Below are 57,671 nucleotides of genomic sequence, written 5' to 3' on the forward strand. Positions count from 1 at the left end.
TTTTACGAAAAACTGCTTTTACTACCTATTTTTAATGCTTAGAGTCATCTCTAGGCCTGTTACTTTACATATAAATCTCTAAAGCGGTCATCCACTTCAGCTATCTGATAGAGCAAGTGGGCTAGTTCTTGGTAATCTTCTTTTAAACACGAAAGGTGGGCTTGACCAAATAAAGAAGCTAATTCCTCTTTTAATCTTGCCCCTTCGGGATCATGGTCTTTTAAAAATCGACTAAGATAGAGATTTCGAACAGCAGCAAGTTTAAAGCTGAAATACTGATGCAATTGCTTTTGCTCCGTATTTAAGCCGTTTTCAGCAATTGCTTTTGCATAACATTCCAAGACATTACTTTGTCCATCCAGATATCTGGTCCTCATAATCCTCGCCGTTTCTTGATAGATTTGAGTTTGACTTGGACTCTTGACCTTCCTAAAATTTCCCCACATGGAGTATGCTCCACGCTTATAGTCAATAGCTTCCGCCTTCCAAGCTTCTAAAAAGTCATTAAAAGCAACCTTCATACAGGCAAAACCAGCTGGATCATGCAAATAGAGATACTGACCATCAACAGCATACACTGTTACAAAGTGATCTACACCATAAAGCATTGTGTGATTTGGATTGTAAGTCAAGTGGCCAATATCAAGAGGTCCCAGTACGACTGGTCCTTTGGACAGAAACGTTTCCAACTTTCCTTTAATCTCTTCCAAATCTACTTCCGTTCCATCTTTTAGATAGAAATCCTCATAGTCAAAACCTAGTATCTTTAAGGAATGGGAGATGGAAAGGTCTGGCATTCCATTATCAAAGAATACTAGAGGGTGCTGCTTATCTTCCTTTACGATACTAGCGCCATTTCCTATCACCATAATTGCCTCTAAAAACTCTGCTTTAAAGTCATAACCATAGGCGTCGAGTGCCATTGCCAATGAATAGCTATAGCAAAGTGATACATCGCCAAAATACATCTGCATATTCCTGCCTCCTTATCTTCTATGGGATTATTATACCGAGATAACTTTACTCATACCCCATAAATTCCAAACAAAAATTATGGTATGTTTGATTTATATACATGAATTTCCACAATAAAAACTCTGTAGAGGTTCTTTCTACAGAGTCAGCTTTCCATCTTTATAAAAAATAGAAGATTATCTAGTCCTTGCTTACTGGTATCCAGAGTTCCATTTGATAGTCTGGTGACGACATATCTCCTTTGAAATAAACTTCAAAGTCTGGGGTTCCTGAATGGCGATAACCAGTTTCCGGGAAAAAGACTTCTAAGACGTATTTCCAAGCATGGTGGATGCTAGCTGGTATAACCCCCTTGACTGGTACGATAGCATATTCGGCTTCAGAGATGTCTTTGATTGACAGACCCAATTCTTCTGCTTTAGCTTTATCCGTCACATCATAGGCAGCCATATAGTTGATGATTTCGCCTTCTTTGACATCTGAGCAGACGCCAAAGGATTGACCATTGCCCAGACTTTCTAGATTTTCAAAACTGTGATGAGCATAGAGATACTCCCAAGCAGACGGGCATTTGCTATTGTCAATAGCTTCCAATAGGACGCCTGCCACGGTAAATGCAGGTTTCTTTTGAATCTTGATATCCATGTTCTTTCCTCCTGTGATTTTTAAGGATAATTGAAGCTTAGGAAAGACCCGATAAGGTTTTCCATTTCGAACTTCTGAGGGAGTTGCATCATGGAATTTCTTAAAGGCCGCACTAAAAGCATCCGCAGAGTCATAGCCATATTTCATTGCTATGTCAATGACTTTCTCAGAGCTTTCCCGCAAATCCATCACAGCCTCTGACAGCCTGCGATTGCGCAAGTATTCTGCTAATGTCATATCTGCCAGGATAGAAAATAGCCTGCTAAAGAGAGGGTAAGAATAGCCCGATAGCTGCTGAAATTTTTTCATATCCACTTCTTCAGTCAGTTGCTGCTCCAAATAATCCATTGTTTGATTGAATTGATGCATCATATTCTTTTTTTCTTACCTCCATAAGATACAAAAGACGTTAAAAGCAAAGTGAAAATAGGAAAATTAACGCTGGAGCTTCTAGTCCTAGAAATTTTCTCTTTTTCGAACAGCTTTTAGGCCGTGTTCAATCTATCTATATTCTAGCAAATACAAGATACTTCCGTCCTAGAATATTTGTACAAGATTTAAAGGTTCAAATCTTTATAACTTATCTTTTAATTTCTCAACAAAGAGATAGGCTGCTGGGCAGGTCAAGGTATTCTTAATCGTCAAATGATTAATTTGATGGATCTTTTTACGATCTGTATGGGGGAACTCTCGACAGGCCTTGGGTCGAACTTCATAGATGGAACAGAGATTATCTCCTCCTAGAAAGGGACAAGGCATGGATTTAAAAACCTTATCACCATCTTCATCTACCTGCAGAAACTCCGCTTCAAAAGCTGGTAATTTCATCTTAAAGTACTTAGCAATACGGGTAATATCGGCTTCCTTAAAGTCAGGCCCCAATGTCTTGCAACAGTTGGCACAGGCCGTACAATCAATCTCCGCAAAAACTTCTTGGTGGATCCGCTGGGCTATCTTATCTAAGTTTTTAGGTGGCTTTTTCTTTAGATTGGCTAAAATTTTACGATGTTCCTTCTGCTTTTGCAGTGCTAGTTGGTGGTAATACTCAATATCAATTTCTTTAGACATAATTGCTTTCTAATACAAGTTTTTTGTCTATTATACCATAAATACTGCCCCCTTTTTGCCCCCTGAACAGAAAAAAAGCCCTTCGGATAAAATCCGAGGGGCTTAAAACGTTGTTAGATCAACGACCGAACTTTTGAATTTCAAGGTTCGGGATAAAATAGTTCACTGAACTATTTTATTTTTTCAAGTTGTAGAATGATTTCAATCCACGGTATTCAGCTACTTCACCAAGTTGGTCTTCGATACGAAGCAATTGGTTGTATTTAGCGATACGGTCTGTACGTGAAAGTGAACCAGTCTTGATTTGTCCTGCGTTAGTTGCAACTGCGATGTCAGCGATTGTTGAATCTTCAGTTTCACCTGAACGGTGTGATACAACAGCAGTATAACCAGCTTCTTTTGCCATTTCGATAGCGTCGAATGTTTCAGTAAGAGTACCGATTTGGTTAACTTTGATAAGGATTGAGTTAGCAGCGCCTTCTGCAATACCTTTTTCAAGGTAAGAAGTGTTTGTTACGAAGAAGTCGTCACCAACCAATTGAACTTTACCACCAAGACGTTCAGTAAGAGCTTTCCAACCGTCCCAGTCGTTTTCATCCATACCATCTTCGATAGTGATGATTGGGTATTTGTTTACCAATTCTTCAAGGTAGTCGATTTGTTCTGCAGCAGTACGTACAGCAGCGCCTTCACCTTCAAATTTAGTGTAGTCGTAAACTTTACGTTCTTCATCATAGAATTCTGATGAAGCACAGTCAAATCCGATAAATACGTCTTTACCAGGAACATATCCAGCAGCTTCGATTGCAGCAAGGATAGTTTCAACACCGTCTTCAGTTCCTTCGAAACGAGGAGCGAATCCACCTTCGTCACCTACGGCTGTTTCCAAACCACGTGATTTAAGGATTTTCTTAAGAGCGTGGAAGATTTCAGCACCCCAACGAAGAGCTTCTTTGAATGTAGGTGCACCAGCAGGTACGATCATGAATTCTTGGAAAGCGATTGGAGCGTCAGAGTGAGAACCACCGTTGATGATGTTCATCATTGGAGTTGGAAGAACTTTAGTGTTGAATCCACCAAGGTAGCTGTAAAGTGGGATTTCAAGGTAGTCGGCAGCAGCACGAGCTACAGCGATAGACACACCAAGAATTGCGTTTGCACCCAATTTACCTTTGTTAGGAGTACCGTCAAGTGCGATCATAGCACGGTCGATAGCTTGTTGGTCACGTACATCGTAGCCGATGATAGCTTCAGCGATGATGTTGTTTACGTTGTCAACAGCTTTTTGTGTACCAAGACCACCGTAACGAGATTTGTCACCGTCGCGAAGTTCAACTGCTTCGTGTTCACCAGTAGAAGCTCCTGATGGAACCATACCACGTCCGAAAGCACCTGATTCAGTATAAACTTCTACTTCAAGTGTTGGGTTACCGCGTGAGTCTAGGACTTCGCGAGCGTAAACATCAGTAATAATTGACATTTTTTACTCTCCTTTGAGTTAAATTTTTTACACCTCTATGATACCTTAAAAATAAGCGTTTTTCAAGAAAAAACGTTATCTTTGTGCAAATTTTCCTTAACTTTATAAAGTAATCGCTTTCTTTTGTCTGTTTTCATGCGATTTTTGTGATATACTGTTTTTATGACAGATTTATCAAAACAACTACTAGAAAAAGCTCATGGTGGGCCGAAATTAAACCCTGACGAACAACGCCGCTACCTCGGTACTTTCGAGGAAAGAGTTCTTGGATACGCGGATATCAGTACTGCCAATAGTCCTGAATTAGAACATGGATTTTTCTCTATTTTAGATAGTTTTCAAGAAAAAGTAGAGGAACTTTTTGTGAAAATCTCACCAAATATCGAGTTTGACAAACAAGTCTTTTACTTAAAACAAGCAAAGGAAAGCAACTGCCAGGCGACTATTGTTTCAGATGATCATATCACCTCTCCTTTCGGCCTTGTCATTCACACGAACGAACCTGTTCAAGTAGATGAAAAAGACCTTAGACTTGCATTCTCGAATCTCTGGGAGGAGAAAAAGACAGAAACTCCTAAAAAATCAATCTGGAAAAAATGGTTAGGTTAATCCTTCCTCAAATTTAATAAATGACCGATATTAGTAGCTGTGTGCTCCAAATAGAGACTTGCATTTTTCAAACTATTCTCTAAAGGTTCACATTTTTCTAAAATGGAAAATGCTGCTTGTATATTTTCAAATGGTAGGGGAGGCAAATCGTCAGCAAGACTACCACAAATAGCAATAACTGGAACTCTGTTAGGGATTCTTTTTGCTACGCCGATAGGAGCTTTTCCAGCAAAGCTTTGACTGTCCAGTCTGCCTTCTCCAACGATAACCAAGTCGGCACCTGCAACTTTCTTGTCAAAGTCTATCAAATCCAAGCAAGTATCAATCCCAGATACGATACAGGCCTCAGCAAAAGCACATAGCCCAGCAGCAATCCCACCACCAGCTCCTGCTCCCTTCAGAGATAGGGTTGAAGGCGAGAATTTTTCATAGAACTCCTGTATAGCCAGATCTACCGTCTCAAATAAAGCAGGAGCCAAGCCCTTTTGTTTTCCAAATGTATAGGTCGCTCCTTGATGACCACATAAAGGGCTCACGACATCTGCTAAAATGCGGATTTTCACATCTTCAGGAATCCTATACAACTTGCTATTTGAAACTGACTCGAATTCAAGCAAAGTCTGACCGCAAGCTGGCAATTCTTTTCCATTCTTATCATAAAAACGATAACCCAAAGCAGCTGCAATGCCAATTCCACCATCATTACTTGCCGTACCACCTACACCGATATAGATTTCTTTCATTCCAAGATCAATGAGATGGCGAAGCAACTCTCCGATACCTTTGGTTTGGATGTGAAGGGGATTTCGTTTCTCCCGCGGAATCTTTCCTAAACCAACCAAGTCAGCAACTTCAAAGAGCGCTATTTGGCCTTTTTGAAAGTAGCGTATGGATTCTTTTAGCCCAAAAGGTCCTGTCGCCTCTTGCCATTTTTCTTCTAGTTCAAGAGAATGTCGGATAGCGTCTACAGTTCCTTCCCCACCATCACCTACAGGGCAAAGCAGACATTCTACATCTGCTATCGATTTTTGGAATCCTCTTTTTATAGCTTGAGCAACCTCTTCTGCCGTCAAACTTTCTTTAAAAGAATCGGGTGCAATTACAATTTTCATAGTTCCCTCTCATTCTAAGAAATCAATTAAAGGTAGAACTTCTAAAAGATCCCTCGTATCTACATGACAAGCTATCTCTGTTTTTACGACCTCTTTGGCACAAAATGCAATACCACATCCTGCTGACTTTAACATCAAGAGATCATTGGCACCATCACCGATGGCAATCGTTCTTTCTTTGGAAAGTCCTAATTCCTTTCTCCATCTCTCAAGAGTGGCTTGTTTTTCTTGGGCTGTAACAATTTCACCAACTGATTTTCCTGTTAAAAAACCGTCTTTGACTTCCAACTGGTTGGCAGAGAAATAGGAGATACCAAGGGATTTTGCTAATCTCTCAACTATTGGTACAAATCCACCAGACACTAGACCGACTAGAATGCCATTCTTTTGAAGAATGGAGATAAATTCTTGAGCATTCTTGGACAGGTGAATGGATTTGAAGACAGTATCAAAGACCGAAATTGGAAGACCTTTTAACAAAGCCACTCTTGCTCTTAAACTTGTTTTAAAATCCAGTTCACCTCGCATTGTCTGGCTTGTAATTTGCGAAATTTCGGCTTCGCAACCTGCTTCTCTTCCTAAAAGATCAATCACTTCCTCTGCTATCAGGGTGCCATCAACATCCATGACACAGAGCCCCATTACTTGAGTCATCACTTCTCCTCTTTTCTAAACAGCCCAAAAATCGTATGAAAGAATCATACGATTTTATCTATTAGTTGACTAAACTATGGTACAAGTCCAGGTAAGATTTGCAGGCTGTATCCCATGAGAAATCGCATTCCATAGCTTGTTTTTGTAGATTTTTCCAAACGTCCGGCTGGTACTTATAAACATCCAAGGCTGTTTGGAAACTCCAGTTAAGCCAGTAAGGTGTTAAATTGTCAAAGCTAAATCCAGTACCAGTTCCTTCGATAGGATTGAAGGATTGAACCGTATCACGCAAGCCACCCACTTCATGAACCAATGGTAGAGTTCCATAGCGCATAGCCATCATTTGTGACAAGCCACATGGTTCAAAACGACTTGGCATGAGGAAGAGATCACAAGCTGCGTATATTTCTTGAGCGAGCTTGACGTCAAAAGTGATATTTGCTGATAGTTTGTCAGGATAGACTTGCGCAAACCAGGAGAAGGAATGTTCAAAAGCCGGGTCACCTGTTCCTAAAAGGACTATTTGAACGTCCTCTTGTAAGAAACGATGCAAGCTCTCTACAACAACATCAAAGCCTTTTTGACGGGTCAAACGAGAGACAATCCCAACTAGAGGAACATCTGCTCGGACAGGTAACCCAACTCTCTCTTGCAATTTTGCTTTATTTTGTGCTTTTCCAGACAAATCTTCCTTATTAAAATGATAATCTAAAAGTGGGTCTGTTTGAGGATTATAAAGATCTGCGTCAATACCATTGACAATACCTGAAACCTTACCTGACTCCATCCGAAGAATCTGGTCCAAACCGCAGCCGAACTGACTGGTCATAATCTCGTGCGCATAGCTAGGGGAAACGGTTGAGACACGATCCGCGTAGAGAATACCTGCTTTCATCCAGTTGAGGCAATCATTCCAGCGAAGGGTGCCATCAGCATAGCGTTCAAACCCAACACCGAACAAATCCCACAACATTCCTTCAGAAAATTGACCTTGAAATTCCAAATTATGAATAGTTAAAACTGTTCTGATTCCTTGATATGCTTGAATCCAATGATACTTTTCTTTCAACAAGAAGGGAATCATGGCTGTGTGGTAATCATGAACATGGAGAAGATCAGGAATAAAGCCGATGCGTTCCATGGCTTCAAGAGCAGCCAGTTGGAAAAAGGCAAAGCGTTCACCATCGTCAAAATCACCGTACACATGGCCACGGAAGAAATAATATTGATTATCAATGAAGTAGAAGGTAACCCCATTCAAGACCGTTTTCTTAATACCACAGTACTGTCTACGCCATCCTACACTAACTTCAAAGTGGAGAACATCCTCTATCTGGTCACCAAACTTAGCTTCTACCATATCATAGTAAGGCAAGAAAACTGCAACTTCGTGCCCTGCTTTTACAAGTGATTTGGGAAGGGCGCCAATGACATCGCCCAAACCACCTGTTTTTGAAAAGGGTGCTCCTTCTGCCGCTACAAATAAAATTTTCATGAATAAATGTCCTCTGTTACTGTTTCACCCTTCTTAACTACAACTGGATGTTCTGCTGTTCCTCGAATGACAACACCGTCCGCAACTTCAACTCCTTTGTCTAGGATGGCATATTCAACTTGGGCACCCTGACCAATCACAACACGAGGGAATAAAATGCTGTCTTTCACCACACTATCTTTGTGAACATAAATGTTACGAGATAGGACTGACTGAACTACTTCACCCTCAATGATACTACCAGAAGCAAACTGAGAAGTACTTACTTTTGAAGTATTCGCATAGTAGGTTGGTTCTTCATTCTTAACCTTGGTATAAATCTTTTGGTTAGGTGAGAAGAGAGAGTAGAATTTTTGAGACTCCAACATATCAATATTGGCTTGATAATAGGATTGAACGGAGTGAATATTGGCTAGATAGCCCGTGTATTCGTAAGCAAAAGCACCTTCTTTTACAGCTAAATCGCGGAGGACATAGCGTAACTTTTCAGGATATTCTTTCTGAGCCTCTTCTTCAAGTCGTTCAATCAACCAAGGAGTATCCACAACAAAGATATCTGTAGACATGTTGAATAGTTCATCCGTAGATTTGTTATCAAAGAGTTTGTGCGAACGAACATGGTCAGTTTCATCAATTTCCAAGATAGCATTCACATCTGAAATGTCTTTCTTCGGAAGTTTTTTATATACAACTGTGATCGGGCCATTCGTTGTATTGTGTAGGTGGAAGACTTGATTCAAATCAATATTCACCAGTACATCGCAGTTAATCGAAACGGTTTGATTTGAACCTGAACGTCTCAAGTAGGTAAGAAGTTGTTGGTAATACTCTTTTCCAACTGTACTGCTTTCAACACGAGTATTGTAAATTCCTAGATAGTAGTGACTCAATAGGGTCGACAACCCCCACTCACGTCCTGAACGAATGTGATCAAAGACTGAACTGAAATTATCTTGTTGGAAAATCCCAAAGACACTACGAACACCAGCATTTGCAAGACTAGAAAGAGGGAAGTCAATCAAACGATATTTTGCTCCAAATGGCAAGCCGGCTACTGGACGATGATCCGTCAAAGTTGACATATCGTGAAAACCAACGGTGTTTCCTAAAATGGCTGAATATTTATCAATCTTCATCTGATGCTACCCCCACTACTTCATTGTATCCTACTACTTGTACTTCGTCTGTTCCATCAATTTCGACACCTTCAGAAATAACAGCACCCTCACCAATAATGGCACGTTTAATTTTTGCACCTTTTCCGATAATGGCACCACTCATGATTACAGAGTCTACTACTTCAGCACCCTCACGTACTTGCGCTTCTGTTGAGAGAATGGAATGCTTAACAGTTCCATCCACGAGACAGCCATCCACAACTAAAGAATCTTCTACATGAGCGTGTTTTCCAATAAAGTTTGGTGGTGAAATCAAGTTCCGTGAGTAGATTTTCCACTGACGATCACGACTATCCAAAGCGTTGTTTGGATCAATGTATTCCATATTGGCTTCCCATAGAGACTCAATCGTACCAACGTCTTTCCAGTAACCCTTGAATTCATAAGCATAGACACTTTCACCAGACTCAAGGTAATTTGGAATAACGTTTTTACCAAAGTCTGACATATCTACCTTGTTCTTTTCAGCAGCAACAAGCATATTGCGGAGACGTTTCCAATCAAAAATATAAATCCCCATTGAAGCCTTTGTAGACTTAGGTTGAGCAGGTTTTTCTTCAAATTCAACGATACGGTTATTGGCATCTGTATTCATGATACCAAAACGGCTAGCTTCCTTTAGAGGTACGTCTAGAACAGCTACAGTCAGACTGGCATTGTTATCCTTATGTGATTGGAGCATGTCATCATAGTCCATCTTGTAGATGTGGTCACCAGAAAGGATCAAAACATATTCTGGATTGATACTGTCGATGTAGTCAATGTTTTGGTAGATAGCGTGGCTAGTTCCTTCAAACCAACGATTTCCCTCGCTTGCAGAGTAGGGTTGAAGGATGGAAACACCTGTGTTAATACCATCTAGTCCCCAGCTCGAACCATTTCCGATATGGTTGTTCAAAGCAAGAGGTTGGTACTGCGTAATAACACCAACATTATGAATCCCAGAGTTTGCACAGTTGGAAAGAGCAAAGTCAATGATACGGTAGCGCCCACCGAATTGCACCGCCGGTTTGGCAATGCTTTGAGTGAGTTTTCCGAGACGTGTTCCTTGCCCACCCGCAAGGATCAAAGCTAGCATTTCATTCTTCATTTTCTACTCCTTTATAAAGACATGTGAACGTTAAAATCGAAAGAAGGTCGGAAGTCAAACTTTTTATAAAAATAATAGGAAATCCATTTCTCTTGTGTTTCAAGTCCAATACAAGTACATCCGTTTTTAAAATATTAAAAATTGTAATCAACAGCCTGCTATTCTTTTTTCTTAGCTGGTTTCAAACGACGCTTGATCTCCCAAATGCTTGCTCCCATAGCAGGCAGGGTGAAGGTCAAAGTCTGCTCGTAATCTTTCCATAAGCCTTCTTGAGTCTGAACTGTTTGATTGTGTTCTTTCCACACACCTCCCCATTCTTCTAGTTCTGTATTCCAAACTTCTTCGTAAATACCTGCAACAGGTAAACCAATCGTAAAGTCTTTACGTTCAACCGGTGCCATATTAAAGACACAGACTAACATTTCGTCCTTCTTGCCCTTACGAATAAAGGAAAGAACACTCTGATCTCTATTATCAGCATCGATAATCTCAATACCATCATAACTAGTATCAATTTCCCAAAGACAACGATGCTCTTTATAGAATTGATTTAGTTGAGAAGTGAAATGCTTCATCTTGGCATTCATCGGATCTTCTAGATTGGACCATTCCAACTGCTCTTCAGACTTCCATTCTAGGAATTGCCCGTACTCACTACCCATGAACAAGAGTTTCTTACCTGGATGACAAATTTGATAGGTGTAGAGATTACGCAGACCGGCGAACTGATTGTAGCGATCTCCCCACATCTTATGCATCATACTCTTCTTGCCATGAACCACTTCATCATGTGAGAAAGGTAGGAGATAGTTTTCATTGAAAACATACATAAAGCTGAAGGTCACAAGATTAAAATCATACTTGCGATAAATTGGATCTTCCTCGTAGAAACGGAGAATATCGTTCATCCAGCCCATATTCCATTTATAGTCAAAGCCAAGACCACCCATTTCTTTCATGCCAGTAATCTTTGTTGCTGATGAACTTTCTTCTGCAATCATCATGATGTCTGGATGAGCTAACTTAATCACTGTGTTTAACCGTTGAAGGAAATAATAACCCTCGTAGTTAAGGTTTCCACCATCTTTGTTTGGAGTCCAAGGAGCATTATCATAATCTAGGTAAAGCATATTGCTCACTGCATCGACACGAATACCATCTAAGTGGTAAAAATCAATCCAAAATTTAATACTTGAAATCAAGAAAGACTGGACCTCATTTTTCCCGAGGTCAAAATTCAACGCACCCCATCCATAGTTGTGAGCCTTGTTGTGGTCTTGGTATTCAAAAGTTGGTGTTCCATCATAATACGCCAAGGCATCATCATTAATAGTGAAATGGCCTGGCACCCAGTCTACGATAACACCGATATTATTTATATGACACTCTTCAACGAAATCTTGGAATTCCTCAGGTCTGCCATAGGAATGTTCAAAAGCAAAGTAACCCATAAGCTGATAGCCCCAGCTCAAGCCAAGTGGGTGAGCCATTAAAGGCATGAACTCAATATGTGTATAGTTCATCTCAACTAAGTATGGAATCAACTCGTCTTTCAGTTGCGAAAAAGTATAGGGACTACCGTCTGGATTTCTCTTCCAAGATCCTGCATGGGCCTCGTATATATTAACTGGTCGATCGAAAAATCCCAAACGCTTGCGACGCGCTAGCCAAAGGCCATCTTTCCACTTCTTTTCACGGATATTGGTCAGAACTGCTCCTGTACCCGGTCTAGCTTCAAAATAAACTGCCAACGGATCAATCTTCATGATCTGGTGACCATTTGCACGCGTGATATGATATTTATAAATCTGACCTTCCTGAGCCTGACTAGTAAAGACTTCCCAAACACCTGCTTCATTACGAACCATAGGAATTTGATTCTCGACCCAATTAGTAAAATCCCCAACTAGATGAACTGCTTGTGCATTTGGTGCCCAAACCCTAAAAGTATAGCCAATTTCTCCGTTTTTCTCCTCTCTATGTGCTCCTAAATAATGCTGGAGGTGAAAGTTTTCACCTGTAGTAAAGGTTCTTAATGCTTCTTGATTATTCATTCGATCCCCTCTCTTTTGTAAGCGTTTTCTATAATTCTATTATACACTCTTTTAAGATAACTTTCAAGTAATTTACGAAGAAAATCATATTTTTTTATGAAAGTCTTCAAAAAATTACCGAGCATTTTAAAAAAGATATCCCGAAAATAGAATACGAAACAATTTCCATATATTTTTTTATTATAATACTAGAATATTCGTTTTTTAACAATTTTAAACTGTATTTTTTTGAAAAAAATAAAATCAGGAAATCGATTTCCTGATTTTATATATTATTTTACATCAAATACAATGGATTTAACATTTGTCATCGCTTCGATACTATATTTAATTCCTTGCACTCCTGCTCCAGAACCTTTTACACCAAGGAATGGGAAATTATCTGGTCCGCGTTGTGTTTTATTATTAATATGAACGGTTCCCACTTCAAGTTTCTCAGCGATTTCAAATGCCTTCTTAAAGTCATTTGTAAAGACAGAGGATTGAAGACCAAACTCAGATTCATTGGCAATTGCTACTGCTTCATTCGCATCTGCGACACGAATAATTGGTAGAACAGGTCCAAACGGTTCCTCCCATGCCACTTTCATATCTTTTGTAACTTGGTCAAAAAGCACTGGCCAGAGAAGATTGTCTTCACGCTTGATTGGTGTAAGAGCCTGAGCACCTTTTTCTTGTGCATCTTCAATCAAGTCCCAGATGAAATCAGCTGAAGCGTTATCAATAACAGGTGTGATATCAGCATTGTCAAATGGATCACCGACTGTTAGCTTAGCGACTTTAGCCTGGAGCAATTCGGCTAACTTGTCTGCTACGCTTTCTAAAACTAAGACACGTTTGATAGCGGTACAGCGCTGACCAGAGTAGCTAAATGCACCACCTACGATTTGATTGGCTGCATTTTCCAAATCTGCATCTTCTAAAACGATTGCTGCATCTTTCCCGCCAAGCTCCAGCATAATTGGGCGCATACCAGCTAAACGACCGATACGCTCACCAATCGGTGTTGAACCTGTAAAGTTAATGAAGTTCACTTCCTTGTGTTCAATGATGTAGTCTCCGATCTCAGAACCACGTCCAGTGATGGTGTTAAAGACACCTGCTGGAATTCCGGCTTCGTCAAATGCTTTAGCTAGCAAGAGACCAGAAATAGATCCTTGCGTTGGTGGTTTAAACATAACAACATTCCCTGCAATCAAAGCCGGAGCAATCTTGGATCCAGAAAGGTTGACTGGGTAGTTAAATGGCGCAATAGCTAAGACAACTCCAACTGGCTCACGACGGACAACGGCTAGTTTGTTTTTACTTGCAGTTTCAAAACCGCCACCTTCCATCGCTTGTCCAGTAATACGGATACCTTCCTCAGCAGCAAAACGGATCAAATCTGCTGTACGTACTACTTCTCCAATGGCTGCTTTAATCCCTTTTGCAACCTCTTTGGCAAGAATTGTACCAATTTTTTCTTTATCACGTTCCAAAATATCTGCTGTCTTATGTAAATAGGCTGCACGCTCAACGGGTGCTAAATCACGCCACGCAGGGAGAGCTGCACGCGCAGCTTTCATAGCCTCATCTACTTCAGCCTGACTCATAGCTGGTACCGTGCCTAGTTTTTCTTGATTGATAGGAGAATAGATCGTAATCTCGTTCTCTGATAATTTCCATTTTCCATTCACTAAATTCTGATAATTTGTCAAATTCTCTTCCTCCTGAAAATGATTAAAACTTATTTTATCAAATTTTCAGAAAATTACAACCCTTTTTGTGGAAATATTGATATTTTTTTCACAAACTTGATTCTTCAAATTATTTGAATTTTATTCCTATTAGATATTGGTTTTTAAATAAAAATCAAAAAAGGCCTAGTTAATCTAAACCTTTTTAGAACATTAATTTACGAGAGTACCTTTAAGACCACGACACTGGTATCATCAATCACATTTGATTCTTTAGAACGACTATTAGACACCAGCATTTCAAGATTTCCTGCATTCTCAAAGTAGAAGGAAGTCCCTTTCGCATTAAAGACTACCAATAAGTGCTCTGGTCCACCGTGAATTTCGTAAACAATCCACCCACTATTTTCAGCAGCTGTATGGACGAAGACATGGCGATAGACTTCTTCATATGTAGGATAGGAGAAGGCGCTGGTCTGTGTTTTTAGGCGAATAATCTGGCGAATAAATTCAATGCTCTCTTGTCTCTCATTGATTAAATCCCAGTTGACCTGGTTGACACTATCTGGAGCATTGTAGCTGTTCATGGCACGTTCTCTATCTGCCACAGTCAGCTCGCTATTTTCTCCAGTAGCAAGGAGTTTGGTGCGTCCAAATTCTTGACCCAGCTCTATAAAGGACATCCCTTGCATGAGAATGCTCATCGCTGTTGCTGTCTCAACTTGGCGCATAATCTTATCTGAACTGTGATTTGGATGAAGGGTCACCAATAAATCATGCAAGTTGTAATTATCATGGGCTTCCACATAGTTAAGGACTTGGTTTGGACTAAGATAGGAACCCAATTCCCGACTACCAAGAATGGCTTTGGCTACGATTGGTTCTGTAGCAGCACCGCTAACAAATCCTGCCTTGATTGAGCCATAAACTTCTCCTCCTTTGATGGCATCACGCTGATCATCGTTGAAGAACCCAATATTTGGCATCTGGTAGGCATTGTCCTTCTTGGCCTTGTCATAAGGTGCAAGACCTGCCCCCATATCCCAACCTTCTCCATAGGTGAGAATACGTGGATCAACTTCATCAAGTGCCCAACGAATTGCCTGCATGGTTTTAACATCGTGAATTCCCATCAAGTCAAAACGGAAACCGTCAATATTGTATTCTTTCACCCAATAAAGGAGTGAGTCAATCATATACTTGCGGAACATTTCGTGTTCACTCGCGGTTTCATTTCCTACTCCTGTGCCGTTTTGGAAGGTTCCATCTGGATTCATACGATAGTAATAATCAGGAACAGTTGTTTGAAAAGGAGCATCAACCGTTGAGAAGGTATGGTTGTAAACGACATCCATAATGACACCGATTCCTGCATCATGATAAGCCTGAATCATGGTTTTGAGATCTCGAATAACCTGTCCAGGATCATCTGGATTGCTAGAGAAACTCGTTTCTGGAGCATTGTAGTTTTGAGGGTCATAACCCCAGTTATAGGTTACATTTCCGTCCTCATCATATTCCTTATGGCGATCAAAGATAGGTTGAAGCTGAACATAATTACAACCAAGCGCTTTGATATAGTCAAAAGCGGTTGCTTGTCCATATTGGTTAACCGTTTCCGTTTGCGCAGCCCCAAGGAAGGTCCCTCGAAGGTTTTCTGGAACTCCCGATGTCGGCGATTTTGTAAAATCACGAATGTGCATTTCACAGATAACTGCTTTACATGGATTTTCCAAACGCCAAGGTGCGTCTGTCCCATGTTTGACTTCAAATCCTTCTACTTGTTTCTCTTTGTGAGTTAGAATAACAGAACGTTTTCCGTCAGGACTTGTTGCAGTTGTATAAGGGTCTCGTGTCAAAGTCTGGTGGTGCGGAAACTCAATCTGATACTGATAAGCCTTACCTGCAAGATTCTCATCTAGATCTACACTCCAAAGACCAATGGTATTGTACTTATGACTATATGAATAGCTATTCCCACGCTCTAGATTATAGGTTTTCCAAATCGGAGCATCGTTGCTGGTATTTTCATAGACAACCACCTGTACAGCTGTAGCTGTAGGAGCCCAGAGTTTAAAGCTTGTCTGGTAGTCAGAGATACTATAACCCAACTCTCCTTGGTATCCCCAATGGTGATCAAAACTTTCACTGTGAAAGGCTTTATCAAAAGCAAACGGGTTTCGATCTTTATAGCAAGGACTTGCAATGGCTGGATTTTCAGAATAATAAACCGTCTCATCACCATCCAAAATCCAAACCTCAGTCAACAGTGGATAATGGTTAAAACGTAGGAGATAGTCTTTTGCCTTTCCATCTATTTCGACAGAAAAGGTCAGAGTATCGAGCCTTTCTGCACTTGTAACTGTAAAGGAGAATTTTGCTCCAAAATAGTCATTTTCATAATACAAATTTTCTTTAAAATCTGCCTGTTTTCTACTAAATGAACAAGCATCATAATCCCCATTTTTTCGGTGAAAATGGATGACTACTGGGTATCTATACATTTCTTTTCCTAATTCCTAATTTCAATTTTTTATGTGGTGCTGAAGAATTTAGCGGGAATTTCAGCGCAATAGAGAATAGCATTAATAGATATAAAAATACATCAGGAGAGATAGTTCCAGACTATCTAACATCTAGTTTTCGACTATTCTTTACAAACTTTCTAGCCAAGCTTCATCTCGAACTTCGATACCAAGTTCTTGTGCTTTTTGGAGCTTGCTTCCTGCATCTGCTCCTGCTACGACAAGATTCGTTTTCTTAGATACACTGCCTGTAACTTTGGCACCAAGACTTTCGAGTTTGCTTTTGGCTTCTGAGCGCGTGAGACGTTCCAATTTCCCCGTTAGTACAACGGTCAAACCTGACAAGGCCGCATCTGCTACTACTGTCTGTCCCTTGTAGTCCAGATTGACTCCAGCTTCTTTCAACTCGTCTAAGAGAATCTTCGATCCTTCTGTAGCAAAATAAGTCTGAAGGCTTTGAGCTATCACACTACCCAAGCTCTCAATACTTGCTACTTCCTCAGAATCAGCTTGGGCTAGATTTTCAATAGAGTGGAAATGTTGGAGCAAGAGCTGACTAGCCTTACTTCCGACATGGCGAATTCCCAGACCAAACAAGAGCTTTTCAGCAGAGTTTTCCTTGGATGCTTGAATGGCCCGATACAGTTTAGAAGCAGACTTTTCCTTGACACCTTCTAAAAGGAGGAAATCTTCTTCTTTCAAACGGTAGATATCCGCCACATCCTTGACTAAATTGGCAGCAAAAAGCTTTTCGACGATAGATGGACCAAGTCCTGTAATATTCATGGCATCTCGAGAGGCAAAGTGAATCAAACCTTCCATGATTTGGGCAGGGCAGCGAGGATTGATACAACGTAGAGCAACCTCATCTTCAAAATGAAGCAAGTGACTGTCACAACTTGGACAATTAGTTGGAATATCTAGTTTTTCTTCAGAAACACGCTTAGACTCTACCACACGCAAAACAGCAGGAATGATGTCCCCCGCCTTATAAACGATAACCGTATCATCTTTGCGGATATCCTTTTCAGCAATATAATCTACATTGTGCAGTGTTGCACGGCTAACAGTTGTCCCAGCAAGCTGAACAGGTGTTAGATTTGCAGTCGGGGTCACAACACCAGTACGGCCTACTGTCCAGTCAACTGAAAGGAGCTGGGCTTCTTTTTCCTCAGCAGGAAATTTATAGGCGACTGCCCACTTGGGTGCTTTAACGGTAAAACCGAGCTCTTCTTGACCTGCTAAGTCATTTACCTTGATCACTACTCCATCAATGTCATAAGGTAAATTATCCCGTTCTTTTTCTACTTCTTGGATAAAATTCCATATCTCATCTATGCTTTCAGCCAATATTCGTTTAGAATTAACTACAAAGCCAAGCTTTTCAAGATGCTTCAAGACTTTTTCTTGGCTATCACGAGTAGAAGGACTTGCTTCTTGATAGAGAAACGTTGCAAGATTACGCTTGGCCACTACTGCCGTATCCAGCTGACGCAAAGTTCCAGCCGCTGCATTACGAGGATTGGCAAATTCAGGCTCCCCATTTTCTTGGCGGGCCTGGTTGACTTGATCAAACGAAGCGCGTGGCATGTAACACTCTCCACGAACAGTGATATCAAGTTCTTCTGGCAGGGTCAAAGGAATGTCCTTGACACGCTTGAGGTTCTCTGTGATATTTTCTCCAATAGAACCATCCCCACGTGTCGCACCGACTACCAAAATTCCCTTTTCATAAGTTAGCGAGATGGACAAACCATCGATTTTCAGCTCGCAAATATAGGTCGGTTGGGGCAATTCCTTTCGAACACGCGCATCAAAAGCTTCTAACTCTTCACGTGAAAAAGCATCCTGCAAACTATAAAGAGGATACTGATGACTGTATTTTTCAAAACCGTCTAAAACCTTACCACCAACACGATGGGTCGGACTGTCCGCTAAAACTTGATCTGGATAGGCAGCTTCCAACTCGACCAACTCTCGGTAGAGGCGATCATACTCGCTATCTGACACCGAGGGATTGTCACTCGTATAGTACTCGGTCGCATAGCGATTGAGCAAGGCAACTAACTCATTCATTCTTTCATTCATAAAACTATTCTACCATAAATCAAGCCCTCCTCACAATAGAGAAGGGCTGAAAAATGGTTCGTAGTGAAATATTTTCTAAAAAAATAGAAATTAGGACTCTTTTTCAAAATGACTTCGTACATAAATAAGGGATAGACAAGACAGGATAACAACTCCACTTCCGATTATCAGGAAAGAAGAGAGATGTACGCTTGGCAGCACCGTCATAAAGCCTTTTGCAATCGGCATAAATAGAATGGCTAAAGTAAAAATTGTACTTAATACTCTACCCAAATATTCACTTTCAACCTTGGTTTGAACCTGAGTAAAAAAATGAATATTAAAAATTGTCATAAACAGTTCACAAACTAAATTTCCCGAAAAGGAAAGAAAAGTTGGCAGTGGTAACCCCATCACAAAAACTCCAACTCCAGTCAAAGCCAATAGAATCAAAAGATTATAAACACTTGCCTTTATTTTACTAGCTAGAAGAGCTCCGATAATCGAACCAATTGCCCCCATAGTCAAAATACTTGCATAGGCTCCCTCTACCCCGTAAAGCCGATTTGAAAATGGGAGGAGAAATTCAAAGGCTGCAAAAAAGAAATTAACACTGGAAGCCACTAACAAAAGGAAAAAGATCTCTTGCTGGCGCCAGATATAGTCAAGTCCTTCTTTCATATCAGAAAAAATATTTTTCCAGCAGAAAGTCCTTTTCACTTGTTCCTGAGTCTCTTTTTTGGGAAGTAAAGCTACTAAGGTAAATGCAATGAAAAAACTAATGGCATCTAAAACGAGCGTCATATGGAGACTGGCGAATTGTAAAACGATGAAAGACAGTACAGGGGAGCTAACGCCTACAACCTGCAAAACGAGCTCTAAGCGAGCATTGTAGGTCACAATCTCGTCTTTCTCTACAACCTCAGTTATAATGGCTTTATTGGCTGTACGAGAAAATGCAAAGGCAACCGCCTGAACAATATTGGCAAAAATCAAGGCAGCAATCATCAAGCTATCATTTCTGATAAAAGAAATCGCTAAACAGAGAATGCCGCAAATCAAGTCAGTCGTCATTAAAATTTTGCGACGCGAAAAGCGGTCTGAAATCACTCCACCAAAGGGATTGACTAAAATAGATGTAACCAACTCAGAAATTTGATAAATCCCAAGAACAGTCTGTCCTATCGTCCCCATTGAGGCTAACCAAACACTATTTCCATAATCATAGAGCATATTTCCTATCTTATTAATAGCACCACGTCTAATCAACTGTACTGCATGTCGATTCATATAAAAAGCTCCTCTCAAATTTTGAAACTATTGTATCAAAACTGATAGGAGTCTCTTTATTTTTCCCTTATTTGGGAAATTTAAGCATTTACAAATTTTTCATAATGTTCCTGATAGTAAGCCACTTGCTCTGGAAGTCCAAGTGCTTCAAAAATATGCATAGCCTCCTGCATCTGACTACAACCTTCTTCTTTCAAGTCTCTCTGGTAGAGGGCAAAACCTTTGAGATAATGGAAGATATTGCGCTCATAAAGCTTGATACCATTTCCAATCAACTTCTCCACATAGCCCTCAAAATAGTCCGCATTTGCAAAAGAACGGTTCTCCAAACAATGCTGGTAACAGTTAAGAGCTAAAATCAAAACAAGTTTACGATGCCGACCAATTTACTTGTAGTACTCTTCTCGTTCCATGACTTCTCTGCCAATCCGAGCCACATAGTCCACATTGTAGAATGTATAGAGATTCCCGAAAAGAATCAACTCATACATGGTCCATTCTTCTGTTTGGAAAAGATAATCCGCCACTTTATCCAAATCACTCTGCCTCATCCTGTAACGAGTATCTCTTTGACAAATAAGGCCTTGTAGCAGAATCCAATTCAGCTCAAAATAGAGGGGATTGGTCGAACTCTTTGCTTTCTTGAGCTGTTCCTTTTGAAGTTGTTGAAAACCTGCAATATCATTTGAGTAGTAAAGCGGAATAATTTGTGCCATTAAGGCAACATGTTCGTGATTTTGAAAATCCCTAGCCTTGTCCATGAAATTTTCAATAGTCACATGAATATTGTCCAAAATATCAAAGAAACGAGAAACTGCTAGATCAGACTCCCCAAGCTCGAAGCGAGATAACTGAGAGGTTGAACATGATTCACCTGCTGCCTCTTTTAAGGAGTACTTCCCACTTGTTCGGAATTCACGAAATACCTTTCCAAGATGTTCCATTTCTTACACCTGCTCTGATAATTCTTCCCACTCAAGCATAGCTTCTTCCTGACGATGGCTGATTTTGTCCAGTTCAGTCTGCAATTCCATGAGTTTACCTGCATCGTTGGTTTCCAGCATTTGTTCAGAAATGGCTTGGCTTTGACTTTCTAACTCTTCGATTTCAGCTTCCAAACTCTCGATTTGTCGCATAAGTTTGCGAACTTCTTTTTGACTTTCTTTCTGGGCCTGGTAGTCATTGAATTGGCTCGGTTCTTTTGCTTGATTGCTAGTTGAAGCTTCCTCGGCTTGAATCATTTCTACTTCTGCTTTCTTATCAACATAGTAGTCGTAATCTCCAAGGTAGAGGGTTGAGCCATTCTCAGACAATTCCAGTACATGAGTGGCTACACGATTGATAAAGTAACGGTCGTGGCTGACAAAAAGAAGGGTTCCGTCAAAGTCAATCAGGGCATTTTCTAACACTTCCTTGCTATCAATATCCAAATGGTTGGTTGGCTCATCCAGAATCAAGAAGTTATTGTTTTCCATTGAAAGTTTGGCAAGCAGTAAACGAGCTTTCTCGCCACCTGACAGCATGCCTACTGATTTCTTAACATCATCACCAGAGAAAAGGAAGGCTCCAAGGCGGTTGCGGATTTCAACCTCTGGTGTCAATTTAAAGTCATTCCAGAGTTCATCCAGGACAGTATTACTAGGTGTTAGCTTGCTTTGAGTCTGGTCATAGTAGCCAACCTCAACGTTAGCACCAAAACGCTTTTCTCCCTTGATTAAAGGGATCTGGTCTACTATTGACTTGATAAAGGTTGACTTCCCAATGCCATTAGGTCCTACAATCGCAATAGCATTCATCTTACGAAGGTCTAGGTTGATAGGTTCTGACAATATTTCCCCATCATAGCCAATAGCTGCATTTTCAACGGTCAAAACAACATTGCCCGACGTTTTTTCAGACTGGAAGGTCATATTGGCTGATTTCTTGCCAGCTTCCGGCTTGTCCAAACGCTCCATTTTTTCCAGTTGTTTACGACGAGATTGGGCACGCTTGGTCGTTGAAGCTCGGACTAGATTGCGATTGACAAAGTCTTCCAGAGCAGCGATTTCCTTCTGTTGCTTTTCATAGTTTTTTACCTCAGTAGCTAGTTTTTGCTCCTTTAACTCAACAAAACGAGAATAATTTCCCACATAGCGATCCAAGGAATGCTTGGTCAAATCAAGTGTAACCGTCGCAACCTTGTCCAAAAAGTAACGGTCGTGACTGACAATAATGAGGGCACCACTATAATTTATCAGGTAATTTTCCAGCCAGGCAATGGTTTCAATATCCAAGTGGTTGGTTGGTTCGTCCAAGATCAAGAGATTGGGCTTTTCAAGGAGCATTTTAGCCAGTGCCAGACGAGTATTTTGGCCACCAGAAAGCTCGTCAATTTTCATCTGCCACATAGACTCGTCAAACTTGAATCCATTTAAGATAGCACGGATATCAGCTTCGTAGGTGAAGCCACCAGCCTGACGGAAGTTCTCTGATAAACGATCATAATCCGCCATCAGTTTATCCAGATCTTCACCAGACTTTTCACCCATCTCCAGTTCCATCTGACGAAGTTGCTTCTCAGTCCGACGCAAGTCATCAAAGACGTGAAGCATTTCATCATAAATGGTATTTTCAGACTCAAAACGGCTATCTTGGGCTAGGTAAGACAGAGAAACATCTTTTTTCTTATTGATTTCTCCACTGGTCGGCTCCTCTTCCCCAACCAAAATCTTCAAAAGAGTAGACTTACCTGCCCCATTTTTCCCAACGAGGGCAATCCGATCTCGTTCATCAACTTGCAGGTTGATATTATCAAAAAGAACCTCTCCTGCAAAAGAACGTTCAATTTTATTAGCTTGTAAAATAATCATACATCTATTTTACTATCTTTTTCTCTTTTGCACAATTGCAATGAAAAAAGTTCAAGTCATAAACCCGAACTATTCATCTTCTTTTTCATTAGAAAGCGTATAGGGCTGTTCTTCTACAATGAAATAAAAGTAAATTTCCTACATTTTAAGTTATGCTATCGTTTTACTAAAATATCAAATCGTGATATAATGAAAGCGATTAAAGCAATAGATAAAGGAGATACTCTATGACTTACCAAGAAAATTATCAAAAATGGGTCGATTTTGCCGACCTTCCCGACTATCTTCGTCAAGATTTAGAAAACATGGACGAAAAAACAAAAGAAGATGCTTTCTACACCAATCTTGAATTTGGTACTGCAGGTATGCGTGGCTTGATCGGTGCAGGTACAAACCGCATCAACATCTATGTTGTTCGTCAAGCAACTGAAGGATTGGCTCGTTTGATTGAGTCAAAAGGTGGAAATGAAAAAGAACGTGGTGTTGCGATTGCCTATGATAGTCGCCACTTCTCACCTGAATTTGCCTTTGAATCTGCTGCAGTTCTCGCAAAACACGGCATCAAATCTTACGTATTTGAAAGCCTTCGTCCAACTCCAGAACTCTCATTTGCAGTTCGTCACCTCAGCTGTTTTGCAGGTATCATGATTACTGCTAGCCATAACCCTGCTCCATTTAACGGTTACAAGGTTTATGGTGAAGACGGTGGGCAAATGCCTCCACATGACGCGGACGCTTTGACTACTTACATCCGTGCTATCGAAAACCCATTCGCTGTCGAAGTTGCTGATGTAGAAGCTGAAAAAGCTTCTGGCTTGATTGAAGTTATCGGCGAAGCTGTTGACGCAGAATACCTCAAAGAAGTAAAAGATGTAAATATCAACCCAGCCTTGATTGGAGAGTTTGGTAAAGACATGAAGATTGTCTACACACCACTTCATGGTACTGGTGAAATGTTGGCTCGCCGTGCTCTTGCACAAGCTGGATTTGACTCAGTTCAAGTCGTTGAAGCTCAAGCAACTCCAGATCCAGATTTCTCAACTGTTAAATCTCCAAACCCAGAAAACCAAGCAGCCTTTGCACTTGCTGAAGAACTCGGCCGTCAAGTTGATGCTGATGTTCTTGTGGCGACTGACCCAGACGCTGACCGTGTTGGTGTTGAAGTTCTTCAAAAAGATGGCAGCTACCTCAACCTCTCAGGGAACCAAATCGGTGCCATCATGGCTAAATACATCTTGGAAGCTCATAAAAACGCTGGAACACTTCCTGAAAATGCAGCCCTCTGCAAGTCAATCGTATCAACTGACTTGGTCACTAAGATTGCTGAAAGCTACGGCGCAACTATGTTCAACGTCTTGACTGGTTTCAAATTTATCGCTGAAAAGATTCAAGAATTCGAAGAAAAACACAATCACACTTACATGATGGGATTTGAAGAAAGCTTCGGTTACTTGATCAAACCATTCGTACGTGATAAAGATGCTATCCAAGCCGTTCTTGTCGTTGCTGAACTTGCTGCCTATTATCGTTCACGTGGTTTGACACTTGCTGATGGTATCGAAGAAATCTACAAAGAATACGGTTACTACGCTGAAAAGACTATCTCTGTAACTCTATCTGGTGTCGATGGTGCAGAACAAATTAAAACCATCATGGCTAAATTCCGTAACAATGCTCCGAAAGAATGGAACGCAACAGCTATCACTGTTGTAGAAGACTTCAAGGCACAAACTTCTACTGCTTCTGACGGTACTGTAACAGCCTTGACTACACCTCCAAGTGATGTATTGAAATACACACTTGCTGATGGTTCTTGGATTGCAGTTCGCCCTTCTGGTACTGAACCAAAAATCAAGTTCTACATTGCCGTTGTGGGTGAAAGTAACGAAGATTCACAAGCTAAGATTGCCAACATCGAAGCAGAAATCAATGCCTTTGTAAAATAAGCAATATAAAAGATGAGACAAACCAATCTCATCTTTTTTTCGTATCAAATCCAAGCAATTTTAGGAACTTTGTGGCATACTAGTTTTATCAAAAAAAGAGAGGTATTCTTATGAATCAGTTTTTAGAAAATATTAAAGATCTTGAAGTGACTACAGTTTCGCGCGCCCAAGAAGCACTCGATAATAAAGAAACAGCAACCTTCTTCATCGGTCGCAAAACTTGTCCCTACTGCCGTAAATTTGCTGGCACATTAGCAGGTGTCGTATCTGAAACCAAAGCTCACATCTACTTCATCAATAGCGAAGAACCTAGCCAACTCAATGCTTTGCAAGATTTCCGTTCACGCTATGGTATCCCAACTGTTCCGGGATTCGTTCATGTTGCTGATGGCCAAATCAATGTCCGTTGCGACTCTTCCATGTCAGCACAAGAAATCAAAGAATTTGCAGGATTGTAAAAAACAACAAAAGAAGGCTCTCGCCTTCTTTTTTAATTATATTCAAAATATCTATCCACCAATTCCTGAATTCTACCTTCTTTAGCAGCAGGGATGGTATCTTCTAAAACAAAGTTCTTTCTACTGATATCTTGAGTGAGATTTCCAAAGATAAAATTAGTCGAGATATTATAGATAATTTCTGAAGGCGCAAATCCATAAACTTGATTTTCTAGGATATGTTTTAAGCGTTCTTCAGGATTTGGAAAGGCTTCTTTCAAGCCATTGCTGTTATATAGCCGCTTAACAAGCTCTGCAATATAGAGACCTGACTTCATGTACAAATCAATGAATGTCTTAGACGGATCATCAAAGATTCCTGGATTTTCTTTTTCAAGGTCATCCACCATTCTCTTCACCACACGTTTAGGAGTGAAAATCTGATTGGTCTTTTGCGGTGGAATATAGTCAAAGATATCTTCTTTTTGATCTTTAAAATAATCTGCCAACTCCTCTTTCTTGCGAAGAAATTCTTGGATGGCTTCATCAAATGTTGCTCGATCAAAGAGATGTCCTGCAAAATCCTGCCCACCATCTCTCAAATAACGAAATTGGTCAATCGTAATACCAGTCACTTCAAAGAAGACGTGCTCAGGAACAAAGGTGTCAAAATTATCAAGTGTTAGAGATTGATCACCGTAGGCCATGATGAAACTTGGAATTGTTCGTGCAAATCCTCGAAGATGGTCCCGAATCTCATCTTGGGCTGATTGTTTCAACTGTTCCACCCGTTTTATCTCAACCTGTTCAATAAACTTCTCGGGCATTTTTTCCACTTCATTTTTAAGTGTTTGTTCTAGTTTTTCTTTATGAATGAGATTATTTTCTTCTAAACGTTTTTCAAGAACTTCTTGAATCTTATCTTTTTGCTCTTTATCATTTGTTTCCTTGAGCTGTTGTTGCAACTCTTCCTTGATATGAGCTTCAGAAATTTTACGTTCAATCTCATTTTTTCGAACTTCGTTCTCAAATGTTGCTACAATTTGTTTCTTGATCTGGTCTGTTTCCCGAGTTTTCAGATCATATCCAACCTTCAATTCCTCTACAATTACTGAAGAAACGGTCTTACTCAAGTCATTGACCAGCTGTTTTTGAGTTCTTTCCTCATCTTTTGTGACTAACTCAGCAACAGACTGTCCAAGTCCATAAACTTTTTCACCAAAAAGTCGCGTTTGTTGATTGACCACGATTTCATGGTCAACCACTGCATTGCCCTCATCATCCACTGTAACATCTGAAAAATCTAGTAAATCAGAAGGTGTTTGTAACTTGCCTTCCTTTTCAACTGGTAGTTCATTTAAGATGTCTAGAACGGTTTGACTGGCTTGGAAAATGCCGCTGATATTATCAAATAAGAGATTAGACATAAACCCTCGTTTGAGGACTTCCCTAGCTTTTATTTGACGCGGTATAGTCAGAACTGCCTTAGCATCAATTTTAACCATCTTACCTGTACGGTCTTCTGCTATGACAGGGAAGAAATTTAAGAGTTCTCTGATGTTCTCTTCACGAGTTACGGAAGTTCCACCACCTCCTGCAGTCGCAAGTGATAAGTTGTTCGCAAACTCATCAAAGAGAATCAGGGTTCTTTCTGGCGCAAAGTCAAATACATAGGCTCTTTCTTTGCGGAAGTGATTTCCTTTGTTATCGGTCCATGAGTAAGGGTTTTGTGCACGGAAGGCAGCTTGCATATAAATGGCAGGTGATTTCAAGTTTGATAACATCAATACGCCTGTCCATTCAGGGATCGTCACACCTGTCGTCAATTGACCGACGGATAGGGTAATGGTTTTGTCATTCTCTGCTATCGCTTTTCTAACCAAGTCTAGGGATTTGAGTTTAACCTTATCATCTTCCTCGGACATACGACCGTCACCAGCAGCTAACACAACCTCATAGTTTTCATAGATGGGATGTTCCTCTAGCAGTGCTTTTAAGGCTTTTGCTGAGGCTACACGTTCTAAGAGCCAAAAAGTATGCTTGAGTTCGTTCCGAAGTTCTTTGGTTGAAAATGGATATTTCTCATTGCTTGATAGAGTATCTAACCAATTTCTGACATCTTGCTCATGGATAAATTTCCCTTTATCATCTGTTGCGAAAAATTCACTCAAGTCAAAAGCATAGTCGATATTTTCGCCATCTAGTTGAGCACCTTTTTCTAACTCCTCACCAATCATCTGAGACATTTGATAGGTAAAGAGATTTAACTGAGGCAAGCTTTCATATGGATTTTCCTCTTCTTGATCAGGTGACCAAGTTGTTTTAGCTGCCTGCTCATCAGCGTAAGACCAGTTGTAGATCTGCTCCTCGGTAAATTCTCCCTTAGCTAATGCCTTAAATGGAGTTCCTGATAGATGCAAGGTAAAGTTTCGACGGATCTTATTAAAGGCTTGGTCTGTCTTGAAGGTAGCAACTCCTTCGTGAGCCTCATCGATAACCAACAAGTCCCAATGTAGATCAGTTACCCATTTGAGTTTATTGTGCTCTCCACCAAGATAAGCAGAGCCTTTCAAGTCTTGGAGACTGATAAAAGCAAGTTGTCTTACATCGTCATCTAAAATACCAACAAATTCTTTTCGTGACAAGGTTGGCCGATTTTTAAGACTGTCTGTTTCTGAAACAAACTTATAAGTCGTTTGACCAGCTATGAATTTTTCAAAATCATCATACCATGAGTTAGCTATTGCAGGTCTGTTGGTTACGATTAGGACATTGACAGCATCCATCCGACAAGCTAGGTCATAGGTAGACAAGGTCTTACCAAAACGTGGCTTGGCATTCCAGAGGAACTTACCTCCTAGATGATTCTTGAAATAAGCTAAGGTCTTAGAAACTGCTTCTTCTTGCTCCTGTCGCAGAGTATAGTCCTGTCCTTGGCCAGGCTGATAACCTGACAAATCATGCTGAACAAACTTATCAAAAAGATTTTTAGATTTCTCAGGTGTCCCATTAAAGTAAAACCATTCAGTCTTGGGACGACGTTCCACATCATGAAAAGAAAGGAAATGGTGGAAATCATGATCCTTAAAAGTTTTTCCCTTATCAGGTTCTTCCGTATAGGCTGCATCCCCAGTCCATAAGACATCTGTATCTATATGAGCAGTATGCGTTTGTTCTTTAATCCGTTGCGTAACATCACGCTCTGTATAACCAATCTTAATCCAGCCCTCATTGCTTGTTACCGTAGGAGTGGTGTAGGCATAGATTTTAGGATGAATTTCTTTAGAAGTTTTAATTTCTACCATCAATCCATCTCCCTTACATGAGTCTCAATAAAGGAAATTTCTTCAGGAGAAAGGTCATATTTTTGATAGAGTTGGCGGTCAATATCAGCCACTGATTGTGTCCAATCAATGTCCGAATTGACCGTAAAGTCTTGGAGAGGGACATAATGCCATACTGCTTTCGTGTTATCTTGAGTAATTTTCAAAATCCCAAGCATTGTGCGCAAAAACTTAGATTTAATATATTTTAAACAAGCCTCCGCCTCTTCTAAAGAATCAAATTCACCAACAGAAATAAATGTCTCTGTGTACCCGATGACGGGGTACCCGATGACGGGGGTCGATAGGACTTCGCCAATCGCCCCACTTCCATTTGCCTTTGGAAGAATTATTTTATACTTTTCAAAATTTGATGGGCATGTTACATAATCTTTTCTAAACCATTTATATACACGTTCATTATTAAAACGTCCATATATTTTAATATACTCATTACCATCTTCAGGTTTAACATCAAAAAATAATTCAGGCAATTTTTCAAAAGCATTAGAAGCAATTCTCCTATCTGAAACTCTCTCCATAAGATTAGGAAAATCTGTATAAATCAAATCAGAATAGCGATATGATCCTCTATTAGTAACAAATTGATCAATGGATTCAAAATTTTTCTTAATAATTTTTTTTCTAATTGAATTCATTTCTATAAAGGGAACAAAAACTTCAATTGGTTCAAATTCTTGTTCAGTATCATAATAAGTAACTGCTACCCCACCTTTAATATCAGTTCCAGGAAAAACAGTGCCACTTTTTTGTTCAAAAAAAGATACCTTTACATGTTGATTATTCAACATTTGTTGATTCCAAGTTTTTGGAGTCCCTCCAGCATTTGATAAAAATCTAGCAGGAGTTATTAAAGATGCCTTTTTAGAAATTTTGTATGATTCTGAAATAAATTTATGATATATAGGCATATCCTTTGTACTTGTTCCTTGCGCCTCCTCTTGGTAAGGCGGATTTCCTATCACGACATCAAATTTCATTTCACTTTCCTCGCTTGATAGGCTCTCAAAACCTATCATTTTATTCTTTTTCCAGTCTTTGATTTGGGTTTTAGATTCTTCTACTTCTTGGACTTCTAGCTCATCTGAAAACAAGCTTAGCTGTTGAGATTGCTCTTGTTTAGCTGAGTAAGGACTGATTTTTTTCAATCCATCCATCTGAAAGACATTGTAGGATATAATAGTCGCAATTTCTTTCTTTTGCTCTAAGGTCGGTTGATTTCCAGTCTTTACAAGATAGTAGTCCTCGAAGGTCGCTAAAAGATTTTCACGCGCTAAAAGCAGAGAATCTCCTTGATACTCATAGCCATATGAAGCTCGATAAGCTTTTTTTACAAGTTCATAAAAGGTGGCTTCATCTGAGACCTCACGACTAATGCGTTGCAATTTTCTATCTACAAAACCAACTCGCTCAGATAATGGAATTTCCTCACCGGTCACTGTATCATAGCGAGTAACCATATAAGGTGCTTCACCACAGGTGATTTCTAGCCAACGCACTTGGATATAGTCTTCAAGATCCAGAGCTTCAAGTTCAGCTTCCACGTAGCCATTTTGCTTTTCAACCAACCAAGTTGGCGTAAAAACTTCGGCTCTAATCTTGGTTCGGTCTTTTTGCTCATACTTGGACTTTTCTGATCGAGGTTGAATTAAGTTTGCATAGGTTCCCGTCACTCTACTTGGAGTGATGCGATCACTTGGAGCAAATCCCTTTCCCAACAATTCATAAGAATGGGTCGCCCAAACAATATTTTTCTTGGTCGTTCGATCTTTTAAAAGAATTTTTAATAAGCCAGCAGACTCCATAGCCAACTGTTCTTCACTAATATCTATCGTCATAAGGCAACCTTTCTCGTACTATAAACCTTATTATATCATATTTTAAATGGTGTTTGGACTAGAAAATAATAACTAAACATAAGAAAAGAAGGCACTCGCCTTCTTTTTTATATATCTGTCAATGGTGTTGCGGTATCTGGGGAAGTGTCGTAGACCTTAAAGTCTACTCCAACTCCCAAATCGGCTTGAGCTAGCTGATTGACCATGGTCATATGAGCCAGCTCCTTGATATTGTTCTCTTTGGACAAATGCCCGAGGTAGATTTTCTTGGTTCGATTTCCCATTGCACGAATCATGGCCTCAGCACCATCCTCATTAGAGAGGTGACCAAGATCCGATAGAATTCTCTGTTTGAGACGCCAAGCGTAAGATCCTGCTCGCAAGATTTCTACGTCGTGGTTGGACTCGATGAGATAACCGTCTGCATTTTCGACAATTCCTGCCATACGGTCACTGACATAACCTGTATCGGTCAGCATGACAAAGCTCTTGTCATCTTTCATAAAGCGGTAAAACTGGGGTGCTGCCGCATCATGGCTAACCCCAAAACTCTCAATATCAATATCGCCAAAGGTTTTGGTTTTACCCATTTCAAAAATATGCTTCTGCGATGAATCCACCTTACCGAGGTACTTGCTATTTTCCATAGCCTGCCAGGTTTTTTCATTGGCGTAAAGGTCCATACCATATTTGCGAGCCAATACACCAACTCCATGAATATGATCTGAATGTTCATGCGTAATCAAAATAGCATCCAAATCTTCAGGCTTACGATTGATTTCACTCAAGAGACTGGTAATTTTCTTACCCGACAAGCCTGCATCCACTAAAATTTTCTTTTTTTGGGTTTCCAGATAAAAGGAATTTCCACTGGAACCTGATGCTAAAATACTGTATTTAAAGCCTTTTTCACTCATTCTAGTCTTCTATTTCGTCCTCCCATATTTCTTCTTTTACGGCATCCTTATCATAAGGGAGCACTATGGTAAATGTTGAGCCCTTACCGTATTCGCTTTTTGCCCAAATAAAACCATTGTGTTGTTTGATGATTTCTTTCGCGATAGCCAGACCTAGACCAGTCCCACCTTGAGCACGACTTCTTGCGCGATCCACACGGTAAAAGCGGTCAAAAATCCTAGGCAAATCTTGTTTTGGAATCCCAAGACCCTGGTCAGAAATTGATAAAATCATCTGGTCATCCGTGGTTTTCATGCTAACCGTAATCTTCCCACCATCTGGTGAATACTTGATGGCATTGTTAAGAATATTATCAATCACCTGGGTCATCTTATCCGTATCAATCTCAATCCAAACTGAAGTTATTGGATAATCTCTCACTAGCTCATATTTTTTCTCTTCATCCTGATTTCTCATCTTATCAAAACGGTTGAGGATGAAGGTGATAAAGGCTGTAAAGTTAATCAACTCTATATCCAGTTTAGTAGTCGCATTGTCAATACGAGATAGATGCAAGAGATCTGTCACCATACGCATCATACGGTTGGTTTCATCGAGTGAGACCTTAATAAAATCAGGGGCGACAGGATCATACAGAGCTCCCTCATCCAAGGCTTCGAGATAAGATTTAACACTGGTCAAAGGAGTACGCAACTCATGACTGACATTCGAAACAAAGAGTCTTCGCTCACGCTCTTCCTTCTCCTGCTCGGTCGTATCATGTAAAACGGCAACCAAACCAGAGATGAAACCTGACTCACGACGAACCAGAGCAAAACGTACACGAAGGCTCAGGTATTCCCCATTTACATCCTGGGAGTCAATCGTCAACTCTGGAATCTGTGTAATCAGGTCACGCAGCTCATACTCATCTTCTATCTTAAGCAATTCGAGGATGCTTTTATTAAGAACATCTTCTTTCTGCACACCGAGCTGTTTCTTTGCCATATCGTTGATCATGGTAATCTGGCCACGGCGATTAGTCGCAAGGACGCCATCAGTCATATAAGAAAGAATACTGTTCAATCGTTTACTCTCTTGTTCCAGATTTTCTTGGGTCAAACGAATAACTTCTGACAAATCGTTTAGATTATTGGTGATATTGGTGATTTCTGTACTTCCTTGCAAGTCCAAAACTTGAGAATAATCACCTGCAATCAAGTCCTTAACCTTTTGATTTATCTCCTTCAGACGGATATTATCCCGACGATTTTCCAGTAAGAGCAAGGTCACCACCAGGATAAAGCCAAGTAAAATCAGGATAAAGATAAAATCACTGGTCAGAATAGTTTGTCTAATATCTTCAATCATTATTTTTCATATAGTAGCCAACACCACGACGTGTGAGGATATATTCTGGACGGCTTGGTGTGTCTTCAATTTTTTCACGCAAACGTCGGATAGTCACGTCCACTGTACGAACATCACCAAAATAGTCATAACCCCATACAGTCTCAAGCAAGTGTTCACGCGTAATCACTTGACCAATATGAGATGCCAAGTGATATAAGAGTTCAAACTCACGGTGGGTCAAATCTAATTCCTCACCATATTTCTTAGCCACGTAAGCATCTGGAACGATTTCCAAATCACCAATTTGTAAAGGCTGCGTCTTCTTCTCATCAGACTCTTGGCTATCTACTGAAGCAAGATCTGTACGACGAAGTAAAGCTTTCACACGGGCTTGCAACTCACGGTTTGAGAAGGGCTTTGTGACATAATCATCTGCACCTAACTCCAAACCAATAACTTTGTCAAACTCACTATCCTTAGCTGAGAGCATAATGATAGGAACACTACTGGTCTTACGAATGGCTTTGGCTACTTCTAAACCATCAATTTCCGGAAGCATCAAGTCTAGAATAATAATATCTGGTTGCTCTGCTTCAAATAGCTCAATTGCTTCACGACCATTAAATGCGGTTACAACTTCGTAACCTTCCTTGGTCATATTAAACTTAATAATATCCGAGATTGGTTTCTCATCATCTACAATTAATATTTTTTTCATTTTATCACCTTTTCTCTATCTATTATAACAAAAAAATACAAAGAAGGCACAAATGGCTACTGTAAGCTTTCATCTTCGGGAGTTGTTTTCATAAGCCTGCCAAATTTTTTGTTGAGGTTTAGCAAGTGGATAATCAGAAAACTCCTGAGGAGAAACCCAACGAACTTCTCTGTCAGAAAACTGTTTCGAATCTGTCACTTGACCTGCTAGGATTTGAATATGCCATTTCCGATGACTAAATACATGCTTGACCTGGTCAAATACTTGCTGGGACCAATTCACTTCTAAATCATAATCCTGCTCAAAGTTTTCTTGAGGGCTTGGTCCAAAAGCTCTGCTTTCCTCTTTGACTTGTGAAAAGAGATCTAGTTGATTATCATCGCTGTAGAAATCCTCAACTTCAATCAGCGGGAAATGCCAAAAACCGGCTAGCAGTTTCTCACTTTCATTTTTCTCAAGAAGATATTGACCACGGTCATTGCGCACAACCAAAGCCTTGAGATAGATTGGGAGAGGCTTTTTCTTGGGTTCTTTAATCGGATATACATCCATGGTCCCATTTTGATACGCTGCGCTAAAATCCTTAACAGGGCTTTCTTCTGGTCTAGGATTAACTGGGACCTCTATGTCGGACCCTAAATCCATCAGAGCTTGGTTAAAGTCTCCTGGTCGTCTCGGGTCAATCAAGATTTCCATCATGGCTTGGAAAATCTTTCGATTGCTGGGAACTCCGATATCATAATTAACCTCAAATAAGCGCGCTAAAACTCGCATGACATTGCCATCAACCGCTGGCTCAGGCAAGTTAAAAGCGATACTGGAAATTGCTCCCGCAGTGTATGGGCCAATCCCTTTCAGGCCAGAAATTCCTTCATGGGTGTTTGGGAATTGACCACCAAAGTCAGCCATAATCTGCTGAGCCGCAGTCTGCATATTGCGTACTCGAGAATAATAGCCCAAACCCTCCCAAGCCTTCAGCAGACGCTCTTCAGGGGCATTCGCCAGACTTTCAACAGTTGGAAACCAGTCCAAGAATCGTTCATAGTAGGGAATGACCGTGTCTACTCTAGTTTGCTGAAGCATAATTTCAGAAACCCAGATATAATAAGGATTTTTACTTCTACGCCATGGTAAATCCCGTTTGTTTTCATCGTACCAGTTGAGGAGTTTCTCGCGGAAAGAGAAAATCTTCTCCTCTGACCACATATCAACACCGTATTCTTTCAAATCTAACATATATCTAGTATAACATAGAAGCTCCTAACTGTCTTTGTCTTAGCGCTAAAAATCCTCTTCCCAAGGGAAAGAGGATTATATATTATTGATGAACTGCTTGAGCTGCAGTAATTAGTGTAAGATTGTATACGTCATCTGAGCTGCATCCACGTGAAAGGTCATTAACTGGCTTATTCAAACCTTGTAAAACAGGACCTACAGCCGAGAAACCACCGAGACGTTCTGCAATCTTGTAACCGATATTTCCAGCTTCTATACTTGGGAAGATGAATACAGTTGCTTGTCCAGCTACTTTACTTCCTGGAGCTTTCAAAGCTGCCGTTTCAGGGTGGAAGGCAGCGTCAAATTGCAATTCCCCATCGATTTCAAGGTCTGGACGTAGTTCGTGCGCACGTTGTGTAGCTGCTACTACCTTATCAACGTTCTCACCAAAACCAGAACCTTTACTTGAATAGCTCAACATAGCAATTTTGGGTTCAATACCAAACATTTTTGCAGTGATTGCTGAATTAATAGCAATTTCAGCTAAGGCATCTGCATCAGGATTAATGTTGATCGCACAGTCTCCGAAAAGATAACGTTCTGAACCACGAGTCATCAAGAAGGCACCTGAAGTACGAGTAACATTAGGACGAGTTTTAATGATTTGAAGGGCTGGACGAACTGTTGCAGCAGTTGAGTGAAGTGCACCTGAAACCATACCGTCAACCAAGCCCATATATACTAGCATTACACCAAAGTAGTTAACGTCTTCACGCAAGAGTCTACCAGCTTCTTCTTCTGATATCTTACCGTTACGACGTTCAACGAGCGCAGCGACCATTTCGTCAAATTTAGCGTAGTGGTCAGGGTCAATGACTTCGTAACCTTCAGTGATCCCTTCGATTTCAAGGTAGATTTTGATTTTTTCAGGTTTACCAAGCAATACTGGGATAACATCTGTTTCTTTCACCAAACGTTTTGTAGCTTGGAGGATACGAGGTTCTTTCCCTTCAGGGAGAACGATGCGTACATTTTTACCAACTAGGTTGGTTTTTAGACTTTCAAAAACTTCCATGAGTTTTCTCCTTTAATATTAATTAATTGATAACTTAGTTATTAAATTCTTAAAATCATCTGGCAGTGGAGATGATATTTCCAACTGTTCTTCAAGAAAAGGATGATAAAAAGATAAGAAATGGCAATGTAGCGCTTGACGCTCTATACCATGCTCTAAACTTCCACCATAGAGGTCATCTCCAAGTAAAGGAAAACCAATATGTGAAAAATGAACTCGAATCTGATGGGTTCGCCCAGTATGCAATCGAATATCGATCAAGTGAATATCTCCATAAGACGCTACAACTTTGTAAGATGTATGGGCGTATTTCCCATCTTTGGCGACCCGTCTCGTGATAATGGAGTCCACATCACGCGCAATCGGGGCGATAATCTCCCCTTCTGGTTCCAAAAACCCATCGCCCTTAACCAAGGCAAAATATCGTTTTTCGATTGACTTTCGTTGCAGTTGCTTGTCTAAACGTGCATGAGCATAGCCGTGCTTGGCAAAGAGCATCAAACCAGATGTATCTCTATCAAGCCTAGTCACGATGTGAACCTGCTGGTTTTCATATTCCCTCTTGACATAGTAGCCCTTGATAAAATTGGCAATGGTATTGGAATGATTGACACTAGGAATGGAAGCTACTCCATAAGGTTTATTCAAAACCAGAAAGTGGTCATCCTCATACAAGATATCTAGGGGACGGTTGATTGCTTCAAGGGTTTCAAAGCCTTCCTCTGCTGGAATGTCAATGGTAACCCTGTCACCAATATCTAAGAGATAAGTCGCATTCTGAGGTTGATCATTGACTAGGATAGCCCCACCTCGAAACTTTATCTTAGCCAAAAGTCCTTTAGAAATCTCGTGTTTCTTAAGAAAGGTTTTGACTTTGACATGTTCATCTGCGATAAATTCAAACCTCATTCGTCCACCTCGCCGATGAAGGCATCTTTGACGCGATTCCAGAAACTAGTGTGACTTGGCGTCGCTACGAAATGAATCTTATGATGATCAATTTGGTACTCAATCCGTTCGATGTTACGGAAAGAATAGACGCTGTTATCGACTGATATCGTGTGATAGTCATTACGAGTCGGTAAGAGTCCAATCTTATCTTTTTTGGGAATAATGATTGATGATCCCAGAGTGCGATAGACTCGGTTGTTAAGACTCGCTATCTCCGTCAACTGCAAGGCTTCAATGGTAGGATGCAAGACAGCTCCACCCAAGGACTTGTTGTAGGCAGTACTTCCCGTCGGCGTTGAAACAGTCACTCCATCTCCACGAAATCTCTCGAACGGAACATGGTTAATGATGATATCCGCAACCATGGTGCGATCTGATCGACGGATGCTCGCTTCATTTAAAGCGCGGAAGATTTTCACTTCTCCATTTTCAAGCGTTACCTTGACATTCAAAACTGGATAGGAAACTTTGGCACCAGTGTCTAGCAGAAGATTAGTCACCAACTGATCCAACTCAAAATCACGATAATCTGTGTAAAATCCCAAATGCCCTGTATGAACACCTACAAATCGAACCTTGTCTAACTGATTCTCATACTTGTGAAAAGCAGACAAAAGCATCCCATCTCCACCAATCGAAATGACGATGTCGGGATTGGTATCGTTCAGTATAAAATGTTGTTTCTTTAGTTTTTCCCTCAGTTCATGCAAAACCTTCTGACTCTGCGGCTTTCTATTTGCTATGAGGTCAACTCGTTTACCTGTATTCTTCATCTGTATCGTCACTATTTCCTACACCGTCATTTAATTTTCTGCTCAATGGATCAAAGAGAGCCTGCGCTTCCTGGATGTCATCTCGAATCTTACCCATTTCTTCATCCAGTTGATAAGCAATTTTGGCAGTGATTTCCAGTCTTTCTTTTATATCCTCTGGAAAATCTCCCTGGTACTTATAATTGAGCGAATGCTCAATAGTAGCCCAAAAGTTCATAGCCAAAGTCCGTATTTGAATCTCGGCGAGGATGGTCTTAGCCCCATTTATCGTGTCAACGGTATATTCGACAACAACGTGATAAGAACGATAACCTGAAGCCTTACGATGGGTGATATAATCCCGTTCCTGAACGACTCTCATATCCTGACGTTTACGTAGTATTGCAACAACTTCTTCCACGTCATCAACAAACTGAACCATAACACGTAGCCCTGCGATATCTTGCAAGTCATTTTCCAGAGTTGCATAAGTAATACCTCGACGAGCCATCTTTTCTTTAATACTTTCAATCGGTTTGACACGACCCGTTACAAACTCAATCGGAGAATGCTTGTTTTGCTTACGATACTGTTTGCGAATCCCACGAAGTTTAATCTTCAACTCACCTACAGCCTGAATGTAAGGATCTAAAAATTCTTCCCATTCTATGGTCATACTTTCTCCCTTGTAATGTTTGATTGCTCTATCGAAAATCTTTGATTTTTTCACTACAATCTTATACAATAAATACATTGTACATTATACCATAAATCCGCTTTCAAAGATAAAGAAAAGGTTAGAAAAATGAAACATTTAGAAATTGAACTGAAAACACTACTGAAAAAAGAGGATTACGATCATTTAAAAAAACAATTTGCCCATATAGCACCTGTTCATCAAAAAAACTACTACATTGACACACCTGATTTTCAATTGCGTGAAAAGAAGGTTGCCATGCGCATTCGCACTTTTGCAGATTGGGCGGAATTGACCTTGAAAGTGCCTCAAACTGTAGGAAATATGGAATACAACCAGAAACTAACTCTTCCAGAAGCTGAATCGTACCTAGAAAAACAAAAACTACCTCAAGGGCTCGTTCTAGAAAAGCTCGCTAAGATTGGTATTGAAAGTCATGACTGGCTTGTTTTAGGCTGCCTTTCGACTCTTCGTTATGAAACGAAAACAGAAATTGGCTTAATGGCGTTAGATGAAAGTCACTACTTTGACCAAACGGACTATGAACTCGAGCTTGAAGTCACTGATCACGAGGAAGGAAAACGAAATTTTCAGCAATTTCTTTCAGAAAATGGTATCACTTACCAAAAAGCTCCTTCAAAATTAATTCGTTTTATTAAAAGCATGAAAAAATGCTGAAATAATCTCCTTTTTTTGGTAGAATAGAAAAGATAAAAATAAAAGAATCTTGCTTTGAAAAACAGAACTTTCTCAAAGAAGATTCACAAAGTTTACAGAGGACGGTCTATAATGTCAGATAGAAACAACATGAAACTTTTCACCCTAAACTCTAACCCAGAAATCGCTCAAAAGATTGCGGATACAGTTGGTGTACCTCTCGGAAAATTATCCTCTCGTCAATTTTCTGATGGTGAAATCCAGGTCAACATCGAAGAAAGTGTCCGTGGTTACGATGTTTACATCATCCAGTCAACCAGCTACCCCGTTAGCAACCACTTGATGGAATTATTAATCATGGTTGATGCTTGTGTTCGTGCAAGTGCTCATAGTATCAACGTTGTCCTTCCTTACTTTGGTTATGCGCGTCAGGATCGAATCGCTTCTTCTCGCGAGCCCCTCACTGCAAAATTGGTTGCCAATATGCTTGTCAAGGCCGGTGTAAGCCGTGTTCTAACGCTTGACCTCCACGCTGTTCAGGTTCAAGGTTTCTTTGACATTCCTGTAGACAATCTTTATACTGTTCCTCTATTTGCTAAGCACTACTGTGATAAAGGACTTCTTGGATCCGATGTTGTTGTTGTTAGTCCAAAGAACTCTGGTGTTAAACGTGCTCGTAGTTTGGCTGAATACCTTGATGCCCCTATCGCTATCATTGACTACGCCCAAGACGATTCTGATCGTAACGAAGGCTATATCATTGGGGATGTTGAAGGCAAGAAAGCTATCTTGATTGACGACATCCTAAATACTGGTCGTACTTTCTCTGAAGCAGCAAAAATCGTTGAACGCGAAGGGGCAACTGAAATCTATGCGGTATCTAGTCACGGTTTATTTGTTGAAGGTGCAGCAGACCTTCTAGACGCAACTAACATTAAAGAAATCCTTGTAACGGACTCTGTAGCAACCAAAGAAAGAACTCCAGAAAATGTATGTTACATTACTGCTAGCGAATTAATTGGTGATGCTATCGTCCGCATTCACGAAAGAAAACCAGTCAGCCCACTCTTTGCTTACAACAAAAAGAAATAAGGTGATTCTTTGATTTATTTGGACAATGCTGCTACGACTCCTATGTCAGCAGTAGCTATTTCTGAAATGACCAAGGTCATGCAAGAAACTCATGGTAATCCTTCTAGTATTCATGGCCATGGTCGGCAGGCTGGCAAACTCTTGCGAGAGGCTCGTCAAGACTTAGCTCACTTACTAGGAACCAAACCTCAACATATCTTTTTTACGTCTGGCGGTACAGAAAGTAACAATACAGCCATTATTGGCTATTGTCTCCGTCATCAAAATCGTGGAAAACATATCATCACGACAGCTATTGAACACCATTCTGTGCTTGAAACTATCGATTATCTGGTTCAACATTTTGGTTTTGAAGCGACCATCATCCAACCAGTAAATCAAGAAATTACTGCCCAGCAAATTCAAGAAGCCTTACGTGACGATACCATTCTCGTTTCCACCATGTACGCTAATAATGAAACCGGTAGCCTCTTACCTATCGCTGAGATAGGACGTGTTTTAAAAGAGCATCCTGCTGCTTATCATGTAGATGCTGTTCAAGCTATCGGGAAAATTCCTATCCATCCAGAGAAGTTAGGAATTGATTTCCTCAGCGCTTCTGCCCACAAATTCCATGGACCAAAAGGAGTTGGCTTTCTTTATGCTTCTTCCGCGGACTTTGATTCCTACCTTCATGGTGGGGACCAAGAACAAAAGAAACGTGCTGGAACAGAAAACCTCGCTGCCATTGTAGGCATGGTCGCTGCTCTCAAAGAGGATTTAAATGACCAAGCTGAGCATTACCAAAAACTAAGCGCACTCAAATCTGCTTTTTTAGAAGAAATTGCAGATCTAGAATACTATCTCAACGAAAGCCAACACCAGCTTCCTTATGTTGTCAATATTGGCTTTCCTGGTCAAAAAAATGATTTGCTCTTACTACGGTTAGATCTTGAAGGAATTTCAATTTCTACCGGTTCAGCTTGTACTGCTGGTATTGTGCAAACCAGTCATGTGCTTGAAGCATTTTATGGACCAGATTCACATCGATTGAAAGAATCTGTCCGTATCAGTCTCTCTCCTCTTAATACCGAGGAAGAACTGAAACAACTCGCACAAACCTTAAAAAATATTATTGGAGATTAATCTAATGGCATTCGAAAAAACCATTAAACTACAAAACTGCCGCTACAACTACACACTTAACCCTACTGTCAAAAAGTTCACACTGAAAGATAATACTTTCTTTGAAACAAAAGTTGGAAACTTCGAACTAACTCGTCTGCTTGAGAAAGTACCTAACAGCGGTGAAGGATTCAAGCTAAAGATCATCATCAACAAAGACCTTACAGGTGCTAAACTCAACATCACTGACAAATCTGGCCTTCGCTTGGTGAATATCTTTAAATCAGAAGACCACCACATTCATCAGGAGAAATTCTACTTCCTCATGGACAGCCTTGTAGAACGCGGAATCTTCACAAAAGAAGAAAGATAAATGGCTATGTATCGACTTACCTATCAAGATAACTATCACGTAGAACGTACACTTGAATATAAGGATTACGAAGAGCTTATGTTATCTCTATCAGGTTGTGTAACTCTTCCAGATACATTCCTAGTTACCTCATTAACCTTTGATGATAAAGTTATCTATCAAGGATTGGTCGGAGATCTCTACCGTTTTCTATCACAAGCTAATTTTTAAGACTAAAACTAAGATTTTCTTAGTTTTTTCTTGTTTTTGTTGATTTTTTCACAATGTTTCTATAAAATAGAAGAATAGAAAGGTTGTGGTTTTGTGAAAGATAAACAGTCTGCTATTCCAAAAGCAACAGCAAAAAGACTCTCTCTCTACTATCGAATTTTCAAGAGATTTCATGCAGAAAAAATCGAACGTGCCAACTCTAAGCAAATTGCAGAGGCTATCGGTATCGATTCTGCGACTGTTCGTCGTGATTTTTCCTATTTTGGCGAACTAGGTCGTCGTGGTTTTGGTTATGATGTTAAAAAACTGATGACTTTTTTTGCTGATCTCCTAAATGATAACTCAATTACGAATGTTATGCTGGTTGGGATTGGAAATATGGGGCATGCCCTTCTCCACTATCGCTTCCATGAGCGTAACAAGATGAAAATCATCATGGCATTTGACCTAGATAACCATCCAGAAGTCGGGACCCAGACACCTGATGGAATTCCAATCTATGGTATCTCTCAAATTAAAGAAAAAATCAAAGAAGCAGATGTTAAAACTGCTATCCTAACTGTTCCAAGTGTTAAATCACAAGAAGTTGCTAATCTTTTGGTCGATGCAGGTATAAAAGGTATTCTCAGTTTTTCCCCTGTTCACCTCCACCTTCCAAAAGATGTGGTCGTTCAGTATGTCGATTTGACAAGCGAACTCCAAACCCTCCTCTATTTTATGCGTAAAGAGGATTAGAAAGCGAAAGCATTTATGAAAAAACCAGTTATTGGGATTACAGGAAATGAAAAAGCTCATCCAGATGATGACATCATGATGAGCTATGCAGCAAAGGGCTTTGTTGAAGGAATCAAGGACGCTGGCGGAATTCCAATCATCCTACCGATTGGTGATCAAGAAATGGCTACCCATTACATCAGTATCATTGATAAGCTCATCCTAACGGGTGGGCAAAATGTTGATCCAAAATACTATGGTGAGCCTAAAACCATTGACAGCGATGACTACCATCTTCAAAGAGACCAATTTGAATTAGCCCTTATCATAGAAGCGATTAAACAGAAGAAACCAATTTTCTCTGTTTGCCGTGGTACTCAGCTTTTCAATGTCGCTATGGGAGGTACGCTTCACCAAGATATCGAGGATCATTGGCAGGACTGTTCAGCCGAATACACGACTCAACGCCTCGTAACGGAACCTGATACCATTCTCCGAGAAATCTATGGAGAAATCTCTCATATCAACTCCTTCCACCACCAGAGTATTAAAGATCTAGCTCCTAATCTTAAGGTTGTAGCACATGATCCTAAAGATGGAATCATTGAGGCTGTGACAACTACGGACGGCTTTCCTTACCTTGGTGTCCAATGGCATCCAGAATTTCTATTTGAAAATCGCCCCAAAGATAAAACATTGTTTGACTATGTTGTTAACGAACTCTAAATCAAATCCGTCTTTTCACGGTAACTAAAGTAATCAGAGTGAGAAACAATCAAATGGTCCAAGAAAACAATTCCCATCAGTTCGCAAGCTTCCTTGACTAGCTTAGTGACATGGTCGTCATTTCGACTAGGAGATACGGCACCAGATGGATGATTGTGAACGAGAATCACGGAGGTAGCCATATGCTTGAGGGCATAGTGAAGAATTTCCCGTGGTTCAGCGATGCTGCGTGTCGCAGATCCGATAAAAATAGTTTGCTGATGGATGATTTGATTTTGAGTATTGAGATAGAGCGCCACTAGGTGCTCTTGTTTTTTGTCGCCAAGTTCCTGTTGCATTTTCTTGGCTAGCTTTTGACTGCTGAGAATACTTTCCATCTCAAGGGTTTCATGTTTGTGAATGCGATGTCCCAGTTCAATCACCGCTTGTAATTCAATGGCCTTAATCCGTCCAATACCAGACAAACTCTGCAATTCCTGCAGGGTCATTTTTTTCAAATCAGTTAGACTGTTAAGACTATTCAAGACTTTTTGGGCAATTTCAAAGACATTTGCCTGACGAGTTCCAGTTCTGAGCAGAATAGCTAGTAATTCTTGATTGCTCAGAGCCTCTACTCCTTCTTTAACTAGTCTTTCTCTAGGCAAGAGTGAATCTTCTTGGAATGAAATACTGTACATAAAAATCCTCCTCACTTTATTATTCGTGAGAAGGATGAAAAATTAGATTTTTTTCTCAATTGGGGCTACGCTGGCTAGAAGTTTTTTCAGACCCACTTCTGGGAAATTAATTTTCAGTTCCTGAGTAGCGCCACTACCCGACACTTCAAGGACTGTTCCCTCTCCCCATTTCTTGTGAAATGCTATATCTCCAATAGACCAGTTTGTATCGCTTGAATCTTTTTTATTTCCTCCTGCAAACTGTCCAAATGGAAGACCACTTGACTGGATAGAGCTTGGTGCAGCATTGCGTTTTCGTTCTTGAAGGGCCTGGGCTAGGCTCATACCTTGACCGAAGGCCACGCCACCACTGCTATAAGATGCCTTGAAACTAGTATTTGCCGGACGAGCCAAGCCTTGATACTCAAGCAAGTCTGAACTGATTTCATTGATGAAACGTGTTGGACGGTTATAATTGGTACGACCGAAAAGCAGGCGAGAGTTGGCATTGGTCAGATAGAGGATCTTTTCTGCTCGTGTGATACCGACATAGGCCAAACGGCGTTCCTCTTCTAGCTCATCTGGATCTTCAGCTGCACGGCTAAGGGGAAAGACATTTTCCTCCATCCCGATGATAAAGACAACCGGAAACTCAAGTCCCTTAGCTGCGTGCAAGGTCATCAAGGTCACTTCTGATGTCTCCTGACTGCCTGTATCCGTATCTGCAATCAAAGCCAAGTCATTCAAGAAACGACTGAGTTTATCCAAACCTGTTTCTTCTTCCCGACTATCAGGATTGTCATCAAAGTTCTTGGTAACAGAAAGAAATTCCTCGATGTTTTCAACTCGAGCCTTGCTCTCTAAGGTCGCTTGAGCATTGAGAATATCTACATAACCTGTTTTTTCTAGAACAGCCTCAACCAGCTCGGTGATGGTTAATTGGTCCAGTTGCTCCCGCAAATCCAAAATCATATTGGCGAACTCCCAGATAGACTGGGCTGCCTTGCCTTTGACACCTGATAACATGATATTAGCTGAAGCATCTAGCATAGATATGTCTTGCATATTCGCAAAATCACGAATTTTTTCAACAGTTCCTGGTCCGATTCCACGTTTCGGCTCGTTGATAATGCGCTCAAAACTGATATTGTCACTCAAATTAGCAATGAGGTTGAGGTAGGCGATAATATCACGGATTTCCTTACGGCTGTAGAACTTGGTCCCACCAACCATAGTATAAGGGATGTTTGACTTGAGCAAGGCCTCCTCAATAGTACGAGACTGCGCATTAGTACGATAAAGAACTGCAAAATCCTTGTGCAGGAAGTTTTGACTGCGACCGAGTTCATCGATGGTTTTGGCTACAAAAACAGCCTCATCTTGTTCGTCATTGGCACGATAGTAAATAATCTGCTCCCCATCAGCATTCTGGGTCCAGAGATTCTTAGGACGGCGGTTTTTATTGTTTTTGATGACGTCGTTTGCTGCTTGAAGAATGGTTTTAGTTGAACGATAATTCTCCTCTAACAAAACGACCTTGGCGTTAGGATAATCTTTCTCGAAATCCAAGATATTCTGCATATCAGCCCCACGCCAACCGTAGATAGACTGGTCCGCATCACCGACCACGCAGATGTTTTTAAAGCGTGAAGCTAAGAGTTTGACCAGTTGGTACTGGGCATGGTTGGTATCTTGGTATTCATCCACGTGGATGTATTGGAACTTCTGCTGGTAGTAGGTCAAGACATCAGGATTTTGATCAAAGAGACGCAGGGTCAACATAATCAAATCATCAAAGTCAACAGACTCAGACTGACGAAGTTCTTTTTGATAGGCTGTGTAACACTGAGCCACGATTTGCGTGTACATATCTCCAGCTTGGGCAGCATAAGCCACATCATCAATCAGGTCATTCTTAGCATTGGAAATACTTCCCAAGATTGTCCGTTCATTCCATTTCTTCGGATCCAAGTTTAATTGCTTTAGGATTCGTTTCATAAGGGTACGTTGTTCACCAGGGTCTACAATGGTGAAATTACGATTGTATCCGATATGATCCGCATCGCGACGCAGAATACGAACACACATAGAGTGGAAGGTCGCAATCAGACAGTCTTGAGTTGCTGGATTGAGGCTATATGCACGCTCCTTCATCTCACGCGCAGCCTTATTGGTAAAGGTAATGGCCAAGATATTCCAAGGATTGACCAGCTTTTCATCAATCAAATAAGCGATACGGTGGGTCAAAACCCGGGTCTTCCCAGAACCAGCCCCCGCCATGATCAATAATGGACCTTCTGTCGTTTTTACCGCCTCAGCCTGACTGTCATTCATTCCATTCAATAATGCGTTCATTTTCTCTTCCTTACTCTTGAAGTCAATGTTTCTATTATATCAGAAAACAGGGAAAATATCTTTACCTAGATTGGTTGTGAGTTGAATTCTATTCTCTCATATCATCAGGAGGAGTCAATGACTTTTGCATCCAAACGATATCATGCCATTTTCCAAACTTATAGCCTATCTTAGGGAAATGAGCCACTTGTTCATAGCCCCTCTTTCGGTTAAGAAAAATGCTCCTATCATTTGGCAAAGCGATACAAGCTAAGAAGCGTAAGTAACCCCTAGACACTAGTTCTTCCTCCAGACAGTCATAGAGTAGACTCCCTAACCCTCGACCTTCGGCTTCTTGATGCAAGTAAATTGACACTTCAACTGACCAATCATAAGCTCTCCTATCATAATAGGTGGAAGCATAGGCATATCCCAAAATTTTGCCTTCTTCCTCCAGCACTAGATAAGGATATTTAAGCAAGGTCTTTTGGATTCTTCTTTGAAATTCTTCAACACTTGGCACCTCATATTCAAATGTAATGGCTGTATTAAGGACATAAGGAGCATAAATATCAAGCAGGTCTGGAATATCAGACTCCCTTACTGTTCGAATCTTTGGCATATATTCCTCTCTCTAAAATCGAAAATGAGCTTGGATAGCTTTTCCAAACTCATTTGAATTCAATTAAACTATTAGAACAATCCTAGAACGGTTCCGTCACTTTCAACATCCATATTGAGAGCGGCTGGACGTTTTGGAAGTCCTGGCATGGTCATGACATCACCTGTTAAGGCAACGATAAAGCCTGCACCCAATTTTGGTACTAACTCACGAATGGTAATTTCAAAGTTTTCTGGAGCTCCAAGTGCATTTGGATTGTCAGAAAAACTGTACTGAGTTTTAGCCATACAGATTGGCAATTTATCCCATCCGTTTTGAACGATTTGAGCGATTTGCGTTTGAGCTTTCTTCTCAAAGTTCACTTTGCTACCACGGTAGATTTCAGTGACAATCTTTTCAATCTTTTCTTGAACAGAAAGGTCGTTGTCGTAAAGACGTTTATAGTTTGCTGGATTTTCAGAGATAGTCTTGACAAGCGTTTCGGCAAGCGCTACTCCTCCTTCTGCGCCATCAGCCCAGACACTAGCCAACTCAAATGGAACATCGATTGAGGCACAAAGTTCCTTCAAGGCTGCGATTTCAGCTTCTGTATCAGAGACAAATTCATTAATCGCAACAACTGCTGGAATACCAAACTTACGAATATTTTCAACGTGGCGTTTCAAGTTAGCAAAACCTGCGCGGACCGCCTCCACATTTTCCTCTGTAAGAGCGTCTTTAGCAACGCCACCATTCATCTTAAGGGCACGAAGGGTTGCGACGATGACTACTGCATCTGGAGAAGTTGGCAAGTTTGGTGTCTTGATATCAAGGAATTTCTCGGCACCAAGGTCCGCACCAAAACCAGCTTCAGTAACAGTATAATCAGCCAAGCGAAGGGCTGTGCTTGTTGCCAAAACAGAGTTACATCCATGAGCGATATTAGCAAATGGACCACCATGTACAAAGGCAGGTGTACCGTAAATTGTCTGAACCAGGTTCGGTTTAATAGCATCTTTCAAAATCAATGCTAAAGCTCCCTCAACCTGTAAATCACCAACAGTAACTGGTGTACGGTCGTAACGATAACCGATAACGATATTCGCCAAACGACGTTTCAAATCTTCAATATCAGTAGCCAAGCAAAGAATGGCCATAATTTCAGAAGCAACGGTAATATCGAAACCATCCTCACGTGGAATTCCGTTTAGAGGACCACCAAGTCCAACGGTCACATGACGAAGAGCTCGGTCGTTCAAGTCCACAACACGTTTCCATAGGATACGACGTTGGTCAATTCCAAGCTCATTCCCTTGGTGCAAGTGGTTGTCAATCAAGGCAGAAAGAGCATTGTTGGCAGTTGTAATGGCATGCATATCTCCAGTAAAGTGAAGGTTGATGTCTTCCATTGGTAACACTTGAGCATAACCACCACCAGCAGCACCACCCTTAATCCCCATTACTGGACCAAGAGATGGTTCGCGAATGGCAATCATGGTTTTTTTACCAATCTTATTCAAGGAATCCGCAAGACCAATGGTAATGGTTGACTTCCCTTCACCTGCAGGTGTTGGATTAATCGCAGTAACCAAGATCAATTTTCCAACTGGATTGTTCTCAACTGCACGAATTTTATCAAAACTAAGCTTAGCCTTGTACTTTCCGTACAACTCCAAATCATCGTAAGAAATCCCAAGTTTCTCCACAACATCCACGATTGGCTTTAACTCAATGCTCTGTGCGATTTCAATATCTGTTTTCATAGCAAACTCCTCTAACCTCTAATATGATAACTCATTATAACACAAAAAAAGTTTTTTCACATACAAAAAGCTTAGTAAAGTTTATAAACGTAAAGTTTTAAGGGCTATTTTAGTCGTCTTTTTTACTTTTTATAAGTTTTTATAGCCAAAAACTATAATCTTGCTGGAAAATTAGATAAAATAACAAACGCTTTCTTTGACTTGCATTTCTTTTTTTTGTACAATAGTCCTATGAAAATTTTAGTTACGTCAGGCGGTACAGGTGAAGCAATCGATAGCGTCCGCTCTATCACTAACCACTCGACTGGTCGCTTGGGGAAAATCATCACCGAAGCCCTACTTGCTGCTGGTCATGAGGTTTGTTTGATTACTACTCCTAGTGCTCTTAAGCCAGAACCTCATCCCCATCTAACCATTCTAGAAATCAAAAATACGAATGATCTTCTTTTACAGATGAAAGAACTTATTCAAGATTATCAAGTCTTGATTCATTCGATGGCAGTTTCTGACTACACTCCTGTTTATATGACTGGTTTAGAGGATGTTCAGGCTAGTTCTGATTTAGAAGAATTTTTAAGGAAAGAAAATAAAGAGGCTAAAATTTCATCGAATGATGAGGTTCAGGTTTTATTCTTGAAAAAAACACCAAAAATCATTTCCTTAGTTAAGGAATGGAACCCTGCTATTCATCTGATTGGTTTTAAACTGTTGGTCAATGTTAGCGAAGACCATCTTATAGAAGTTGCTCAAGCTAGTTTGATAAAAAATAAAGCAGACTTAATTATTGCCAACGATCTTAGACACATTTCTGAGAAGCAACACCTAGCCTATTTTGTTGAGCAAGATCATCTTCAAACAGCACGAACCAAGGAAGAAATTGCATCCCTCCTCCTTGAAAAAATTCAAATATACGATTAATAGAAAGGAAAGAAATGGCAAATATTCTCATCGCAGTAACTGGTTCTATTGCCGCCTACAAGTCAGCAGACTTAGTTAGTTCCTTAAAAAAACAAGGTCATAACGTCACTGTCTTAATGACCGAGGCAGCAAGAGAGTTTATCCAGCCTTTGACACTACAGGTACTCTCACAGAATCCAGTTCACCTTGATGTCATGCAGGAACCCTACCCTGATCAAGTCAATCATATCGAAAGAGGAAAAGAAACAGACCTTTTTATCGTTGTCCCTGCTACTGCTAATACCATTGCTAAACTTGCGCACGGTTTTGCGGATAACATGGTGACTAGTACAGCATTAGCTTTACCCCAAAACATTCCTAAACTACTTGCTCCTGCTATGAATACAAAAATGTACGATCATCCAGCCACTCAGTCAAACCTGAAGACACTAGAAACATTTGGCTACAAGCTTATCTATCCTAAAGAATCCCTCCTAGCTTGCCGAGACTACGGCAAGGGGGCTTTAGCAGACCTGAATATTATTTTAGAAAGAATAAAGGAAACACTCAATGAAAAAACGCTCTAATATTGCTCCGATTGCTATCTTTTTTGCGACCATGTTGGTCATTCACTTTCTGAGCTCACTCTTATTTAATCTATTCCCATTCCCAATTAAACCAACTATCGTTCATGTTCCTGTTATTATTGCAAGTATTATTTACGGCCCACGCGTTGGGGTTACACTTGGTTTCTTGATGGGGCTACTCAGCTTGACGGTTAACACGATAACAATCCTTCCAACCAGCTATCTATTCTCACCTTTTGTACCAAACGGAAACATCTATTCAGCAATGATTGCCATCCTACCTCGTATTTTGATTGGTCTGACACCTTACTTGGTTTATAAATTATTAAAAAACAGAACGGGTCTCATCTTTGCTGGTGCTCTCGGTTCCCTTACCAACACCGTCTTTGTCCTTGGGGGAATCTTCTTCCTTTTTGGAAATGTCTTCGACGGCAATATCCAAAAACTCCTGGCAACCGTTATTTCTACAAACTCAATTGCCGAGCTTGTCATCTCTGCCGTTCTAACAGTAGCAATTGTCCCCCGTCTCGAAACCTTGAAGAAATAAAAAAACAACTCCACTTTCGTCCTGAAGGTGGAGTTTAGCATTTAAAACATAAGAATTAAGTTTCTAGTATGCTTTACCATATTTTAATCAAATATCCCTTAAAAATCACTAATGCTTCTTGACTTAACTGATTATTTATTGTACTATACTTGTGTATATACAGATAAATGGAGGTTCTTATGGATATACGGAAAAAAACGCAGTTTATGACCATGACTGCACTGCTCACAGCAATCGCGATTTTGATTCCAATCATTATGCCTTTTAAAATCGTCATCCCACCAGCTTCTTACACTTTAGGAAGCCATATCGCCATCTTTATCGCCATGTTCCTATCACCTTTGATGGCTGCTTTTGTGATTATTGCTTCTAGTCTCGGCTTCCTGATGGCAGGCTACCCTATGGTTATCGTTCTGCGCGCCTTTTCTCACATCGTTTTTGGTATTTTGGGAGCATTTTACTTAAAGAAATTCCCTGAAACCTTGGATAAACCAAAGGCGTCTTGGATTTTTAACTTTGTTTTGGGTGTTGTTCACGCTATCGCTGAAGTACTAGCTTGTATCATCTTTTATGCTACTTCAGGGACAAACGTTGAAAATATGTTTTATGTTCTCTTTGTCCTAGTTGGTTTTGGAACAATTGTCCATAGTATGGTAGACTATACATTAGCACTAGCTGTCTATAAAGTGCTTCGAAAACGTCGCTAAAAGGAAAAACTATGACAAAGGATCGCAAACAAGCTCTTCTCAAACTGTTAAAAGAGGCACCAAAAGCTCTCAATGGTCAAACCTTGGCTGAGCACTTTCATGTTACGCGCCAAGTCATTGTACAGGATATCGCTATTCTCCGAGCAGATGGGGCTCCTATCCTATCCACCAATCGTGGTTATATCTACAAAGAAATTGATGCCAGCCCTTACGTTCACAAACTCTTTAAAGTAAAACATGAACTGGAAGAAATCGGGCAGGAACTTCTGGCCATTGTAGATAATGGCGGACGCGTTCAAAATATCTTAATCGATCATCCCGTTTATGGTGAAATTGAAACTCTGCTCAAACTCACCTGTCGCCGAGATGTCCAGCACTTTCTGGAACAAGTTGAAAATTCTGACTTTAGACCACTTTCTGAATTGACAGACGGCATCCATTACCACCTTGTTGAAGCTGAGACACAACAAGACCTCCACTATATCGAGGAGGCCTTGAATCAGCTCGGTTATTTGGTAAAGGATTAGAAAATTTTCTTTTCCCAATCGTCTTCTGTACGGCGAGGGTAGAAAAATTCAGACTTGTTAGGTGCTTCCATCATTTCCATCAAAGGCAACATATCATAGGCCAGATCCAAGCTTGGAATCTGGTCTTTTTTCACCCAAGAAACTTCTCCTTCATCTGAAGAGCGAAGGGTACCAGAGAACTCAGTCGCCTTATAACAAATGACAATATAGCGCTCACCTGTATCTAATGGCCAATTTTTAATGCCGACAAGTTGAGGATTTTGGATAGTCAATCCTGTTTCTTCATAGATTTCACGAATGACAGACTCTGCGAAAGCCTCGCCATTTTCTACATGACCTCCAGGAAAGGCATAACCAGACCAGCGATTGTTTTCAGGAGCGCGGTACTGCATAACCACGCGCTGAGTTTCGAGGTCTTCAATCAGACAAATGTTTGTTAAAATCGTTAATTGGGAACGGGACATAAATTCGCTCGCTTTCTAATTTGTTATATAATTTTTTCAGACTTGATGTCAGATTTCATGATGAAGGGATTAATCAGTTCATGATAATAGTATACATCATGAAGCAAATATCCTTTTTGAATGACGATTTCTTGTTCCTGAACTTCAAAATCAAGTGTTATTGGAACAGGAAACTTTGGAACAAAGGTAAAAATCGATAAAGACAAATACTAGTAAAATCAGATAGACTATTCTAAAAAAGTTAGATGTTTCAAAATGGTTTATTCCTTATTCTTTCGATATGGTTCTGCAATAGAACGGTTAAGCCAGCAAGGGAGAAAAAGAACAGGTAAGTTGAAATTGGAAACCAGATGTAGCGGTGATCTAAGGATAAGAGGGAAGGCAGAATACCCTTACTGTTTTTCCCACCAATCCCTATAAAAAGATGTACAATTAAACCGATACTATTAAGATAGATAAATAATTCAGTAAATCTTTTTAGGGTCATCTTTTTTCTAGACGAGTCTAGAAAAAAATAGTCAAATACCCTATAAACTAGACAAAAAAGATTCAGATACAAGAGAAAACTATAATTGATTTCCTTGTAGGGCAATGGAATTGGTAAGATATTAAAAATTTGATTAACACCAAATCCTATCACTAATACCAAACTAAATATAAGACAGAATCCTACTAATTTATGAGAATCTAGCCCCGATGACTTCTTATACTTCGTCTCTTTTACTTTCACAATAACTTCTCTCTATTTAAAAATATATTCTAAAACGTAATCATTTGTTCATTGTGCAATCTGAAAACAAATCACAACTGTCCTTGCATTTAACTCTCTGATTTTGTTGAACTCTTAAATACCATTCTAATTTCAATGATAGGCTTTCCAAGTTCAAGTATTTTTTCTTGGCCATCAACAGTAAAACCCATTTTTTGATAAAAAGCAATGGCTCGCTTATTTTCTTTTAATACCCATAAGAATATTTCAGAGAAATGTTCAAGAGTAGTCAGAGCTTCCGTCATTAACTTCTGAGCAATACCTTTTCCATAATAGTCTTTTAAAACATATAAGGCGATAATTTCACCAGCTTGAATAGTCTCATTACGAAAGTTTCCATAACTGATAAAACCAACTACCTTCATGCCGTCCATCGCAATCAATGTATTTTCTGGATATTTTTGACTAAAGAATCGACATCTTTCTAATGTCATCGTCTCCTGAAATTCTGCAGGTAAAAGGTCATCATAAGCCTCTCTCCACGTTTGCCAGTGAACGAGGGATTTTCCTTCTATCTCTTCAGGAGTTTCCATCTGTTTGATAGTAAGATCCATTTATTTTTATCCTTCCCTATCCCAACGCCTTGACTTCCAACATCATATCCCGAATCTGGGTGGCAAGTTCAAAATCAAGCACTTCGACGGTTATTTGAATTTATTAAGAATCAATATATTCTTTCACAAACTATTAATTTTTATCAGCCGGAAATATTTTTAGCAAAAACTCCCTTAGTTTATCATCCTCTATATAAACCATTTGACCGTACACAGCTCTCGTCAATAAAATATAATAAGCATTTTTTACAAATTCATCAATTTGATCAACACCTTTTTTAGTAGCAGTATCGAAAGAATTATCTTTATCCACTTTAATACATTTTTCTTTCTCATCTAAATAGATGCAAAATCTATATCAAACCCATGAATATCATAAACATTTCCAACTTCTGTTGATTTATTCGCATAATTTCTAAACTTATCTCCATCCCTACTCCATTTCAATGAATATTCTTTAGTATGAATTTTTATGAATTCATAATCATTTGCTTTTTTTGCTGGTTTACAGTACCCAGCCAAACGAAGTGATTTCTTTTCAGGAAATTTAGATTGCTGATTTGATAAATAGTCTACCCACTCCTCTATATTTCTTGCTATTTTAAAATACCCTTTTTCTCCCAAGTCTTTATATTTAGAAATAAAGCGATTATCCAAATCTTTTTGAGATTCTATTCCTAACAGATCTTTTATAAATGTTATAAACTTATTTGCAAATTTACTATCACTACCTTTTAAAATTCTGAGCTGAGGTTCTAATTCAGGCGTATTATTAACAACATTCTGTAAATCTTTAAAAGTTTCTTCAACATATTTATTATCACCTTTTCTTAAACATTGAGTATTATCATAAGAAATTATTAATTGTGAATCATCGAATTTCTTTTTGATATAGTCTAAAACAGCTGGATAAGGTAGTTTATCAAACTCTTCCTTCGAAAAATCTTCTATATTATTTGAAATTCCATTAATATTTTTTAAAATATCTGTATCATGTTTGGCACCTGTAGGATAGATTAAATTCTCAGTTAATCTTGTTGTTCGTTGAGCCTCATCAATAAAAATATAATCAAACTTTTTGTTAGTATTTTTTAATTTATTAAAAGTAACAATATCTATATTGTTTTTATTTGGTTTCAATCCGTAACTAGTTAAAATTTTTTTAAATCTATCTCTATGTGTATTCCTTACAAATATAGCAATTTGAGAATTAGGTTTTTCTAATTTTAAACGAGCAATAAGATGTAATAATAGTACAGTTTTCCCTGTTCCAGCTCCTCCTTTAATAAAATGAACACGTTTATCACTTTGTTCTAAAATCATTTTTAAAATAGAATTTTGATTTTCTGTAAGTTCAAAGAATGGACTTTCTGCAAACAAACTTGAAGTTACTCGCTTTAAATTTGGTTTATCATCAATTAATTTATTTTCCTGTAAAAATTTAAGAATATTATTGATCACATCTTTTTCAACAATTTCTCTTAATGCTTGATATTTTCCCGATTCATTACCTATATCTTTGTTTGCAAGTAATTTACCAACGTAATCACCATCTTTATTCATGTTTACAAAATTTAAAAAATTAAATTCTTCTATAAAAGTTAAAATCAAAATTTTTTCAATATAATTTAAATTTTGGGATATATTCTCTCCATAAAAAGCTATATACTCACCATTTATAAATTCTTTAAAACGTTCATAATTTTCTTTTTTTAACTTTTCACTATGCTCTTTAGTTCTCCTACTCGCATCAATAGTCTGACCTATATAATACCTTCTTCCATCACTTTGAATAGGGGATATATAAATATAAATCAAAGGAAAGTCAGATAGTGCTCTAAAATCTTCATCAGAAATCTTAGGAATAATTGTATCATCGAGTTTGGCCCTAACATAATTAAATTTAGGATTATTTTTTGGATATTTACCCCAGCGTGGAAATTTATTATTTTCTGTATTTGTCATTCGTTTTCTCCTATCTACCCCAACGCCTTCACTTCCAACATCATATCGCGTATCTGAGCAGCTAACTCAAAGTCAAGCACTTCGACGGCTTCTTGCATTTGTTTTTCGAGTTTTTTGACGAGTTCCTTGCGCTCTTGTTTGTTGAGGCTATTGATATCGACTTCCTTGTCCTCTTCCTTGGCAACTGCCTTGGTTACGGCGATCAGGTCACGGATTTCTTTCTTAATGGTTTGTGGGACGATACCATGCTCTTCATTATAAGCCATCTGGATTTTCCGACGACGAGCCGTTTCATCGATAGCGCGTTGCATAGACTGAGTCACAGTGTCCGCATACATGATGACATGCCCTTCGCTGTTACGAGCAGCACGACCAATGGTCTGAATGAGGCCACGTTCGTTACGAAGGAAACCTTCCTTATCAGCATCTAGAATAGCAACTAAACTCACCTCAGGAACGTCAATCCCTTCACGGAGTAGATTGATTCCGACCAAGACATCAAAGACACCCAAGCGCAGGTCACGGATAATCTCCGTTCGCTCCAAGGTCTTGATGTCCGAGTGCATGTACTTGACCTTGATGCCCATTTCTTTAAAGTAGTCGGTTAAGTCTTCTGCCATTTTCTTGGTCAAGGTTGTGATAAAGGTTCGCTCATTTTTTTCAACACGGGCATTGATTTCACCTAAGAGGTCATCAATCTGTCCCATAGTCGGACGGACTTCAACCTCTGGGTCTAGAAGTCCTGTTGGACGAATGATTTGCTCAATCACTGTCTCGGTCTGTTCATTTTCATAGTCACCAGGTGTCGCTGAAACGTAAACAATCTGATGAATATGACTCTCAAACTCCTCCCGACGTAAAGGACGATTGTCCAAGGCTGACGGTAAACGGAAACCATAATTTACCAGCATTTCTTTACGCGAACGGTCTCCATTGTACATGCCCTTGATCTGCCCCATGGTCATGTGACTCTCATCAATCATGATCAAGAAATCATCTGGGAAGAAGTCGAGAAGCGTATAAGGAGGTTCTCCTTCACTACGACCATCCATGTGACGAGAGTAGTTCTCAACCCCATTTGTATAACCCATCTCACGTAGCATCTCAATATCATACTCTGTCCGCTGTTTCAAACGCTGGGCTTCTAGCAGCTTGCCTTCCTTCTCAAAGACAGCTAACTGCTCTTCTAACTCAGCCTGAATCTTAGCAATGGCAACCTCCATGTGGTCATCATTGGTCACAAAGTGAGTGGCGGGGAAAATCGCCAGATGATCCACTTCTCCCAATACCTGACCAGTCAGAGCCTCAACTTCTCGGATACGGTCAATTTCATCTCCGAAGAACTCTACTCGAAAAGCGTGTTCATCACGGGAAGCTGGGAAAATCTCTACCACATCCCCACGCACACGAAATCTCCCCCGTTGAAAGTCGATGTCATTACGCTCAAACTGAATATCTACCAAGTCATTCAAGAGTTTATCACGAGAAATCTCAAGGCCTGGACGAAGACTAACAACACTATCAGCATATTCCTTGGGCGAACCCAAACCATAGATACAAGAGACTGAAGCCACGACGATGACATCGTTACGCTCCAGAAGAGCCGAAGTCGCTGAGTGGCGAAGCTTGTCAATCTCGTCATTAACAGAACTGTCCTTCTCAATGTAGGTATCGCTAGAAGGGACATAGGCCTCGGGTTGGTAATAATCATAGTAAGATACAAAATACTCAACAGCATTCTCAGGGAAAAATTCCTTAAACTCTCCATAGAGCTGACCAGCTAGGGTTTTGTTATGGGCAATGACCAAAGTTGGTTTATTGACTTTGGAAATGACCTGACTCATGGTATAGGTCTTCCCTGTACCCGTCGCCCCCATCAGAATTTGGGCTTTTTCTCCACCCTCGATATTGTCAACCAATTGCTCTATGGCTTGGGGTTGATCTCCTGAAGGTTCGTATTTTGATACTAGTTTAAATTGATTGTCTGTAATCCGATTGATCATAAGAATCCTCTCTTGATGTACTATTCCTATTTTAGCATACTTGTAGCATTTTCACGAAGAAAAGGACGGACCGAAGTCACATCCTTTCATTTTCTTTCTTTAATTGATAAGCGAGATAGACAATCAGCAGTAGCAATACCAGACTTGCCATGATAGAACCTTCTATGCCAAAAGAACCACCTGATAACCATCCTTGATTGCCTTGTGGTAAAAAGGTCATCAGAGACGTTCCTGATGGTTGACCACTAACTAAAATGCCAAAAAGATTGCCCTGAGCAAAATTCCAAGCCCCATGAATACCTGCAATACCCCAAACTGTATCGGTTTTGAGAAGGTAAAGAGCCATGGCAACTCCGAATAAGAAGAGATTCACTAGAGATAGAGGTGTTAGACCAGAATTTCCCACATGAAGCAGGGTAAAGAATATG

Annotated in this window: 50 protein-coding genes and 2 pseudogenes (1 of these 52 running past the window's edge); 15 read left to right on the top strand and 37 right to left on the bottom strand. The window is 40.0% G+C overall.

Annotated elements, in window-relative coordinates; translation table 11 throughout:
* Positions 1-59: 59 nt before the first annotated feature.
* The 4 genes from ACXYSL_RS00595 to eno form a co-directional block, all read right to left on the bottom strand.
* Positions 60-974, bottom strand: a complete 915-nt coding sequence (locus ACXYSL_RS00595) for a peptidase (RefSeq protein WP_458623669.1) — start codon at positions 972-974, stop codon at positions 60-62.
* Positions 975-1,155: 181 nt separating this feature from the next.
* Entirely contained in the window at positions 1,156-1,992 is an 837-nt protein-coding gene (locus ACXYSL_RS00600) for an AraC family transcriptional regulator (RefSeq protein WP_458623670.1), read from the bottom strand.
* A gap of 201 nt (positions 1,993-2,193) precedes the next feature.
* A complete protein-coding gene (locus ACXYSL_RS00605) occupies positions 2,194-2,688 on the bottom strand; it encodes a YkgJ family cysteine cluster protein (RefSeq protein ID WP_084920811.1) in 495 nt (164 codons plus the stop codon).
* 175 nt (positions 2,689-2,863) lie between these two features.
* A complete protein-coding gene (eno, locus tag ACXYSL_RS00610) occupies positions 2,864-4,168 on the bottom strand; it encodes a surface-displayed alpha-enolase (RefSeq protein ID WP_000022823.1) in 1,305 nt (434 codons plus the stop codon).
* 162 nt (positions 4,169-4,330) lie between these two features.
* Here eno and ACXYSL_RS00615 point away from each other — a divergent pair, with 162 nt between their 5' ends.
* The gene (locus tag ACXYSL_RS00615) at positions 4,331-4,777 is read left to right on the top strand and encodes a DUF1694 domain-containing protein (protein WP_458623671.1); all 447 of its coding nucleotides are present in this window, start codon (positions 4,331-4,333) and stop codon (positions 4,775-4,777) included.
* Here ACXYSL_RS00615 and ACXYSL_RS00620 read toward each other — a convergent pair.
* The 12 genes and pseudogenes from ACXYSL_RS00620 to ACXYSL_RS00675 form a co-directional block, all read right to left on the bottom strand.
* Complete coding sequence (locus ACXYSL_RS00620) at positions 4,774-5,889, bottom strand: glycerate kinase (RefSeq protein ID WP_458623672.1); 1,116 nt, start codon at positions 5,887-5,889, stop codon at positions 4,774-4,776. The genes ACXYSL_RS00615 and ACXYSL_RS00620 overlap by 4 nt on opposite strands.
* 9 nt (positions 5,890-5,898) lie before the next feature.
* Positions 5,899-6,543, bottom strand: coding sequence for a phosphoserine phosphatase SerB (gene serB, locus ACXYSL_RS00625; protein WP_458623673.1), 645 nt, complete (start codon positions 6,541-6,543; stop codon positions 5,899-5,901).
* 61 nt (positions 6,544-6,604) lie between these two features.
* Positions 6,605-8,038, bottom strand: coding sequence for a glycogen synthase GlgA (glgA, locus tag ACXYSL_RS00630; RefSeq protein ID WP_009730181.1), 1,434 nt, complete (start codon positions 8,036-8,038; stop codon positions 6,605-6,607).
* Positions 8,035-9,174, bottom strand: coding sequence for a glucose-1-phosphate adenylyltransferase subunit GlgD (gene glgD, locus ACXYSL_RS00635; RefSeq protein WP_458623674.1), 1,140 nt, complete (start codon positions 9,172-9,174; stop codon positions 8,035-8,037). Before glgD ends, glgA begins: the two co-directional genes overlap by 4 nt.
* A complete protein-coding gene (locus ACXYSL_RS00640) occupies positions 9,164-10,306 on the bottom strand; it encodes a glucose-1-phosphate adenylyltransferase (protein ID WP_000787257.1) in 1,143 nt (380 codons plus the stop codon). Before ACXYSL_RS00640 ends, glgD begins: the two co-directional genes overlap by 11 nt.
* Before the next feature lie 158 nt (positions 10,307-10,464).
* Positions 10,465-12,360, bottom strand: coding sequence for a 1,4-alpha-glucan branching protein GlgB (glgB, locus tag ACXYSL_RS00645; RefSeq protein WP_458623675.1), 1,896 nt, complete (start codon positions 12,358-12,360; stop codon positions 10,465-10,467).
* A gap of 272 nt (positions 12,361-12,632) precedes the next feature.
* Positions 12,633-14,057: an NADP-dependent glyceraldehyde-3-phosphate dehydrogenase gene (locus tag ACXYSL_RS00650; RefSeq protein WP_458623676.1), complete on the bottom strand. Its 1,425-nt coding sequence runs from the start codon at positions 14,055-14,057 to the stop codon at positions 12,633-12,635.
* 197 nt (positions 14,058-14,254) lie between these two features.
* Positions 14,255-16,540 (bottom strand): type I pullulanase, encoded by a 2,286-nt coding sequence (gene pulA / locus ACXYSL_RS00655; RefSeq protein WP_458623677.1) that lies wholly within the window; start codon positions 16,538-16,540, stop codon positions 14,255-14,257.
* A 150-nt stretch (positions 16,541-16,690) separates the two neighbouring features.
* Positions 16,691-18,649, bottom strand: coding sequence for an NAD-dependent DNA ligase LigA (gene ligA / locus ACXYSL_RS00660; RefSeq protein ID WP_295588746.1), 1,959 nt, complete (start codon positions 18,647-18,649; stop codon positions 16,691-16,693).
* A 90-nt stretch (positions 18,650-18,739) separates the two neighbouring features.
* Entirely contained in the window at positions 18,740-19,918 is a 1,179-nt protein-coding gene (locus tag ACXYSL_RS00665; protein ID WP_458623678.1) for an MFS transporter, read from the bottom strand.
* Between the two features lie 80 nt (positions 19,919-19,998).
* Positions 19,999-20,862, bottom strand: a pseudogene (locus tag ACXYSL_RS00670) (Rgg family transcriptional regulator).
* 3 nt (positions 20,863-20,865) lie between these two features.
* Positions 20,866-22,767 carry an ABC-F family ATP-binding cassette domain-containing protein gene (locus ACXYSL_RS00675; RefSeq protein ID WP_458623679.1) on the bottom strand — a complete coding sequence of 634 codons (1,902 nt, stop codon included), beginning with the start codon at positions 22,765-22,767 and terminating at the stop codon, positions 20,866-20,868.
* Between the two features lie 227 nt (positions 22,768-22,994).
* Here ACXYSL_RS00675 and ACXYSL_RS00680 point away from each other — a divergent pair, with 227 nt between their 5' ends.
* Positions 22,995-24,713: a phospho-sugar mutase gene (locus ACXYSL_RS00680; RefSeq protein WP_458623680.1), complete on the top strand. Its 1,719-nt coding sequence runs from the start codon at positions 22,995-22,997 to the stop codon at positions 24,711-24,713.
* A 110-nt stretch (positions 24,714-24,823) separates the two neighbouring features.
* Positions 24,824-25,171, top strand: coding sequence for a thioredoxin domain-containing protein (locus ACXYSL_RS00685; protein WP_458623681.1), 348 nt, complete (start codon positions 24,824-24,826; stop codon positions 25,169-25,171).
* Positions 25,172-25,203: 32 nt separating this feature from the next.
* Here ACXYSL_RS00685 and ACXYSL_RS00690 read toward each other — a convergent pair whose 3' ends face one another.
* The 10 genes from ACXYSL_RS00690 to ACXYSL_RS00735 all read right to left on the bottom strand — a co-directional run bounded on the left by ACXYSL_RS00690 (position 25,204) and on the right by ACXYSL_RS00735 (position 37,972).
* Positions 25,204-28,458 carry a DEAD/DEAH box helicase family protein gene (locus ACXYSL_RS00690; protein ID WP_458623682.1) on the bottom strand — a complete coding sequence of 1,085 codons (3,255 nt, stop codon included), beginning with the start codon at positions 28,456-28,458 and terminating at the stop codon, positions 25,204-25,206.
* Entirely contained in the window at positions 28,455-30,332 is a 1,878-nt protein-coding gene (locus ACXYSL_RS00695) for an Eco57I restriction-modification methylase domain-containing protein (RefSeq protein ID WP_458623683.1), read from the bottom strand. Before ACXYSL_RS00695 ends, ACXYSL_RS00690 begins: the two co-directional genes overlap by 4 nt.
* A 107-nt stretch (positions 30,333-30,439) precedes the next feature.
* Positions 30,440-31,249, bottom strand: coding sequence for an MBL fold metallo-hydrolase (locus ACXYSL_RS00700; protein WP_458623684.1), 810 nt, complete (start codon positions 31,247-31,249; stop codon positions 30,440-30,442).
* Between the two features lies 1 nt (position 31,250).
* A complete protein-coding gene (gene vicK / locus ACXYSL_RS00705; protein ID WP_000568719.1) occupies positions 31,251-32,600 on the bottom strand; it encodes a cell wall metabolism sensor histidine kinase VicK in 1,350 nt (449 codons plus the stop codon).
* A complete protein-coding gene (yycF, locus tag ACXYSL_RS00710; RefSeq protein ID WP_000722062.1) occupies positions 32,593-33,300 on the bottom strand; it encodes a response regulator YycF in 708 nt (235 codons plus the stop codon). The genes vicK and yycF overlap by 8 nt, the downstream gene beginning before the upstream one ends.
* Before the next feature lie 69 nt (positions 33,301-33,369).
* Positions 33,370-34,536, bottom strand: coding sequence for an A/G-specific adenine glycosylase (mutY, locus tag ACXYSL_RS00715; protein ID WP_458623685.1), 1,167 nt, complete (start codon positions 34,534-34,536; stop codon positions 33,370-33,372).
* Between the two features lie 82 nt (positions 34,537-34,618).
* Complete coding sequence (gene pta, locus ACXYSL_RS00720; protein WP_458623686.1) at positions 34,619-35,593, bottom strand: phosphate acetyltransferase; 975 nt, start codon at positions 35,591-35,593, stop codon at positions 34,619-34,621.
* Between the two features lie 18 nt (positions 35,594-35,611).
* Positions 35,612-36,502 (bottom strand): RluA family pseudouridine synthase, encoded by an 891-nt coding sequence (locus ACXYSL_RS00725; protein ID WP_458623687.1) that lies wholly within the window; start codon positions 36,500-36,502, stop codon positions 35,612-35,614.
* Positions 36,499-37,317 (bottom strand): NAD kinase, encoded by an 819-nt coding sequence (locus ACXYSL_RS00730; protein WP_458623688.1) that lies wholly within the window; start codon positions 37,315-37,317, stop codon positions 36,499-36,501. Before ACXYSL_RS00730 ends, ACXYSL_RS00725 begins: the two co-directional genes overlap by 4 nt.
* Positions 37,301-37,972, bottom strand: a complete 672-nt coding sequence (locus ACXYSL_RS00735; RefSeq protein ID WP_458623689.1) for a GTP pyrophosphokinase — start codon at positions 37,970-37,972, stop codon at positions 37,301-37,303. The genes ACXYSL_RS00730 and ACXYSL_RS00735 overlap by 17 nt, the downstream gene beginning before the upstream one ends.
* 129 nt (positions 37,973-38,101) lie before the next feature.
* Here ACXYSL_RS00735 and ACXYSL_RS00740 point away from each other — a divergent pair, with 129 nt between their 5' ends.
* The 7 genes from ACXYSL_RS00740 to ACXYSL_RS00770 all read left to right on the top strand — a co-directional run bounded on the left by ACXYSL_RS00740 (position 38,102) and on the right by ACXYSL_RS00770 (position 42,869).
* The gene (locus ACXYSL_RS00740) at positions 38,102-38,671 is read left to right on the top strand and encodes a CYTH domain-containing protein (RefSeq protein ID WP_458623690.1); all 570 of its coding nucleotides are present in this window, start codon (positions 38,102-38,104) and stop codon (positions 38,669-38,671) included.
* 111 nt (positions 38,672-38,782) lie between these two features.
* Complete coding sequence (locus ACXYSL_RS00745; RefSeq protein ID WP_001283846.1) at positions 38,783-39,742, top strand: ribose-phosphate diphosphokinase; 960 nt, start codon at positions 38,783-38,785, stop codon at positions 39,740-39,742.
* A gap of 9 nt (positions 39,743-39,751) precedes the next feature.
* Positions 39,752-40,867 carry a cysteine desulfurase family protein gene (locus ACXYSL_RS00750; protein ID WP_458623691.1) on the top strand — a complete coding sequence of 372 codons (1,116 nt, stop codon included), beginning with the start codon at positions 39,752-39,754 and terminating at the stop codon, positions 40,865-40,867.
* A gap of 4 nt (positions 40,868-40,871) precedes the next feature.
* A complete protein-coding gene (locus tag ACXYSL_RS00755; protein ID WP_084850895.1) occupies positions 40,872-41,219 on the top strand; it encodes a DUF1831 domain-containing protein in 348 nt (115 codons plus the stop codon).
* A 6-nt stretch (positions 41,220-41,225) separates the two neighbouring features.
* Positions 41,226-41,429, top strand: a complete 204-nt coding sequence (locus ACXYSL_RS00760) for a DUF4649 family protein (RefSeq protein WP_025169551.1) — start codon at positions 41,226-41,228, stop codon at positions 41,427-41,429.
* A 93-nt stretch (positions 41,430-41,522) separates the two neighbouring features.
* Positions 41,523-42,164 carry a redox-sensing transcriptional repressor Rex gene (locus tag ACXYSL_RS00765; protein ID WP_033585308.1) on the top strand — a complete coding sequence of 214 codons (642 nt, stop codon included), beginning with the start codon at positions 41,523-41,525 and terminating at the stop codon, positions 42,162-42,164.
* Positions 42,165-42,179: 15 nt separating this feature from the next.
* Positions 42,180-42,869: a gamma-glutamyl-gamma-aminobutyrate hydrolase family protein gene (locus tag ACXYSL_RS00770; RefSeq protein WP_084850892.1), complete on the top strand. Its 690-nt coding sequence runs from the start codon at positions 42,180-42,182 to the stop codon at positions 42,867-42,869.
* Here the strand turns inward: ACXYSL_RS00770 and radC are convergent.
* The 4 genes from radC to ACXYSL_RS00790 form a co-directional block, all read right to left on the bottom strand.
* On the bottom strand, positions 42,866-43,546 hold the full coding sequence (gene radC, locus ACXYSL_RS00775) for a RadC family protein (protein ID WP_000286939.1): 681 nt from the start codon (positions 43,544-43,546) through the stop codon (positions 42,866-42,868). The two genes, ACXYSL_RS00770 and radC, sit on opposite strands and share 4 nt — an antisense overlap.
* 42 nt (positions 43,547-43,588) lie before the next feature.
* Positions 43,589-45,880, bottom strand: coding sequence for a DNA helicase PcrA (gene pcrA / locus ACXYSL_RS00780; RefSeq protein WP_458623692.1), 2,292 nt, complete (start codon positions 45,878-45,880; stop codon positions 43,589-43,591).
* Between the two features lie 88 nt (positions 45,881-45,968).
* Positions 45,969-46,481 (bottom strand): N-acetyltransferase family protein, encoded by a 513-nt coding sequence (locus ACXYSL_RS00785; RefSeq protein ID WP_458623693.1) that lies wholly within the window; start codon positions 46,479-46,481, stop codon positions 45,969-45,971.
* A gap of 71 nt (positions 46,482-46,552) precedes the next feature.
* Positions 46,553-48,223, bottom strand: coding sequence for a formate--tetrahydrofolate ligase (locus ACXYSL_RS00790; protein ID WP_458623694.1), 1,671 nt, complete (start codon positions 48,221-48,223; stop codon positions 46,553-46,555).
* Positions 48,224-48,454: 231 nt separating this feature from the next.
* On the opposite strand from ACXYSL_RS00790, the gene coaB reads away from it, so the two are divergent.
* The 5 genes from coaB to ACXYSL_RS00815 all read left to right on the top strand — a co-directional run bounded on the left by coaB (position 48,455) and on the right by ACXYSL_RS00815 (position 51,488).
* On the top strand, positions 48,455-49,141 hold the full coding sequence (gene coaB, locus ACXYSL_RS00795; RefSeq protein WP_458623695.1) for a phosphopantothenate--cysteine ligase: 687 nt from the start codon (positions 48,455-48,457) through the stop codon (positions 49,139-49,141).
* 14 nt (positions 49,142-49,155) lie between these two features.
* On the top strand, positions 49,156-49,707 hold the full coding sequence (gene coaC, locus ACXYSL_RS00800; RefSeq protein ID WP_458623696.1) for a phosphopantothenoylcysteine decarboxylase: 552 nt from the start codon (positions 49,156-49,158) through the stop codon (positions 49,705-49,707).
* Positions 49,691-50,254: an ECF transporter S component gene (locus ACXYSL_RS00805; protein ID WP_458623697.1), complete on the top strand. Its 564-nt coding sequence runs from the start codon at positions 49,691-49,693 to the stop codon at positions 50,252-50,254. Before coaC ends, ACXYSL_RS00805 begins: the two co-directional genes overlap by 17 nt.
* Before the next feature lie 179 nt (positions 50,255-50,433).
* Positions 50,434-50,961, top strand: a complete 528-nt coding sequence (locus ACXYSL_RS00810) for an ECF transporter S component (protein WP_000354636.1) — start codon at positions 50,434-50,436, stop codon at positions 50,959-50,961.
* Positions 50,962-50,972: 11 nt separating this feature from the next.
* A complete protein-coding gene (locus ACXYSL_RS00815; RefSeq protein WP_458623698.1) occupies positions 50,973-51,488 on the top strand; it encodes a 3H domain-containing protein in 516 nt (171 codons plus the stop codon).
* Here ACXYSL_RS00815 and ACXYSL_RS00820 read toward each other — a convergent pair.
* The 7 genes and pseudogenes from ACXYSL_RS00820 to ACXYSL_RS00850 form a co-directional block, all read right to left on the bottom strand.
* Entirely contained in the window at positions 51,485-51,952 is a 468-nt protein-coding gene (locus ACXYSL_RS00820) for an NUDIX domain-containing protein (protein ID WP_458623699.1), read from the bottom strand. The two genes, ACXYSL_RS00815 and ACXYSL_RS00820, sit on opposite strands and share 4 nt — an antisense overlap.
* Positions 51,953-52,771: 819 nt before the next feature.
* Positions 52,772-53,275 carry a GNAT family N-acetyltransferase gene (locus tag ACXYSL_RS00825; RefSeq protein WP_000366286.1) on the bottom strand — a complete coding sequence of 168 codons (504 nt, stop codon included), beginning with the start codon at positions 53,273-53,275 and terminating at the stop codon, positions 52,772-52,774.
* A gap of 16 nt (positions 53,276-53,291) precedes the next feature.
* A pseudogene (locus tag ACXYSL_RS00830) lies at positions 53,292-53,375 on the bottom strand (UvrB/UvrC motif-containing protein); the annotation flags it as partial.
* Between the two features lie 33 nt (positions 53,376-53,408).
* Complete coding sequence (locus ACXYSL_RS00835) at positions 53,409-53,588, bottom strand: DNA/RNA helicase domain-containing protein (protein WP_458623700.1); 180 nt, start codon at positions 53,586-53,588, stop codon at positions 53,409-53,411.
* 23 nt (positions 53,589-53,611) lie between these two features.
* Complete coding sequence (locus ACXYSL_RS00840; RefSeq protein ID WP_458623701.1) at positions 53,612-55,240, bottom strand: DNA/RNA helicase domain-containing protein; 1,629 nt, start codon at positions 55,238-55,240, stop codon at positions 53,612-53,614.
* Between the two features lie 14 nt (positions 55,241-55,254).
* On the bottom strand, positions 55,255-57,243 hold the full coding sequence (gene uvrB, locus ACXYSL_RS00845; protein WP_458623702.1) for an excinuclease ABC subunit UvrB: 1,989 nt from the start codon (positions 57,241-57,243) through the stop codon (positions 55,255-55,257).
* Between the two features lie 76 nt (positions 57,244-57,319).
* Positions 57,320-57,671 carry the 3' end of a CPBP family intramembrane glutamic endopeptidase gene (locus ACXYSL_RS00850; protein ID WP_458623703.1) on the bottom strand. 602 nt of this gene lie beyond the right edge of the window, so only the last 352 of its 954 coding nucleotides appear in the window; its start codon lies beyond the right edge, outside the window — the gene reads right to left on this strand; its stop codon occupies positions 57,320-57,322.

Source organism: Streptococcus sp. V913 (genome assembly GCF_054353455.1).

Coding starts and splice junctions, on each gene's coding strand:
- ACXYSL_RS00595 (WP_458623669.1), bottom strand. CDS start 974: ATGCAGATGTATTTTGGCGATGTATCACTTTGCTATAGCTATTCATTG.
- ACXYSL_RS00600 (WP_458623670.1), bottom strand. CDS start 1,992: ATGATGCATCAATTCAATCAAACAATGGATTATTTGGAGCAGCAACTG.
- ACXYSL_RS00605 (WP_084920811.1), bottom strand. CDS start 2,688: ATGTCTAAAGAAATTGATATTGAGTATTACCACCAACTAGCACTGCAA.
- eno (WP_000022823.1), bottom strand. CDS start 4,168: ATGTCAATTATTACTGATGTTTACGCTCGCGAAGTCCTAGACTCACGC.
- ACXYSL_RS00615 (WP_458623671.1), top strand. CDS start 4,331: ATGACAGATTTATCAAAACAACTACTAGAAAAAGCTCATGGTGGGCCG.
- ACXYSL_RS00620 (WP_458623672.1), bottom strand. CDS start 5,889: ATGAAAATTGTAATTGCACCCGATTCTTTTAAAGAAAGTTTGACGGCA.
- serB (WP_458623673.1), bottom strand. CDS start 6,543: ATGACTCAAGTAATGGGGCTCTGTGTCATGGATGTTGATGGCACCCTG.
- glgA (WP_009730181.1), bottom strand. CDS start 8,038: ATGAAAATTTTATTTGTAGCGGCAGAAGGAGCACCCTTTTCAAAAACA.
- glgD (WP_458623674.1), bottom strand. CDS start 9,174: ATGAAGATTGATAAATATTCAGCCATTTTAGGAAACACCGTTGGTTTT.
- ACXYSL_RS00640 (WP_000787257.1), bottom strand. CDS start 10,306: ATGAAGAATGAAATGCTAGCTTTGATCCTTGCGGGTGGGCAAGGAACA.
- glgB (WP_458623675.1), bottom strand. CDS start 12,360: ATGAATAATCAAGAAGCATTAAGAACCTTTACTACAGGTGAAAACTTT.
- pulA (WP_458623677.1), bottom strand. CDS start 16,540: ATGTATAGATACCCAGTAGTCATCCATTTTCACCGAAAAAATGGGGAT.
- ligA (WP_295588746.1), bottom strand. CDS start 18,649: ATGAATGAAAGAATGAATGAGTTAGTTGCCTTGCTCAATCGCTATGCG.
- ACXYSL_RS00665 (WP_458623678.1), bottom strand. CDS start 19,918: ATGAATCGACATGCAGTACAGTTGATTAGACGTGGTGCTATTAATAAG.
- ACXYSL_RS00675 (WP_458623679.1), bottom strand. CDS start 22,767: ATGATTATTTTACAAGCTAATAAAATTGAACGTTCTTTTGCAGGAGAG.
- ACXYSL_RS00680 (WP_458623680.1), top strand. CDS start 22,995: ATGACTTACCAAGAAAATTATCAAAAATGGGTCGATTTTGCCGACCTT.
- ACXYSL_RS00685 (WP_458623681.1), top strand. CDS start 24,824: ATGAATCAGTTTTTAGAAAATATTAAAGATCTTGAAGTGACTACAGTT.
- ACXYSL_RS00695 (WP_458623683.1), bottom strand. CDS start 30,332: ATGACGATAGATATTAGTGAAGAACAGTTGGCTATGGAGTCTGCTGGC.
- ACXYSL_RS00700 (WP_458623684.1), bottom strand. CDS start 31,249: ATGAGTGAAAAAGGCTTTAAATACAGTATTTTAGCATCAGGTTCCAGT.
- vicK (WP_000568719.1), bottom strand. CDS start 32,600: ATGATTGAAGATATTAGACAAACTATTCTGACCAGTGATTTTATCTTT.
- yycF (WP_000722062.1), bottom strand. CDS start 33,300: ATGAAAAAAATATTAATTGTAGATGATGAGAAACCAATCTCGGATATT.
- mutY (WP_458623685.1), bottom strand. CDS start 34,536: ATGTTAGATTTGAAAGAATACGGTGTTGATATGTGGTCAGAGGAGAAG.
- pta (WP_458623686.1), bottom strand. CDS start 35,593: ATGGAAGTTTTTGAAAGTCTAAAAACCAACCTAGTTGGTAAAAATGTA.
- ACXYSL_RS00725 (WP_458623687.1), bottom strand. CDS start 36,502: ATGAGGTTTGAATTTATCGCAGATGAACATGTCAAAGTCAAAACCTTT.
- ACXYSL_RS00730 (WP_458623688.1), bottom strand. CDS start 37,317: ATGAAGAATACAGGTAAACGAGTTGACCTCATAGCAAATAGAAAGCCG.
- ACXYSL_RS00735 (WP_458623689.1), bottom strand. CDS start 37,972: ATGACCATAGAATGGGAAGAATTTTTAGATCCTTACATTCAGGCTGTA.
- ACXYSL_RS00740 (WP_458623690.1), top strand. CDS start 38,102: ATGAAACATTTAGAAATTGAACTGAAAACACTACTGAAAAAAGAGGAT.
- ACXYSL_RS00745 (WP_001283846.1), top strand. CDS start 38,783: ATGTCAGATAGAAACAACATGAAACTTTTCACCCTAAACTCTAACCCA.
- ACXYSL_RS00755 (WP_084850895.1), top strand. CDS start 40,872: ATGGCATTCGAAAAAACCATTAAACTACAAAACTGCCGCTACAACTAC.
- ACXYSL_RS00760 (WP_025169551.1), top strand. CDS start 41,226: ATGTATCGACTTACCTATCAAGATAACTATCACGTAGAACGTACACTT.
- ACXYSL_RS00770 (WP_084850892.1), top strand. CDS start 42,180: ATGAAAAAACCAGTTATTGGGATTACAGGAAATGAAAAAGCTCATCCA.
- radC (WP_000286939.1), bottom strand. CDS start 43,546: ATGTACAGTATTTCATTCCAAGAAGATTCACTCTTGCCTAGAGAAAGA.
- pcrA (WP_458623692.1), bottom strand. CDS start 45,880: ATGAACGCATTATTGAATGGAATGAATGACAGTCAGGCTGAGGCGGTA.
- ACXYSL_RS00785 (WP_458623693.1), bottom strand. CDS start 46,481: ATGCCAAAGATTCGAACAGTAAGGGAGTCTGATATTCCAGACCTGCTT.
- ACXYSL_RS00790 (WP_458623694.1), bottom strand. CDS start 48,223: ATGAAAACAGATATTGAAATCGCACAGAGCATTGAGTTAAAGCCAATC.
- coaB (WP_458623695.1), top strand. CDS start 48,455: ATGAAAATTTTAGTTACGTCAGGCGGTACAGGTGAAGCAATCGATAGC.
- coaC (WP_458623696.1), top strand. CDS start 49,156: ATGGCAAATATTCTCATCGCAGTAACTGGTTCTATTGCCGCCTACAAG.
- ACXYSL_RS00805 (WP_458623697.1), top strand. CDS start 49,691: ATGAAAAAACGCTCTAATATTGCTCCGATTGCTATCTTTTTTGCGACC.
- ACXYSL_RS00810 (WP_000354636.1), top strand. CDS start 50,434: ATGGATATACGGAAAAAAACGCAGTTTATGACCATGACTGCACTGCTC.
- ACXYSL_RS00815 (WP_458623698.1), top strand. CDS start 50,973: ATGACAAAGGATCGCAAACAAGCTCTTCTCAAACTGTTAAAAGAGGCA.
- ACXYSL_RS00820 (WP_458623699.1), bottom strand. CDS start 51,952: ATGTCCCGTTCCCAATTAACGATTTTAACAAACATTTGTCTGATTGAA.
- ACXYSL_RS00825 (WP_000366286.1), bottom strand. CDS start 53,275: ATGGATCTTACTATCAAACAGATGGAAACTCCTGAAGAGATAGAAGGA.
- ACXYSL_RS00840 (WP_458623701.1), bottom strand. CDS start 55,240: ATGACAAATACAGAAAATAATAAATTTCCACGCTGGGGTAAATATCCA.
- uvrB (WP_458623702.1), bottom strand. CDS start 57,243: ATGATCAATCGGATTACAGACAATCAATTTAAACTAGTATCAAAATAC.